This window comes from Limnothrix sp. FACHB-881, from assembly GCF_014698135.1.
In the GTDB taxonomy this organism is placed as follows: domain Bacteria; phylum Cyanobacteriota; class Cyanobacteriia; order CACIAM-69d; family CACIAM-69d; genus CACIAM-69d.
Genome location: NZ_JACJSN010000006.1, coordinates 173,014 through 230,684 on the forward strand (window position 1 = coordinate 173,014; position 57,671 = coordinate 230,684).

Annotated in this window: 53 protein-coding genes (2 of these 53 only partly in view); 26 read left to right on the forward strand and 27 right to left on the reverse strand. The window is 54.6% G+C overall.

The genetic code is table 11. The features are described 5' to 3' along the window. Positions 1–974, forward strand: the 3' portion of a protein-coding gene (locus tag H6G52_RS08060) for a ferrochelatase (protein ID WP_242026278.1). 292 nt of this gene lie to the left of the window's left edge; 974 of the gene's 1,266 nt are visible here — the last part of the coding sequence; its start codon lies beyond the left edge, outside the window; it ends in the stop codon at positions 972–974. Here the strand turns inward: H6G52_RS08060 and H6G52_RS08065 are convergent. Beyond that, positions 971–1,774 carry a PD-(D/E)XK nuclease family protein gene (locus H6G52_RS08065; protein WP_190355234.1) on the reverse strand — a complete coding sequence of 268 codons (804 nt, stop codon included), beginning with the start codon at positions 1,772–1,774 and terminating at the stop codon, positions 971–973. The genes H6G52_RS08060 and H6G52_RS08065 overlap by 4 nt on opposite strands. A 162-nt stretch (positions 1,775–1,936) precedes the next feature. Between H6G52_RS08065 and H6G52_RS08070 the strand changes: the two genes are divergently transcribed. From H6G52_RS08070 to H6G52_RS08090, 5 genes are all read left to right on the forward strand, one after another. Then, positions 1,937–3,127: an anhydro-N-acetylmuramic acid kinase gene (locus H6G52_RS08070; RefSeq protein ID WP_242026267.1), complete on the forward strand. Its 1,191-nt coding sequence runs from the start codon at positions 1,937–1,939 to the stop codon at positions 3,125–3,127. Positions 3,128–3,189: 62 nt separating this feature from the next. Continuing rightward, on the forward strand, positions 3,190–3,630 hold the full coding sequence (locus H6G52_RS08075; protein ID WP_099532538.1) for an HHL1-like protein: 441 nt from the start codon (positions 3,190–3,192) through the stop codon (positions 3,628–3,630). Positions 3,631–3,796: 166 nt separating this feature from the next. After that, a complete protein-coding gene (locus H6G52_RS08080) occupies positions 3,797–4,153 on the forward strand; it encodes a hypothetical protein (protein WP_099532537.1) in 357 nt (118 codons plus the stop codon). 140 nt (positions 4,154–4,293) lie between these two features. Continuing rightward, positions 4,294–4,857 (forward strand): peptide deformylase, encoded by a 564-nt coding sequence (gene def, locus H6G52_RS08085; protein ID WP_099532536.1) that lies wholly within the window; start codon positions 4,294–4,296, stop codon positions 4,855–4,857. Positions 4,858–5,106: 249 nt separating this feature from the next. Then, complete coding sequence (locus H6G52_RS08090) at positions 5,107–5,301, forward strand: hypothetical protein (RefSeq protein WP_099532535.1); 195 nt, start codon at positions 5,107–5,109, stop codon at positions 5,299–5,301. 34 nt (positions 5,302–5,335) lie between these two features. Here the strand turns inward: H6G52_RS08090 and H6G52_RS08095 are convergent, their stop codons facing one another. After that, a complete protein-coding gene (locus H6G52_RS08095) occupies positions 5,336–6,073 on the reverse strand; it encodes an HAD family hydrolase (protein WP_099532534.1) in 738 nt (245 codons plus the stop codon). Between the two features lie 1,187 nt (positions 6,074–7,260). On the opposite strand from H6G52_RS08095, the gene H6G52_RS08100 reads away from it, so the two are divergent. After that, positions 7,261–7,521, forward strand: coding sequence for a Mo-dependent nitrogenase C-terminal domain-containing protein (locus H6G52_RS08100; RefSeq protein ID WP_190527583.1), 261 nt, complete (start codon positions 7,261–7,263; stop codon positions 7,519–7,521). A 57-nt stretch (positions 7,522–7,578) separates the two neighbouring features. Here H6G52_RS08100 and H6G52_RS08105 read toward each other — a convergent pair whose 3' ends face one another. From H6G52_RS08105 to glgA, 4 genes are all read right to left on the reverse strand, one after another. Then, positions 7,579–8,280: a diacylglycerol/polyprenol kinase family protein gene (locus tag H6G52_RS08105; RefSeq protein ID WP_190527585.1), complete on the reverse strand. Its 702-nt coding sequence runs from the start codon at positions 8,278–8,280 to the stop codon at positions 7,579–7,581. A 112-nt stretch (positions 8,281–8,392) separates the two neighbouring features. Further along, positions 8,393–9,406 (reverse strand): hypothetical protein, encoded by a 1,014-nt coding sequence (locus H6G52_RS08110; protein ID WP_199312261.1) that lies wholly within the window; start codon positions 9,404–9,406, stop codon positions 8,393–8,395. 277 nt (positions 9,407–9,683) lie between these two features. Beyond that, on the reverse strand, positions 9,684–9,920 hold the full coding sequence (locus H6G52_RS08115; protein WP_099532531.1) for a photosystem II protein, Psb35-related: 237 nt from the start codon (positions 9,918–9,920) through the stop codon (positions 9,684–9,686). Between the two features lie 335 nt (positions 9,921–10,255). Next, positions 10,256–11,707, reverse strand: coding sequence for a glycogen synthase GlgA (gene glgA, locus H6G52_RS08120; protein ID WP_190527587.1), 1,452 nt, complete (start codon positions 11,705–11,707; stop codon positions 10,256–10,258). A 477-nt stretch (positions 11,708–12,184) separates the two neighbouring features. On the opposite strand from glgA, the gene H6G52_RS08125 reads away from it, so the two are divergent. The 7 genes from H6G52_RS08125 to H6G52_RS08155 all read left to right on the forward strand — a co-directional run bounded on the left by H6G52_RS08125 (position 12,185) and on the right by H6G52_RS08155 (position 20,674). Continuing rightward, the gene (locus tag H6G52_RS08125) at positions 12,185–13,141 is read left to right on the forward strand and encodes an RNA polymerase sigma factor, RpoD/SigA family (protein WP_099532528.1); all 957 of its coding nucleotides are present in this window, start codon (positions 12,185–12,187) and stop codon (positions 13,139–13,141) included. 328 nt (positions 13,142–13,469) lie between these two features. Continuing rightward, positions 13,470–14,432 carry a glycosyltransferase family A protein gene (locus H6G52_RS08130; protein WP_190527588.1) on the forward strand — a complete coding sequence of 321 codons (963 nt, stop codon included), beginning with the start codon at positions 13,470–13,472 and terminating at the stop codon, positions 14,430–14,432. A gap of 769 nt (positions 14,433–15,201) precedes the next feature. Next, positions 15,202–16,083: a CPBP family intramembrane glutamic endopeptidase gene (locus H6G52_RS08135; protein WP_190527590.1), complete on the forward strand. Its 882-nt coding sequence runs from the start codon at positions 15,202–15,204 to the stop codon at positions 16,081–16,083. 174 nt (positions 16,084–16,257) lie between these two features. Continuing rightward, the gene (gene mnmG, locus H6G52_RS08140) at positions 16,258–18,186 is read left to right on the forward strand and encodes a tRNA uridine-5-carboxymethylaminomethyl(34) synthesis enzyme MnmG (protein WP_190527592.1); all 1,929 of its coding nucleotides are present in this window, start codon (positions 16,258–16,260) and stop codon (positions 18,184–18,186) included. A gap of 84 nt (positions 18,187–18,270) precedes the next feature. Beyond that, complete coding sequence (locus H6G52_RS08145; protein WP_190527594.1) at positions 18,271–19,782, forward strand: hypothetical protein; 1,512 nt, start codon at positions 18,271–18,273, stop codon at positions 19,780–19,782. A 237-nt stretch (positions 19,783–20,019) separates the two neighbouring features. Further along, on the forward strand, positions 20,020–20,355 hold the full coding sequence (locus tag H6G52_RS08150; RefSeq protein ID WP_190527596.1) for a nucleotidyltransferase family protein: 336 nt from the start codon (positions 20,020–20,022) through the stop codon (positions 20,353–20,355). Positions 20,356–20,374: 19 nt separating this feature from the next. Further along, positions 20,375–20,674 (forward strand): DUF86 domain-containing protein, encoded by a 300-nt coding sequence (locus H6G52_RS08155; protein WP_242026268.1) that lies wholly within the window; start codon positions 20,375–20,377, stop codon positions 20,672–20,674. Between the two features lie 34 nt (positions 20,675–20,708). Here the strand turns inward: H6G52_RS08155 and H6G52_RS08160 are convergent, their stop codons facing one another. Then, entirely contained in the window at positions 20,709–20,966 is a 258-nt protein-coding gene (locus tag H6G52_RS08160; RefSeq protein ID WP_190527600.1) for a hypothetical protein, read from the reverse strand. Positions 20,967–21,080: 114 nt separating this feature from the next. On the opposite strand from H6G52_RS08160, the gene H6G52_RS08165 reads away from it, so the two are divergent. Continuing rightward, the gene (locus tag H6G52_RS08165) at positions 21,081–21,599 is read left to right on the forward strand and encodes a DUF2199 domain-containing protein (RefSeq protein ID WP_190527602.1); all 519 of its coding nucleotides are present in this window, start codon (positions 21,081–21,083) and stop codon (positions 21,597–21,599) included. A 24-nt stretch (positions 21,600–21,623) separates the two neighbouring features. Here H6G52_RS08165 and H6G52_RS08170 read toward each other — a convergent pair whose 3' ends face one another. The 7 genes from H6G52_RS08170 to psbM form a co-directional block, all read right to left on the reverse strand. Then, positions 21,624–22,301, reverse strand: a complete 678-nt coding sequence (locus H6G52_RS08170) for a Uma2 family endonuclease (protein ID WP_190527604.1) — start codon at positions 22,299–22,301, stop codon at positions 21,624–21,626. A 195-nt stretch (positions 22,302–22,496) separates the two neighbouring features. Beyond that, positions 22,497–22,952 (reverse strand): hypothetical protein, encoded by a 456-nt coding sequence (locus H6G52_RS08175; protein ID WP_190527607.1) that lies wholly within the window; start codon positions 22,950–22,952, stop codon positions 22,497–22,499. A gap of 157 nt (positions 22,953–23,109) precedes the next feature. Further along, positions 23,110–25,746: an alanine--tRNA ligase gene (gene alaS, locus H6G52_RS08180; RefSeq protein WP_190527609.1), complete on the reverse strand. Its 2,637-nt coding sequence runs from the start codon at positions 25,744–25,746 to the stop codon at positions 23,110–23,112. Positions 25,747–25,812: 66 nt separating this feature from the next. Next, entirely contained in the window at positions 25,813–26,766 is a 954-nt protein-coding gene (locus tag H6G52_RS08185) for a hypothetical protein (protein WP_190527610.1), read from the reverse strand. 64 nt (positions 26,767–26,830) lie between these two features. Then, the gene (locus tag H6G52_RS08190) at positions 26,831–28,954 is read right to left on the reverse strand and encodes an alpha/beta fold hydrolase (RefSeq protein ID WP_190527612.1); all 2,124 of its coding nucleotides are present in this window, start codon (positions 28,952–28,954) and stop codon (positions 26,831–26,833) included. Between the two features lie 156 nt (positions 28,955–29,110). Next, the gene (locus H6G52_RS08195) at positions 29,111–30,256 is read right to left on the reverse strand and encodes an alanine--glyoxylate aminotransferase family protein (RefSeq protein ID WP_099532512.1); all 1,146 of its coding nucleotides are present in this window, start codon (positions 30,254–30,256) and stop codon (positions 29,111–29,113) included. Positions 30,257–30,886: 630 nt separating this feature from the next. Then, positions 30,887–31,000 carry a photosystem II reaction center protein PsbM gene (gene psbM, locus H6G52_RS08200; protein WP_099532510.1) on the reverse strand — a complete coding sequence of 38 codons (114 nt, stop codon included), beginning with the start codon at positions 30,998–31,000 and terminating at the stop codon, positions 30,887–30,889. A 1,641-nt stretch (positions 31,001–32,641) separates the two neighbouring features. Here psbM and H6G52_RS08205 point away from each other — a divergent pair. The 4 genes from H6G52_RS08205 (at position 32,642) to H6G52_RS08220 (ending at position 35,298) form a co-directional block, all read left to right on the forward strand. After that, positions 32,642–33,055 carry a hypothetical protein gene (locus tag H6G52_RS08205; RefSeq protein ID WP_143472955.1) on the forward strand — a complete coding sequence of 138 codons (414 nt, stop codon included), beginning with the start codon at positions 32,642–32,644 and terminating at the stop codon, positions 33,053–33,055. Between the two features lie 118 nt (positions 33,056–33,173). After that, positions 33,174–33,629: a peroxiredoxin gene (locus H6G52_RS08210; RefSeq protein WP_099532508.1), complete on the forward strand. Its 456-nt coding sequence runs from the start codon at positions 33,174–33,176 to the stop codon at positions 33,627–33,629. An 88-nt stretch (positions 33,630–33,717) separates the two neighbouring features. Continuing rightward, positions 33,718–34,200: a glutathione peroxidase gene (locus tag H6G52_RS08215; RefSeq protein ID WP_190527614.1), complete on the forward strand. Its 483-nt coding sequence runs from the start codon at positions 33,718–33,720 to the stop codon at positions 34,198–34,200. A 522-nt stretch (positions 34,201–34,722) separates the two neighbouring features. After that, positions 34,723–35,298, forward strand: coding sequence for a DUF3747 domain-containing protein (locus H6G52_RS08220; protein ID WP_255508508.1), 576 nt, complete (start codon positions 34,723–34,725; stop codon positions 35,296–35,298). Between the two features lie 124 nt (positions 35,299–35,422). Here H6G52_RS08220 and H6G52_RS08225 read toward each other — a convergent pair whose 3' ends face one another. Both H6G52_RS08225 and H6G52_RS08230 read right to left on the reverse strand, forming a co-directional pair. Continuing rightward, entirely contained in the window at positions 35,423–35,803 is a 381-nt protein-coding gene (locus tag H6G52_RS08225; RefSeq protein ID WP_190527616.1) for a hypothetical protein, read from the reverse strand. Between the two features lie 42 nt (positions 35,804–35,845). Further along, complete coding sequence (locus H6G52_RS08230) at positions 35,846–37,423, reverse strand: photosystem II high light acclimation radical SAM protein (RefSeq protein WP_190527618.1); 1,578 nt, start codon at positions 37,421–37,423, stop codon at positions 35,846–35,848. A 681-nt stretch (positions 37,424–38,104) separates the two neighbouring features. Here H6G52_RS08230 and H6G52_RS08235 point away from each other — a divergent pair. Next, entirely contained in the window at positions 38,105–38,464 is a 360-nt protein-coding gene (locus H6G52_RS08235; RefSeq protein ID WP_099532504.1) for a DUF1830 domain-containing protein, read from the forward strand. A 298-nt stretch (positions 38,465–38,762) separates the two neighbouring features. Further along, the gene (locus H6G52_RS08240; RefSeq protein WP_190527619.1) at positions 38,763–39,236 is read left to right on the forward strand and encodes a DUF4079 domain-containing protein; all 474 of its coding nucleotides are present in this window, start codon (positions 38,763–38,765) and stop codon (positions 39,234–39,236) included. Positions 39,237–39,265: 29 nt separating this feature from the next. On the opposite strand, the gene argH is transcribed toward H6G52_RS08240, so the two are convergent. From argH to pgl, 8 genes are all read right to left on the reverse strand, one after another. Then, entirely contained in the window at positions 39,266–40,681 is a 1,416-nt protein-coding gene (gene argH / locus H6G52_RS08245) for an argininosuccinate lyase (protein WP_190527621.1), read from the reverse strand. A 145-nt stretch (positions 40,682–40,826) separates the two neighbouring features. Then, the gene (locus H6G52_RS19065) at positions 40,827–41,006 is read right to left on the reverse strand and encodes a hypothetical protein (protein ID WP_370567123.1); all 180 of its coding nucleotides are present in this window, start codon (positions 41,004–41,006) and stop codon (positions 40,827–40,829) included. A gap of 386 nt (positions 41,007–41,392) precedes the next feature. Then, the gene (locus tag H6G52_RS08255) at positions 41,393–42,901 is read right to left on the reverse strand and encodes a PP2C family protein-serine/threonine phosphatase (protein ID WP_190527623.1); all 1,509 of its coding nucleotides are present in this window, start codon (positions 42,899–42,901) and stop codon (positions 41,393–41,395) included. A gap of 195 nt (positions 42,902–43,096) precedes the next feature. Continuing rightward, positions 43,097–44,875 carry a signal recognition particle-docking protein FtsY gene (gene ftsY / locus H6G52_RS08260; RefSeq protein ID WP_190527624.1) on the reverse strand — a complete coding sequence of 593 codons (1,779 nt, stop codon included), beginning with the start codon at positions 44,873–44,875 and terminating at the stop codon, positions 43,097–43,099. Between the two features lie 75 nt (positions 44,876–44,950). Then, entirely contained in the window at positions 44,951–45,589 is a 639-nt protein-coding gene (gene nusB / locus H6G52_RS08265) for a transcription antitermination factor NusB (protein ID WP_190355305.1), read from the reverse strand. A gap of 603 nt (positions 45,590–46,192) precedes the next feature. Continuing rightward, positions 46,193–46,570: a single-stranded DNA-binding protein gene (locus tag H6G52_RS08270; RefSeq protein WP_099532498.1), complete on the reverse strand. Its 378-nt coding sequence runs from the start codon at positions 46,568–46,570 to the stop codon at positions 46,193–46,195. Between the two features lie 144 nt (positions 46,571–46,714). Continuing rightward, entirely contained in the window at positions 46,715–47,461 is a 747-nt protein-coding gene (locus tag H6G52_RS08275) for an FHA domain-containing protein (RefSeq protein ID WP_099532497.1), read from the reverse strand. A gap of 145 nt (positions 47,462–47,606) precedes the next feature. Further along, a complete protein-coding gene (pgl, locus tag H6G52_RS08280) occupies positions 47,607–48,488 on the reverse strand; it encodes a 6-phosphogluconolactonase (protein WP_190527626.1) in 882 nt (293 codons plus the stop codon). Between the two features lie 419 nt (positions 48,489–48,907). On the opposite strand from pgl, the gene H6G52_RS08285 reads away from it, so the two are divergent. The 3 genes from H6G52_RS08285 to H6G52_RS08295 all read left to right on the forward strand — a co-directional run bounded on the left by H6G52_RS08285 (position 48,908) and on the right by H6G52_RS08295 (position 51,883). Then, positions 48,908–49,720, forward strand: a complete 813-nt coding sequence (locus H6G52_RS08285) for an HpsJ family protein (RefSeq protein ID WP_143472951.1) — start codon at positions 48,908–48,910, stop codon at positions 49,718–49,720. A gap of 147 nt (positions 49,721–49,867) precedes the next feature. Beyond that, a complete protein-coding gene (locus H6G52_RS08290; protein WP_099532494.1) occupies positions 49,868–50,641 on the forward strand; it encodes an HpsJ family protein in 774 nt (257 codons plus the stop codon). Positions 50,642–51,007: 366 nt separating this feature from the next. Beyond that, positions 51,008–51,883: a glycosyltransferase family 2 protein gene (locus H6G52_RS08295; protein WP_099532574.1), complete on the forward strand. Its 876-nt coding sequence runs from the start codon at positions 51,008–51,010 to the stop codon at positions 51,881–51,883. A 115-nt stretch (positions 51,884–51,998) separates the two neighbouring features. Here H6G52_RS08295 and H6G52_RS18750 read toward each other — a convergent pair whose 3' ends face one another. Further along, positions 51,999–52,124: a hypothetical protein gene (locus H6G52_RS18750; RefSeq protein WP_255407529.1), complete on the reverse strand. Its 126-nt coding sequence runs from the start codon at positions 52,122–52,124 to the stop codon at positions 51,999–52,001. An 82-nt stretch (positions 52,125–52,206) separates the two neighbouring features. On the opposite strand from H6G52_RS18750, the gene H6G52_RS08300 reads away from it, so the two are divergent. Continuing rightward, a complete protein-coding gene (locus H6G52_RS08300) occupies positions 52,207–54,171 on the forward strand; it encodes a DICT sensory domain-containing protein (RefSeq protein WP_242027906.1) in 1,965 nt (654 codons plus the stop codon). A gap of 88 nt (positions 54,172–54,259) precedes the next feature. On the opposite strand, the gene H6G52_RS08305 is transcribed toward H6G52_RS08300, so the two are convergent. Together H6G52_RS08305 and H6G52_RS08310 are read right to left on the reverse strand one after the other, a co-directional pair. After that, positions 54,260–55,648 carry an LCP family protein gene (locus tag H6G52_RS08305; RefSeq protein WP_190527629.1) on the reverse strand — a complete coding sequence of 463 codons (1,389 nt, stop codon included), beginning with the start codon at positions 55,646–55,648 and terminating at the stop codon, positions 54,260–54,262. A gap of 148 nt (positions 55,649–55,796) precedes the next feature. After that, positions 55,797–56,837 carry a hypothetical protein gene (locus tag H6G52_RS08310; RefSeq protein ID WP_190527631.1) on the reverse strand — a complete coding sequence of 347 codons (1,041 nt, stop codon included), beginning with the start codon at positions 56,835–56,837 and terminating at the stop codon, positions 55,797–55,799. Positions 56,838–57,142: 305 nt separating this feature from the next. Between H6G52_RS08310 and H6G52_RS08315 the strand changes: the two genes are divergently transcribed. Continuing rightward, positions 57,143–57,671, forward strand: partial view of a phycobiliprotein lyase gene (locus H6G52_RS08315; protein ID WP_190527688.1) — the 5' portion only. The gene runs 89 nt beyond the window's last position; 529 of the gene's 618 nt are visible here — the first part of the coding sequence; its start codon is at positions 57,143–57,145; its stop codon lies beyond the right edge, outside the window.

Sequence of the window (57,671 nt, forward strand, 5' to 3'; positions counted from 1 at the left end):
TTGAGCAAGCACTCCAGCAACGTTGGGGCGATCGAGTCTCGGTGTTTAAGGCGTTTAACTTTTGTCGTCCCCATTTGCCCGAGCAAGTTTTGGCAGAAATTCGCGATCGGGGATTTAGCAAGTTACTGATTTATCCCTTGCTGGTAGTGGACTCTATTTTCACCAGTGGGATTGCCATTGAGCAGGTGAACCGGGCCTTGAGTCAGTTAACCGATGGCGACACCCATTGGGTGCGATCGATGCGCTATCTCCCGTCGTTTTATGACCAGGCTAGCTATATTCAACTGCTGGCAAAGTTGGTGAGCGAAAAAATTGATCGGGACTGGCGATCGCACTTTTTGCCATCGCAAATTGGGATTGTGCTGCTAAATCATGGTTGTCCCCATGAAGCCAAGGGATTTGTGTCAGGAATTTCCGAAAGCCAAGCCCTGTATGAATCGGTGCGTCGGGAGCTGATCACTCGCTATCCCCTGATTTCGATCGGCTGGCTCAATCACGATACGCCCATGATCGATTGGACACAGCCCAATGCTCAATTGGCTGCTCGCAATTTAATTGAACTGGGAGCCAAGGCAATTTTGATGGCCCCGATCGGGTTTGCTACCGAAAACCATGAAACATTGCTGGATGTGGACCATATTTTCCTAGCGCTCCAGCGTCAATATCCTGAGGTGATTTATCAACAATTACCCTGCGTGAATGATCACCCTGAGTTTTTGACCATGGCAGCGGATTGGGTCGATCCTCTAATTACGGATTTATTGGCAGAAACCAGCGCTGTGATTCATTTCGCCGGGTTCGATCGCTCCAGCCTCGATTCCGAGCATCATCACCACCAAAGCCATAGCCATGATCACGGTCATGATCACGGTCATGATTATGGGGACAATCACAGTCATGATCATGGTGGCAACCACAGCCATCATCATGGCCATTCCCATGATCACGCTCATCATCAACATTCCCGTCATTAAGGTTTCAAATTCAGCGACAGTTGCAGAATTGAAGCGGGATGATTTGGTGTTGGAATTGGCTCGGGGCTGGTGGTTTGGGCTGGGCAATATTGTTTGTAATGACACTGATCACAATGGGTTCCGGGATTGGGTTCCCAGGCACGATCGGTTCGTAATCGCTGGGCCAAGTCTGCAATCACCGCCTGGGCTGCGATTAGCCGTTCTTCGGTGACGGGAATTCGCACCGATTCTCCGGGCCGCAAAAAAATGAGGTTGATGTATTTCAACTCTCGTTCCCATTGTTGATTGATGGCGATCGCGTAGAGGCCCACTTGCATTGTGAGCTGATCGAAATCTGGCTCCACAAATTGCCGCGAGGTTTTGTACTCAATTAGCTCAAGGGAATCTAAATCAAACCAATCGAGGCGATCGAGCCGACCCGTGAGGGCAAATTCCAAATCATTGATTTGTAATCGACCTTGAATTTTTGCCTCCGTGGCCAGGGGTTTGAGGAAGCGATCGCTCGGTTCAATCCAGTGATGGAAATAGCGCACCAAAATATCGTAGCCCTCAGCAATTTGGCGCTCCGTGAGGCCAGCGGTTTCCTGAGTCCAGCAAGCATCAATCCAACTGAGTCCTGGTTTTTGAGGATAGCTATAGTCCCAATCGCGGTAAATTCGCGTGAGTGCTCCATGGAGCGATCGCCCCAGGGCCGCGCCTCCAAAACCCGCCGTCGGAATTTTATATTCATAGCGAAATTGATATCGAGCGGGACAGGTTTGGTAGGTGGTTAATTTGGCCGGTGAGAGTCGATAGGACATTTGGCTTCAGAGGGCTTCAGAAAAACCGGGAATTTTTGACCGCAGGATCTATCACAGGATCTACCGCAGAATCTATAGACTAAAAAGAATTGGGAGCCGATGCTTAATTTCGGTTAGATTTGCTTAGATTTAAGGCATAGCTTCAATTTTAAGACCTCCAAAATGGCCATGGGAATGCGAGCGATCGGGTTAATGAGCGGCACCTCCGTTGATGGAATCGATGCGGCATTGGTGGAACTGTCGGGGACGGAAACGGACTTGGAGGTGAAGTTGCTCCGTTCCGAAACCTTTGACTATCCAGCGGCCTTGCGATCACAAATTTTGGCGGTTTGTGCCGGTGAATCCCTGTCCATGGCGGCCATGGCTCAGTTGGACGACGCGATCGCCCGGGAATTTGCGGCGGCCGCCAAAACAATCCAAACGGCCCAACCGGACTCACAACCCATTCGCTTCATCGGTTCCCACGGACAAACGGTGTTCCATCGCCCACCCCAAACGGCCGACGAACAACCCTTGGGCTACAGCTTGCAGTTGGGTCGCGGCAGCGCGATCGCCCACTGGAGCGGCATCACCACCGTCAGCAACTTTCGGGTGGGCGACTTGGCCATGGGGGGCCAGGGTGCGCCGTTAGTGCCTCGGGTGGATGCTTACCTGTTGGGGGATGAGCAGGAATGTCGCTGTGTGCAAAATATTGGCGGCATTGGCAATGTGACCTATCTCCCGGCTCGGCGGGGGTTTGCCAATTTGACGGCGTGGGAGGGGGCCGTCTGGGGTTGGGACACGGGGCCGGGCAATGTGTTGGTAGATTTGGCGGTGCAACACCTGACGGACGGGGCCCAAACCTTCGATCGCGATGGAGCCTGGGCGGCCCAAGGGCAAATTTCAGATTCCCTGGTGGCCCAGTGGCTGGCGGATCCCTTCTTTAGTCAGGAGCCACCCAAGTCCACGGGACGCGAGCACTTTGGCCCGGACTGGTTGGCCCGCAGTCGCCAAGCGGCGATCGCCCTGGGTCTGTCCGATGCCGATTGGTTAGCCAGCCTCACGGAACTGACGGCCCGTTCCATTGCCGACAGTTACCGCAACCACTTGCCCCAACTGCCCGATCGGGTCTTGGTCTGTGGGGGCGGCAGCCGCAATCGCACCCTCTGGGCCCGTTTGCAACAGCATTTGGGATCAATCCCGCTGGAAACCACGGATCAATGGGGACTCTGTGCCAGCAGCAAGGAGGCGATCGCCTTTGCGGTTTTGGGCTACTGGCGACTGCTCGATCGCCCCGGCAACCTGCCCGCCGCCACGGGAGCACGGCAATCCGTACCCCTCGGCGAGGTGTGGCCCGCCCCCAGCGCAGGGTAAACTCGATGGCAGGTTCGTAACAAAACATTTCAAATCTGAGTTTTCCCCTGGAGGCCCCACCCTTGGCAACCCCCACCGGATTCGGCAAGCCCAAAGCCCAACCCAAAGCAAAATCGAACGATCGCCGCGCCGCCGCCGCCAGTCAGCTTGATGAGATGCGATCGAAGGGAATGCCGGAATTTGAAGTTTACGTGCGGGTCAAAGACCAGAAACCCTGGTACCCGGTTGGGGCCTTGGCGGTGAACCGCAGTAATCAAATTAACCAGGCCATCTTTGCCAATGAAAATGACCTGCGCCAAGGGGCGTTCCGTCTTTTTCCGCGTCTGAAAAAACAGCAGGGCAATTTGGAATATGGCTATCGGATTAAGGCCTACAAGGACGATCCGATTACCCTTGCGGTTCAACCCACATCGGTTTTGCCTGGGCCACTCCAAGGGGCGATCGACCAAGTGCGGGAAGGTCTGGGCAGTTTGGTCAGTCGGTTCACGGCCCGCCGCTCCTAGATCCTCATTTCCTAGCCTATGGCACAGGTTCAAACCGGCCTCACGACCTGGGGCGATCGGGCAGTGACCACCACTGGGATTGCCCCCAGGATCGACCATCAACGCAATTTGGCTAAGATGGTGGCCTACAGAAGCATTGGACTCTTTCACCAGGAGAGCGATCGGCATGGCCCAACCCGTTCCGCCCGTCATTTTGGCCCCCGTTGAAGATTTGGATCGCGAACGCCAATGGCTGGAGCAGTCCCTCGCAAACCTCCTCGACTCGGAATATATTCCCGAGGCCGTGAACAGCCAAATTGCCCGCGTAGCCGCCAATGCCTATATTCGTCAACGCATGGAAGGCGAGGATGATATTGATGGCATTGCGATCGCGATTTTGACGGAAATGCAGGGGTTTGACTTTTCCAAGAGCTTTTTCAGTGAATTTGCGATCGCCAATGCGGTGAGTGAGCTACTGCTCGATCGGATGGGCATTGAACCCTGTTGTGGTCGCGGCCGCTTTGATCCGCCGGCCGCTGCTTAGGTGGCTGCTTGGGTATAAATGGGTTGCGACTCGGGCGTTGCTGCCAGCCGGCCGCAACCCTGAGCACCAGTCCACGGAAAAAACCAATCTTTCGATAGGATGGGAAGGCAGAAAGGTAACCGCCAAAGACCGCCCCACCCATGACCGCGAAAGTATTGGTTGAGAAGAAAAAGCTAAAGAATCCGCCCCTTGAGATCCACACCCTGGGCGATCGGGTGCTGCGTCGTCCGGCCAAGCGCGTGGCCAAAGTGGATGCTGAAGTGCGCAAAATCGCTGAAGACATGCTGAAAACCATGTACAGCGCTGACGGCATTGGCCTTGCGGCTCCCCAAGTGGCGATCGACAAGCAAATTATTGTGATTGACATCGAGCCAGACAAGGCCGATGTGGAACCCCTAATTTTGATTAACCCCGTGGTGAAGTCCGCAGGCGGCCCCCTGGAATGCGACCAAGAAGGTTGCCTCAGCATCCCGGGAGTCTATTTGGATGTGGAGCGCCCCACCCAAATTGAAGTGGCCTACAAAGATGAAACGGGCCGCCCTCGCACCCTCAAGGCCGATGGGCTTCTGGCCCGCGCCATTCAGCACGAAATGGACCACCTGAATGGGGTGATGTTTGTCGATCGGGTCGAAAACGAGCTGGCCTTGACCACAGCCCTCAAGGAAAAAGGCTTTGTCTATGGCGATGTGCGTCCTGTGCGCTAATGCGGAGGAGCTGCGCCAACCGATTTCACACCGTGGCCTAGCCCAGCAACCGAAGTTGCTGGGTTAGGGCCGAAATCCCCAAACCTGCGGGATCGAGAGGATATCAGCCAGGCCATTTCAAGAAAGCAGTTTCAAGAAAGCCATTTCAAGAAAGCCATTTCAAGAAGGCGATCTCAAGCCAGTTCAGGCCAATGCCGGCCCAGATTTTTCAGCAAAAATTCAGCAAAAATTCGGAGCAAATCAAAACCCATGCTGACTCCTAAGAGTGGCTTATTTTTGGCGATCGCCTGCGTTGCCGCGATCGCAGCGGTGGGCTGTGTATTTGAACTCACGTCCGGCGAACCGGAGTTGGGAACCGTCACCACGGGAACCATTCTGGGCTTGAGTATCCCTGTCACGATCGCCAGTTTCTTTGGGGCCATCAAAAACGCCCAGCAGGATTAGGGCTAGCCTGTCCCATCGCCCGCAACCCTAGCCCCTAGGAGCCAGTTCTCGGCAGGCTACCTTCGCGCGGCAGCGTTGTTTTGGTGGCTCGGTTCGTTTTCGCAATCATGTAGTCGATCGCTCCGGCCAGATTCGGGGCGATCGCGTCGGGTTCATACCCTTCCAGGCGATCCCGATCGCGAATTCCGCTGAGCACACCCACGATCGGGATTTGAGCCGATCGAGCCGCTGCAATATCCGCCTCCGTATCTCCCACCATCCAGGTCAGGGCAGCGGGCGGCAACTCGCCCATGGCTTTGGCCATGAGTTTGGGCTTGTCTTCCACGTCGCGGGTTTTCACATAGTCATTCGGCAGGCAATAGCGGCGATCGGGTGTGAAGAACCGAGCCAATCCACACCGCTCCAGCGCTTCATCCAATTCCCGCACTCGGCGCATCGTCATTACCACCAGCTCCCAGCCCATGTCTTGGGCCCGCTCCAGTGCTTGGATTGCACCGGGAACCGGTTGATCCAGAGACATATATTCCATGCGGTGAACCGTGTCCCGCCGCAGTTGGGCAAATTGATCCGCTTGGGTTCCATCCAAACCCGATCGCACACCAATTTCAGCCTCTTTGACTTGGGCCCGTTTCAGGTTCCAAAATTCCCGCTTGGACAAACGGTGGATTTCCTGACCCGATCGAGCAATTTCCCGCAAACAGTATTGATAGACCTGGTAATACCGCTCTGAAACATCCGCGATCGGGCCGTCGAAATCCGTAATCAGTCTCATATGCCACTAGTGACCTGATGATGGGCAAGCGAATTTCGCAATCAATTTGCAAACTGATTGCCTTGGCTCGCTCTTAGGTTTGTTAAGAGTTGTAATGAAATCTATCTAATGACAATTCACCCCATTCGTCAATTGAAAGGGTCGTTATAATCACCGATCGTTCATCGAAATATTCAATGGCTTGATCCAAGATTGCTTATTTTCATTCTCAATAACCCTAATTTTTAAGCAGTTCCCGACAGCATTTCTGTGCCACAGACTGGCGTTGGTTCCCGATCATTACTGTCGATCGCCCTTGCCGATCGTCACTGCAATCACGCGCAGCCATTCCCCATTGACCTAACGCAGCGGCACGATTCACGGCGGTCACGGACGCTCAAAATTCACGATGACCATTCACCACTAAAATTCATATCGAGTTCGAGTTAGCAAAACCGGTTCAAAATTTGGCACAAATTCGCGCTCAATGAAGCGGCAATTTGGCAGTAACTCCCCCAGAGTCTGGCGCTGATTTGCCCAAATGTGCCTGCGGAGCCAGCCCTAAACGGTCAAATATTGCGCGTTTGGCCATGATCGATCGAGGGGATGCTCCTACGACGTGATCCCCTGAATTTGGGGCTCAGCCCCGATCAAGCGGCCGATGGTCATTTGAGCCACGATCGGGACTGTTACGAAACATTTCAGAAATAATGCTAATATGAAGTTGCCCTTAACAAGTTCCAGGGCAACCCCCCAAAAGTCACGCTTTTAGACCCCCACTTCACCAAGTCTTTACGCAAAAACGGCAAATTTTATACGTTTCTTTAACTGGGTCTGGCTTAGACTTTTTAAGCTGAAATCGAGGCAAGGGGAGTGTATCTTGCAATGAGCCTTGAAGTATGGCCTGCTCTCACGTCAAATCTCGATCGCACGAAGCGAAATTACCCCAAAGCTTCATCGGTTTTCGCAACAAATCGGTTGTTTTTGTGCCCAGCCAAACAGGATCTTGGTTTGCAGCTTGTCCGCTGTACCTGTTGAGACATCATCTGAGTCTCTGAAGCATTGCTCAACCTGACTTGAACGGTTTTTCCAAAACGGCTACCCCCATTCATCAATTTTGGTCGGTGGCTGCGGCATCCAAACTCGGTGTGCCCCCTCTGCAATCACGACGCTTCAGCGTCACTTGTTAGCTTTCTTCAACTTTCCAGATGTTCCAACTTCTCCAATTCCTTCGTGACAGCATCGATCGCATTGAAATCCGCGATCGGGAAATGGCCCTTTTGATCTATCGCCTCATCCCCAGCCAATGCCCCTTCGCTCGGGACGTGAAGTTGTTTGGGCGCTTGTTGTTTCGGATTCCGCCCCTGTGCAAGCTGAATCCGCTCTATGAACAGTTGATGGGGCTGCGATTCCGCGCCACTTGCTATTTGGTTGACCAATGCGGCATAGATCTGCTGGCTTTGGGTTAACCAACGCTGGGCTAATCAACGGTTCACCAACTAACCAGCGCACCAACTAGCCAACAATCAAAGCCATAGCCGATCGCCCAACAGGGCAATCACGCTGCTCGCAATGGGCACGGTGAGGTTGTCGATTCCCCACTTGGAGAAGGCTTCCAACCCCGTTGCCAACCCGGCAATTCCCAGGGCGATCGCCCCAGCCGGCCAACTGAACCCTTGGGTGCTAAACAAAATACTGGCGGCCACCAGAAAACTAACGATGGCCATGGTGGCACTGCCTTCCCAACTTTTGGTGATGCCGCCCAATTGATATGGATGGCGGCCAAACCGCTGCCCCACCAAGGCCGCCAACCCATCACCCCAGGCCATGACCAAAATGCCCAGCGCTGCATATTGGGGGCGATCGGCCGGCCAGCAAAGGGCAATGACAAGACCAATGCTGATGGCATAAAACAGCGTGCCCAAACTCCGGCGACCCACGCCGTTCACGCTGGGGAGCAGGGGCAGGTGATAGGACAGCCAGGCCCCCAAGGCGGCCAACAGAGAAGCCGTGATCCCCACCCAGGCCGGAATTTGCAACCACCAGGCCAAGAGCAACACATGGCCGGTGCTGATATGTACCACTTTGCGCCCCACTTCGGGCCCCGCAACCTGGCGGCGATAGAGCCATTCGGCGGTGAAGATGGTGACTCCCAACCAGGCGGCCACTAGGGCGATCGACCCCAGCAAAGAGGGTGTGAGGTTGAGGTGAGGATCAAGAAAAGACATGGGAGTTGCAACGCAGCCGAACCCGATCCACTCTAGCCTGGATTGCGGCGCTCCCGATTTCCCCGACTGGGAGCTGCGAATTAACGCCCGGTCAGCTTCGCTCTCAACTCAGCTAGCGGCGACGGCCGCTGCTGCCAAAACCACTGCGCCGACTGGAAGATCCCGAGCTACGCGATCGCTCCCGCGCGGAAGAACCGGACGATCGAAAGGTGCTGCTGCCAAAGCCGGCCCCGGTCGATCGGCTGCGATCGCGGCTTGGGGAACGGGTGGCGCTGGACGGCGTGGCGGTTGTGGTGGAGTCAGGGGTTGTGCTGGGCGTGGCGGCCGGAGATGAACCACTGGTGTTGGAACCAAAGCCACTCGATCGGGAAGTGGGGCTGGGGCTAGGGCTGCGGGTGGGGCTGTTTGCTGGCGAAGGTCGCAAATTTTGGGTGGTGCGGAAGTTGCGATTTTGCACGGGCGCTGGGGGAGCGTTGTAGCGCTGTTGGTATTGCCCGGCGGCCTGTTCATAGGTTCCGCCATAGCCGCCAAATCCCGTCAGCACCGATCCCGATCGATAGGGCGGCGGCACGTAGTAGTAGGGCTGATAAAAATCGAGGTCAATTTCCAACTCCCCACCGCGCTGCATCGGTTGCCAGTAGGTGGGTTGCAGTCCCGCCTGTTGCACTTGGGTCGGTTCACCGCTCAACATTTCAATTTTGAAAGTGGGCAGCAGATGCAACACCGGAGAACTCGTGGGGCTGCTGACGGCCAGATAGCTGGTTTTGCCCGCTTTGGCTTCAGCTTCCGGAATCTGAGCCATTTGCAAGTTGCTGATCCGGTAGGGACTCATCCCCGGCGGCGCATTCAGCAACATGAGGGTATATTCCCCGGTGCTGTTGTTGTAGCTGGCCTGTTGCACAGGATAGTTACCCGCCACCGCAGGCGCAGCGGCCCTTTGGTTGACGATGCCATTGTTCGTCGAGCTGTTGGCATTGTTGGCATTGTTGGCGGAACCACCGCAGGCCGCCAAACCACCCCCCAGGGCGATCGCCAAAGCCAGCACAGTGAAACGCCGGAGGGCCACCGATCGCGATTGAGACCAAACGGGAGCCAAAGAGTCTGCCAACAACCGATGAGAAACCATAGCAACCACATCAATCAACCATCATGACTCTACAAAACTTTCGGGATGGTCAGCAATGGCGGAAATTGGTGATGACCGATGGCCGGCTATTGCGGCCAGACGAGTCCTGATCGCCCCACCGCCCGATCGCTTCCCGATCGCCCAAGGATTAAAAACAGCAAAACAGCAAAACGACGGCTCAGCACAAAGACTGAAGCCGTCGAGAGAGGAGAAAAGAAATGAGACGATTAACGCGGCTGAAATTCAGCTAAAGGCTTTTGCAGTTCAAAACCTGCCCCTACTGCTGGGTCACCTGCTTGCTGGTATACGCATCCATGGCGTAGGCATAGGCGGGGCGGCGCTTGCCGTAATCGATCGAGGAACCCGTGATCGCTTGGGCCAGGGTTTCAAATTCTTGAGAATTCCAGTTGCGCGAGTGGATCGGTTTGGTCTGCTCGCCCAGGAAATAGGCTTGGGTTCCGAGGACGACGGCTGCGAGCCAGCCGATCGCGAACAGTGCGATGAGTAAAACCATGACAACCTCTCGGGGTGATCGCAACGCTTTGTTGCCTTATGTAAATAAATGTAACAACATGTTTACGATCTGTCAAGCAAATCCCTTGGGACGGTTTTCCTCGCGTTGCCTTACCATGCCCAAAGTCAGCTAATCCCGCCCGTTCAAGGGTTTCTGGTGACGCTAATGGCCGGGTTTGATCCCTCCAAAGTCCGGTTTTTTGCCCCGAGCCACCCAAGGCAGCCCATCAAAAAGCGATCGGCCATGGCCGATCGCTGAGGAACAAAAGCCCGGATTCTGAGAATCTGGCTCAAATTGTTAAAGAACATTGCAAGCTTGGGAAGCGGAATCAGCCCCTAGGACAAGGCCGCCTCCAGGCGATCGTGGGCGGCCGGTTCCGCCACGGGCGTTAGGATCCCCAGTTCCGATTCGGGGATTCCCAGCAGGTTGCCGTAAAGCTTCACATATTCGATCGCGGATTTTTCCCAACTGAAATCTTGGCCCATGGCCCGCTGCTGCAACTTGAGCCATTCCGCCTTGAACCGGAAGGCTTCCGAAGCCCGCACCATGCAGGTAAACAAATCCAGCGGTTCATAGCGATCGAAACAATAGCCCGTGCCCGCTTGGCCCACGGGATCGTTATGTTGCACCGTGTCCACCAGGCCGCCAGTCCGCCGCACGATCGGGATGCAACCATAGCGCATGGCCAGCATTTGACTGATTCCGCAAGGTTCAAACCGCGACGGCATCAGGAACGCATCGCACCCGGCATAAATCCGGCGGGAAAGGGCATCGTTGTATAGCAAAAAGACTGAAACGCGGCCAGGATGACGGGCCGCCAATTCCCACATCTGGGTTTCATAGTAGCGATCGCCCGTTCCCAGCAGCACAAACTGCGAATCGGTGTAGGCCAAGAAGCGATCGATCGTTTGCATGATCAGATCCACCCCTTTTTGTTCCACCAACCGCGACACCATCCCCACCAGGAACGTGTTGGCATTGATCTCTAAGCCCATCTCCTCTTGCAGGGCCACCTTGTTCAACCGGCGATTCTCGATCGTCTCGGCCGTGAACGGTTTGACCAAAGCACGATCGGTGGCTGGGTCGTAAACCTCCGTGTCAATCCCATTCACAATTCCCGACAGCTTGCCGCTAATCCAAGACATCAACCCCTCCAACTGCTCGCCATAGGTGGGGGTTTGGATTTGGTGGGCATAGGTGGGCGACACCGTGGTGACCCGATCGGCATATTGCACCGCCGCCGCCAAGGTGTTGTGGCCCTGCATATACCAAGGACACCAGGTCATTTGCTCCAATTTCCAGCGCCAAGGCCCTTGGTAAGCCAGGTTGTGAATCGTAAAGACCGTCGAGATGTCCGGCGATTGGTGCATCCAAACCGGAATCATGCCCGTGTGCCAATCGTGGCAGTGAATAATCTGAGGTTTCCAATAGTTCCAGGCGAATTCCGAGGCGGCATTGGCAAACAGGGTAAACCGCCAATCCTCGTCATCACCGGCATAAATGCGCCGCGGCCAAAATGCCGGATGCCCCATTAGGTATAGGGGAACATCGGTTCCCGGCAGGGTTGTTTCATAGACGGCAAACCGCTGAAACATGGCATCGCTCCACCAAATTGGCTCCTTGGGCGCGTCCACTAACTTGTCAGCGATGAAGCCATAGAACGGCATAAAGATCCGCACGTCGTGGCCCATGGCCCGCAACACCTTGGGCAACGCACCAACCACATCGCCCATGCCACCCACCTTGGCCAGGGGAGCTACTTCAGCGGAAACAAACAGGATTCTCATGGGGCGATCGCTTCTATATAGAGATCAGATGCTATGCAGGGCTGTAACTGTTTTACCAGCGGTTCGGTGTTTTGGGAGTGCTTATTGCTGCCGATCCCCACCGATCCCCTGAAGCCGATCGCCCCGTGGGGCCCCATCAGGCAGTCACGAATTTTGCAAACCGGGTTTTGTGCGCCCATCCATCTTGCTTATTGCGAAAATCAGCACATTTTTGCCCGATCTCAGCCGCTGGTTTCCCCGATCGCCCTGGTTTTTTCAAACCCTGGCCAGCCGCACAATGACGGGCAATTCAGGATTTTGTGATTCAAGATGCAGACCACCTCGCCAAAGGTGGGTATCCTAAAATTAGAGAACGCAATGATTTCGAGTTTTGATATTTCTTTACTAATTTGCCGTCAAAACTGCAAAACGACTTCAAAATTCGTTACTATAGAGTTTCCTCAGTTGCCCAGCGGTCGTTCGCGGAGCCGAACTGCCATGAAAAAAGACCCCACAGCTACGGATCTCGTTCGCGCCTACCTTCGTGAAATTGGTCGCGTTCCCCTGCTCACCCACGAGCAAGAAATCGTCTTGGGCAAGCAGGTACAACGCCTCAACGTTCTGCAAGAGGAAAAAGACAAGCTGACCCTGCGCCTGGGCTATGAACCCGGCTTGGCGGAATGGGCAGCGGCAATCGGCTTGAGCCTAGATGAGCTGAAAGCCGCCATTCGCGAGGGCGATCGCGCCAAACGCAAAATGGTGGAAGCAAACCTGCGCCTCGTGGTGTCCGTTGCCAAGAAATACATCAAGCGAAATGTGGACCTTCTGGATCTGATCCAAGAGGGCACGATCGGGATGCAGCGCGGCGTTGAGAAGTTTGACCCCACCAAGGGCTATCGGTTCAGTACCTATGCCTATTGGTGGATCCGTCAGGCCATCACTCGGGCGATCGCGGAAAAGGGGCGCACCATCCGCCTCCCGATCCACATCACCGAGAAACTGAACAAAATCAAAAAAGCCCAGCGCACCCTGTCGCAACAACTGGGCCGCAGCGCCACCATCGCCGAGTTGGGCGACGAAATTGGCCTCTCTCCCAAGCAAATCCGGGATTACCTGGAACGGGCCCGCCAGCCCCTATCGTTGGATTTGCGAGTGGGCGACAACCAAGACACGGAACTTGGTGAGCTGCTTGAAGACGAAGGGCCCTCCCCGGAGGAATTCGCCACCCAGTCTTCCCTGCGCGGCGACATTGAAACCATCATGGCCGACTTGACCCCCCAACAGCGGGAAGTGCTTTCTCTGCGCTTTGGGTTAAGTGACGGTCAGGCACTCACGTTGGCCAAAATTGGTGATCGCCTGCAAATTAGCCGCGAGCGCGTCCGCCAAATTGAACGCGAAGCTCTCACCAAGCTCCGCAAACACAAGGCAGACATCCGTGAATACCTAGCCAGTTAAGGATTTGGTTCTCATTTGTTGCTGAACTTCTGTTGCTGAACTTGAGTTCGTCTCTTAATCGACCATTTATATTACTATAGTACGCTGGGTCAAGTTGATCCGGCGTATTTTTTGGCTTTATAGGGAACGGGGCGATCGACGGCCTCGGGGGACTTGGCGTGGAGCGAAATCCGGAGAAAATATAAAATCTTCATGAGTTTTTCACAATCCAAATCGCCATTATGAAGTGTTGATGAAGAGACTAGGCGAAAAAGGTCTCAAAATCTATGATTGGGATCAAGCGGTACTTAACCAAATGTTCTTCTACGTCTTCATTTGGTGACTCTTCATGAAATTCTCAGTTGTTATCCCCTGCTATAACGCCGAACAATGGATCAATCAGGCTTTGCAAAGCATTGCCGAACAAACCATTCCAGCTAGCGAAGTCATTGTGGTTGATGATGGTTCTACCGATCGTTCGATCGAGTGCCTCCGTCGCAGCCCAGTGCCAACCAAAATTTTGCGCACACCCAATCTGGGCCCCGGAGGAGCCAGAAATGCAGGAATTGCCGCCGCCACTGGTGATTGGGTTTCTTTTTTAGATGCCGATGATTGGTGGAAGCCAAACCACTTAGAGCGCATTCAAGACTTAGTTGGCAACTCGGACGATGTGCTTTATTTGGCCGCCGCTGAACACTATTCCATCAGTGCCGATCGAGTGGTTTCCATGTCCGATACGGGCCCATTTTCAGAGCCAACGGGGCAACTAGATCACGCCACTTATTTCCAGCTTTATCGCAAGCATGGCATCTTGGAACTGTCGAGTTTGGCCGCCCGTCGATCGCACCTGCAAGCCGTTGGTGGGTTTGATGAAAAAGCATCCGGTGCAGAGGATTTAGAATTGGTTTTGCGGGTCATTCATGGCCAAACCTGGGCTTACGATCCCGTGCCTTCTAGCCTGTATCGATGCAGCAATCCTGCCAGCTACTCCCGCACTGCCCATGCCAACGAACAGCGCTTAACCGCTAAGTTTCGGGTCTTTTTGAAGCACCGCGATCACTATCAAATCAGCCAGTCAATCTTCATGGAGCTGGGCAAAACCATGATGAGCAAGGCAATTATGAGCGGTGATTGGCGAATGCAACAGCGGGTTAAAGAATTGGTTTATTACTACCTGTCAACTCCCCAAAAAGCTGTTTTCTCGATCGCTGGACAGTTACCCACCTTCTATAGCCTATTGAATCAACTGCGCAATCAACTGAAAGGAGAGCAGTACCGACCTCGCAAGGTGTTGAACCCGGTCAGTGCTTAATCTCTTCAACGTTGCTTCCTAGGCTTTCATACCATTGCATTGCTCTTGATTGGGGCCACTCCATTTCAGCCCCAATTTCAGAGCCTGCTAAAAGCGGTTCACAGCTAGCTGTCAATCGAGTTCTGTACTTTCATCTTTCATAGAACCGGAGCATTCAATTTGTTCTGGTTCTATTTTGTTTTTTCTTTCATTCTTCGATTTTTCCTATATCTCTGATTGATTTCTATCTTTTGAAGATGAATAGTAGCTCCGCTGAAGTTGACTTTCTGGCAATCCAGATGACCATGCCACAGATAGGCCACTTAAACATCGCCAGACTTCGTTTGATCAGTCTCGATCACAAAGAAACTGCCTAATTTTCCTGATTAGTGGCGTGAGAAATTGAGCAAATTGCCACATAATCGATACTCCGTCAAATCCGGTGAGGTCGTCTTGGCCTCGTCTTGGCTGGCAGGAGGTTTGAAAAACCAAAACTGCTACCCTGTGGATCGCCTCGATCGACGCAAATCGGGGGCTGAAGCTCCTTGAACCCGGGACTCCTGGCGCTTTGCCAGTCCTCCAAGTGACTTCTCAGGCATCTTCATTTAGGTCTAAATTGACCTGTTGATGAACCCTGAGTTGACCCTGATTTGGCTCTCAGTTAGTTCTGAGTTAGTTCTAAACTGACCCATTGGAACCGCAGCCCTCAGCTTCAGCCACCCACACCAGCCTGAGTGCGCCGTGCCGTTGACTGCGTTAGTCCTGCCACGACGGAGAAACTGTAGCGCTCATGTTCGATCGCCTCTTGGCCCAAGCTCCCAAGCTCGCGGCCTATCCCCTGCCCTTGCGGATTGCCAGCTTCATCGGTGTGTTGTTGGTGTTGTGGTTGCCGGTGGCGGCCCTCACCTGCTGGCCCCTGGTGCTGTCCCTGGGTTGGAGCCACAACCTCACCAACCTAATGGCGGTGTTGACCTTATATTTGGCCATTCTGACCACCCTGTGGCTGTGGGGGCGACGGGTGCGCGGTCAGCAACGGCCGCTCTCCGCCTATGGTTGGTCTTGGAACCGGGGCATGGTGCAGGATTTGGCGATGGGCGTGGCGATCGCGATCGCGAGTTTTGCCCTGCTCCATGGTCTCTATTACCTGTTGGGTTGGTTTTGGTGGGAAATGCCGCCTAATCAGTCCTGGTTAACCATTTGGCTGAATGGCATCCTCAACGGCGTGGGGATTGCGTTCCTCGAAGAGCTGTTTTTCCGAGGTTGGTTTTTGGCAGAATTTCGCCACTCCATGCCCCGGAAGCAAGCGGCCGTTTGGACGAGCGCGATTTTTGCGACCCTGCATTTTTTGAAGCCTTTGGATGCGGTTTTGGCCACTTGGCCCCAATGGCCGGGCCTGTGGCTGTTGGGAATGACCATGGTGCAGGCGCGGGCCTTGGGGCGGGCCCAACCGGGCAGTTTGGGTTGGTCGATCGGGATGCATGGCGGTTGGGTTTGCACCATTACTGTTCTGAGCCTCAGCGGCATGGGACACTACAGCCCGGCCGTGCCCGCTTGGCTCACAGGCATTGGTGGCAACCCATTGGCCAGTGTGTCGGGGTTGGCCTTCATGGCGATCGTGTTTGGGCTGTTGCGCTGGCGAGCGCACCGGCAATCCATGCCCCCCATCCACTAAAAATTGCTTGGAAAATCCGTCGAAAAGTGCCTGGGAATCTAATTGAGATCTCATCAAGATTTGATCACCATCTGATCACCTGAATGATCCTCTGATCAGCCCCATGGCGAATCCAAGACCTCAGCCAAATATGTCAAAATTCCTGTACGCCTTGATTTGCGCCCCAAATTTCCCATGACTGTCGCCGCTCTCGATCGCCCCGTTCAACCCGATTTCCAAGACGACTTTGATGTGATTGTCGTGGGAGCCGGCCATGCGGGCTGCGAGGCGGCCTTGGCGGCGGCCCGGCTCGGTTGCAAAACCCTGCTGATTACCCTGAATTTGGACAAAATTGCCTGGCAGCCTTGCAACCCAGCCGTGGGCGGCCCGGCCAAGTCGCAGCTTGTCCATGAAGCTGATGCATTGGGCGGTGAAATTGGCAAAATCGCCGATCGCACCTATCTGCAAAAGCGGGTGTTGAACGCCTCCCGCGGCCCGGCGGTTTGGGCGCTTCGGGCCCAAACGGACAAGCGCGAATACGCCGCCGAAATGAAACAGGTGGTGGAAAATCAGCCCAACTTGCTGATCCGGGAGGCGATGGTCACGGATCTGATTTTGGGAAACAACGACGAAATCATCGGCGTAGAAACCTATTTTGGCGTGGCGTTCCGCTGTCGATCGGTAGTGCTGACCACGGGCACGTTCCTGGGCGGGATCATCTGGGTCGGCAACAAGTCGATGCCCGCCGGTCGCGCCGGGGAATTCGCCGCCGTGGGGCTGACGGACACCCTGAAACGGCTGGGCTTTGAGACCGATCGCCTGAAAACCGGCACACCCGCCCGGGTCGATCGGCGATCGGTGGACTTCAGCAAGATGGAACCCCAACCGCCCGACCCCGATAACCGCTGGTTTAGCTTCGACCCAGCAGCTCACATCGAGCGGGATCAAATGAATTGCTATTTGACCCGCACCACCGCCGAAACCCATCGCCTAATCCAAGAAAACCTGCATTTGTCACCGGTCTATGGCGGCTGGGTCGATGCCAAGGGGCCGCGCTATTGCCCCAGCATTGAAGATAAAATCGTGCGCTTTGCCGACAAGGAATCGCACCAAATTTTTATTGAACCGGAAGGGCGAGAAATCCCGGAACTCTACATTCAAGGTTTTTCAACGGGCTTGCCGGAACGCTTGCAAATTACCATGTTGCGATCGCTGCCGGGACTGGAAAATTGCACGATGTTGCGCCCGGCCTACGCGGTGGAATATGACTATTTGCCCGCTACCCAGTGCTATCCAACGATGATGACCAAAACCGTGGAAGGCCTGTTTTGTGCGGGACAAATTAACGGCACGACGGGTTACGAAGAAGCGGCCGCCCAAGGGTTAGTGGCGGGCATCAACGCGGCTCGGTTGGCACAACAAAAACCGCCCGTGATTTTGCCACGTGAAAGCAGCTATATTGGCACACTGCTCGATGATTTGTGCACGAAAGAATTGCGCGAACCCTACCGAATGCTGACCTCGCGATCAGAATATCGGCTGTTGTTGCGATCGGACAATGCCGATCGCCGGTTAACGCCCTTGGGTCGCGAAATTGGCTTGATTGACGATCGCCGCTGGGATCTGTTCCAAACCAAACAGGCGAACATTGCCGCTGAACAGGAACGGCTGCAAACCTCGCGGGTCAAGGAAAACGACCCGTCAGCTCCGGCGATCGTGGCGGCAACGGGCGGCCCGATCAAAGGCTCCGTAACCCTGGCGGAGTTGCTGAAGCGGCCGGGCTTCCACTACGAACAATTGGCGGAGTTTGGGTTAGGCAATCCCGACCTCGATCGCGCGGAAACCGAAGGGGCAGAAATCGAAATCAAATATTCCGGTTACATCCAACGGCAACAACGACAAATCGAGGCGATCGCCCGCCAAGAAAATCGCCGCCTACCGGAGAATTTGGATTACCAGGCGATCGACACGCTCTCGAAGGAATCGCGCGAAAAACTAGCAAAGGTGCGTCCCCTTACGGTGGGTCAAGCATCGCGAATCGGTGGTGTAAACCCGGCGGATATCAACGCGCTGTTGATCTATTTGGAACTGCGCGATCGGCAGCCTACGGCTACCATCGGCTAGTAGCTTTTAGGGTTTTCAATACTACACTCGTGCTGCTCTGCTCTATACGATTGGATTTAGGCTCTTCAAATTGCTAATAAAGGCATGAATATTTTTTTGTTTTCGCTGGAAAAGACAGAAAGTAAATTTACTCATGCTTCTCTTAGAGAACACCTTTTGGAGAATGAGGATTTTAAAATAGCTGTCAGCCTTCCATCTATTGGCTGGGCGCAGTCTCCTGTGAGTATTGCTGATGACTATCTATTTGCTTTGTATTTTGGTGAATCCATTAGCCCTTTTTGTCAAGAAATATCTTGTACTATAGAACATAGTCGAGAGTGTCATCAAGTAATTTTCGATGTTCATCCAATCAAAGAAGAAGCTACTTTGAATAGTCTAGTATCTGAAATATTGCGCTTCTCTGATGTGGATGATGAAAAGGAATCAGGTATGAGATTCTGGGATACTCTTGAAGAGTTTAGAATAGATTTATCCCCAGACCAAATACTGACCTTTCCTGAATTAGCTGATGAATACATGATCAACTCAATAGCTGGCATCAATGACTGGGATTTTAGTCCAGATGAAGAACGAGAGCACTATGAAAGATATCCCGAAGAAGAGTTTGGTTTCTTTCATTCATATGTCAGCCCCCATATTGGCTATGCTGTTTATACCTCTACATGGGCTTGGATAGTTCCTTCTTATTCTGCTCATAGGGAGTTTATTCCTGATCTCGATCAATTACTGCTGCTATATGCAGGCTTTGGAAGTAAGTTACCCGTGATGCAAGAAGCTAATGTTTTTTCAATTGGAGTTTTACAGCCGGTGGTTTTGAATAAATTGGTAATGATGTTTTTTCCTAGAGAAAATTACGAAATTGCAAGAGAATGTACAGATGCTATTTTGAGAAAAATGATGACTTTTACCAAGAAAGAGTATTCACAAAAGTCCGTAGCAAGTCTCTTTCAAGCGCCAAGACCACTTCTTTCCTTCTCCGTAAAACTATCAGAGGATGGTCACCTAATGATTATCCGGGATGAGGTCGCACAGTATATTTTCTTTAGAAGCAGTCTTGCATCTCTCAGCAATTTACAAGAAGGGAGTTATGAATTTGCTCTTGAGCAATTATCAGAGAAGATTGGTGATCTAGCAGGACATAGTGTTGATATATCCTGTCCTTGGGAAAAAATAGATGATGATTTATTTGAACAACTTTGTTACGACTTGATTATACATTCTCCTGACTTTGACCCAGATACCAGGCAAAAAATGGGGAAGTCACGTTCCCGAGATGGTGGGCGCGATATTGAAATATACACTTACAGTCGGTTGAATCGACCAAGAAGAAAATGGATTATTCAATGCAAGTTATTAAAAAGAGGAGCAACTCTCGCAGGATCAAAAGTACAAGTTTCTGATGTCATCGATCAATATGGAGCTGGAGGTTTTTGCATAATGACTAATGGTGTTATTGATGCAACACTACATGACAAGCTAGATGGCATTTCCCGCAATAAAAAGATTGAAATAGAAAAGTGGGATTATCTTAAAATTGAACGCTTATTGGCAACTCCGAAATATCGCAACATTAAGAAGCGCTATTTCGGAATATAGAACCTTAATCTGCATTCGATATGAATCTGGAATACCTAGATTGCCTTCGTTTTCGAGATAAATTCAGAGGCAGCAGTAGGGTGGGCACTGCCCACCTCATAATCTATCGTTCAGCACATCCGATCACCTTTAGCAGAGGGTCATCATGGATTGGAAGATAGATAACACCTGGGCTAGAGGGTGGTGGGCACTGCCCACCCTACTAGCTTTTTGTCAGTGGTCAATGGAGATTTGCTCATGCAAAGTTTTCGAGTCATCGCCTCAAAAGTTGCGATCAATGAGAACCAAATCTCAGCCTTCTGCCAGCGCTGGAAAATCACGGAATTTTCATTGTTTGGGTCAGTCCTAAGAGACGATTTCCAACCCGAAAGTAGTGATATTGATGTGCTTATTTCGTTTTCCCCGGATGCGCATTGGACACTGTTTGACTGGGCAGATATGGAAGATGAAATTCAACAAATTTTCCAACGAAAAGTTGATCTAATCAGTCGCCGAGGACTAGAGCGCAGCCGCAATGAGCAACGCCGTCAAGCCATCCTAGATTCTGCCCAAGTGATTTATGCAGCCTCGTGAACCAAACTACCTACGAGATATGCTAAACGCTGCACAATTGGCGCAAAGCTTTGTACAGGGTATTGACTGGGAAGTATTTGAACAAGATTTAATGCGCCAAGCTGCGGTCATTCGTCAGTTTGAGATCATTGGTGAAGCCGCTCGTAGAATTTCTACTGAAACTCAAGCAGCTATTCCGAGCATTCCTTGGGCTAAAGTGATTGGGATGCGAAATCGCCTGATTCATGAATATGATGCGATCGATCTCGAAGTCATTTGGGACACTATTCATCTGGCATTGCCGGGGTTAATCACTGCCATAGAACAAGCCATTACCTGATTTCCAGGGGCTAACTCGATCGCGTTGGTTGTGCTCAACCGGGTAGCGAATCCAGCAAAGCAGTCAACATTCGGCCTGGATCGGCTTTCAGCTTCACCGCCACCAAACCCAACAAACCACTAGCCGCGAAACCCAAAAACCAACCGCCCACCGGCCAAGGCACATCTACCACGCCATAGCAGTAGAGCGCAGCGAAAGCCAGTCCCAAAAACCCCAGAACAGTGCCGCCCCAAAATCGCTGCCAAGTCGTCAGGTTCTGGTCTGGATTAAGATCATCAGGTTGCGTCTTCATCAATTCACCGGACAATAATAGGTGGACGATCGGGCGTTAAGTCCTGATCTGCTTCTCCAATGTAGCGAAACTCAGCTCAGGATTGTGTCCCCAAGTTCAAGATTTATAGATCAAATGGACTTTTCATTTCAATGTACCTACTGCCATGAAGTGCATGAAGGATCACCAAGCTTTGGGTTCACAGCGCCCGATCCCTACGTGGCACTTAGCGAGGAACAGAAACAGTCGATCGCTTCGCTGACCGATGATCTATGCGTGATTCGCTATGAAAATGGTACAGTCGATCGATTTGTCCGAGCAGTGCTGGAAGTCCCCATTCATGGCATTGATCGCCCCTTTCTCTGGGGAATTTGGGTCTCAGCAAGTGAGCAGAGCTTTGATCGCTATGTTGCCACGTTTAATGACCCGACTGAGGGCGATGGTTTCTTTGGATGGATCTCAAATCGCATTCCTGAATATCCCGTGGAGTCGATGCGATCGGGCGATGTTTACATTCAAATAGGTCAGCAGCGCCCCAAAGTCCTGCTTCATCAGCCTAAGCAAGGAATTGATCAACTATTCATCGATCAGCAGCAAGGAATTCCAGTCGATCGCGCCCAAGTTCTAACCGAAAAACTCTTACACGGACTCTAGGGTGTCACGAATAAACCTCAGGAATTATCCGGCTTGCTCTGCCTGAGTCCACCGTTGCATCAGCCATTGCATTGTTTCCCCTTGGCTCTCCTGTTGGCTTCGTTGCAAGGCTTCGGAAACTAGGGCGATCGACAAGTTGGGTAAGACTACGGACATTTCAATCATGCCGCTACGACCTTGATCAATCCCAAATGCCATCACTTGGGATTGCACCGAATCCACCACCCAATATTCCTGAATTCCTAACTGTTCATACAACAGTCGCTTAAATCCCAAGTCTGTATTGAGGGAACTGGCGGCAATTTCGATCACCAACGTGGGCGGCGCATACTGATTCAGATCGACGATCGCGTTATTGGCCGGTGGCAAGCGGCGATCGGCCCCCAAATAAAACGCAATGTCCGGCTGAGCTTCCCGTTCTCCTGGTTTTTGGAAGCTTGTGTTTGTGTAGCCATGAACTCGTATGCCTTGCTGCATGGCATACAACAAAATGATTGCACTCAGCAGTGTGTTATCTCGTCCGTGCAGTGGCCCAACTGGTGACATATCAATCAAAAACCAACCATCGTGATAAAAGCATCGAGCCGCTGCGAATTCAGGGCGATCGGCTTGCTGGCGAAAATCTGTCCAAGCGCCAGCCAGCCAGCCTTCGTCCAAGGAAGCAGCGATTGGGTTTGGTGCGATCGTTGCAAGATCGATCATGGATTGTTAGCCTCAGTGCGATCGCCTTATTTGATTATGACTCAAGACTTTAATGCATCTAGATTGGACTTCTTGACCAAGAACAAGGTTCTAAGCTGATAGCTGTGAATTGATAAGCTATTACTTTACAAAATTTATATTCTTCCTGCTGAAAAACCAACTCTAGAAAAAAGTTAGTCTCAACATAGACACTGATCATGCAACCAGAACCTCATGCTCAATTTTTCCTCCTTGAATAGCTGAATAAAGCCCCGATTCCAGAATCCAGCTTTGAGACTCATCCAAGTCACTCGGCTCTGGATTGGCATAGATTAGTGTAGCTAACCAAGTGGAAACAATTAAGACCAGGCTTTGCCCAGCGACTTGATCTTTAGAAATATTGGCACGATCAAAGTAGGGCTGAAGAATTGACTCTGCGTTGATGATGTAATCAGGTTCTCGGAGCGATGGGATAGGCTCTGCATCACACCAAAGATAAAAATGATCTAAGAATGCAAATAGGAAATAAGGCACGTTGGGCTGATCGCCATGGGCTAACAGATTCTGGCGAAACTGAGCAACCCAACTAGGCGATTTTTGGCGGTAGCGTTTGACTTCAACCATCAGCACCAAACGCCCATCTGCACCGCGCACAACTAAATCTGCTTGCATTTAAGGAGTTCCAGTTAATAGTCCAAGCACAATTCTGACCAGAAGTGCCTAGCTCCAGTATCACTGATCCCATTGAGTCAGTATAAAAGTACAGATGCCGACCTAGGAGCGATCGGCATCTGCTGGTTAACGAGTTTTTAGGCAAATTGCGATCGCGTTACCCGATCGCCCCTTTCAATTGGGTTTTCGCAGCGGCGATCGCCTCGTCCAGTTTGCTGGCATCGCGGCCGCCCGCTTGGGCCAGGTTGGGTTTGCCGCCACCGCCGCCGCCGCAAAGTTTGGCGATCGCCCCGATAAATTTGCCCGCTTGCAGGCCCTTGGCGATCGTCGCTTTGCCGAAGGCCGCCACCAGGCTCACTTTGCCGTCATCAGTGGCCGAAGCCAGCACCACCGCCGCGCCATCGCCCAGCTTTTGGGCCAGCCGATCGCTCGCCGTGGTCAGGGAAGCCGCATCGACCCCATCCAACCGCGCCACCAAAATTCGGAAGTCGCCGATCGCCTCGGCCTGGCTGGCCAAGCTGTCGGACTTGGCGATCGCCAGTTCCGCTTTCAGGGCATCCAGTTGCTTTTGGCTGGTTTTCAGCTCCTCTTGCAGGGTGCTGACCCGATCGAGCACTTCCTCGGGCTTCACCTTGAACCGATCGCTCAGGTCGCGCACCACCCGATCGCGCAGGTTCAAATAGTCCAAAATTGCCGGGCCCGACACCGCCTCAATCCGTCGGATGCCGGAAGCCACGCCCGCTTCGGAAATAATCTTGAATGCGCCGATTTCCGCCGTGTTGCTCACGTGGGTGCCGCCGCACAGCTCCATGGACACGCCGGGGAAGTCCACCACGCGCACCACGTCGCCGTATTTCTCGCCGAACATGGCCGTTGCACCCTTAGCCTTGGCATCGGCGATCGGCATTTCCGCCACCACCGCGCCGTGGGCTTCCGCAATCCAGGTGTTGACTTGGCTTTCCACCTGGGCCACCTCGTCGGCGGTTAGGGGGCGGGGGCAGTTGAAGTCAAACCGCAGCCGATCGAAGTCCACCAGCGAGCCGGCTTGGGAAATGCTGGGGTCAATCAGCGCCTTCAGGGCCGCTTGCAATAGATGGGTGGCGCTGTGGTTGGCTTGGGCCCGACGGCGACAGGCTTGGTTGATCGTTGCTGATACCGTTTGACCGGCTTTCAGGATGCCGCGTTCGACTCGCCCGAAATGCACAAAAAAGTCCGATTCTTTTTTAACATCGGTGATTCGCACCAGCAAATCATCGCCGCTGAAATAGCCGCGATCGCCAATTTGGCCGCCCGATTCCGCATAGAGGGGGGTGCGATCGAGCAGGATTTGCACCTCGTCTCCAGCGTTGGCGGTTTCTACTACTTTGCCCGCCACCAAGAGCGCTTCCACTTGGGCGGTGCTAGCGCTATTTTGGTAGCCCAAAAATTCGGTTTTTTGGACTTTCTCAGCCAGGGAATCGATCGAACCCTGAACGGTCAAATCGATCGTTTCGTGGGCGGCGCGGGCCCGTTCCCGCTGCTTTTCCATCTCCACTTCAAACCCATCGACATCTACCGAAATACCCTGCTCTTCGGCAATTTCCTGGGTCAATTCCAACGGGAAACCGAAGGTATCGTAAAGAACGAAAGCATCAGCTCCCGAAATTTGTTGGGGATTTTTCGCCAGAATTTCCGCCAGCAGTTTCTCACCCCGTTCCAGGGTTTTCAGGAATTGGGCTTCTTCCCGTTGCAATTCAGATTTGATGTAGTCGGCCCGATCGCGCACGTTCGGATAAATTGCTTCTGACAGGGCGATCGCCGTCTCGGCCACTTTTGTGGTGAATTCACCGGCAATCCCAATCAGGCGGCCGTGGCGCACCACCCGCCGAATCAACCGCCGCAAAATATAGCCCCGACCCAGGTTAGAAGCCGTCACCCCATCGGCGATCAAATGCACGACCGCGCGCACGTGGTCGCCAATAACTTTTAGGGAAACCTTGGTTTTTTCGTCGGCTTTAGTGTAGTCAACCTGGGCAATATCGGCAGCCGTTTTAATGATCGGAAAAATCAGATCCGTTTCATAGTTATTCGGCACTTTTTGCAGGATTTGGGCCATCCGTTCCAAGCCCATTCCGGTGTCGATATTTTGGTTTTGCAGGGGCGTGAGATTGCCATCGGCATCACGGTTATATTGCATGAACACCAAGTTATAAAACTCGATGAACCGCTCATCATCTTCTAGGTCAACTTCGCCTGCTTGGTCGGGAAAAAAGTCGTAATAGAGTTCTGAACAAGGGCCGCAAGGGCCAGTGGGGCCAGAGACCCAAAAGTTATCCGCCTCGCCCATCCGCTTAATCCGATGCTCGGGTACACCGACTTGATCGCGCCAAATGGCGAAGGCTTCGTCGTCGCTTTCAAACACACTAACGGCGATGTTTTTGGGGTCTAAGCCAAAGCCTACTTCGGGATCGGTGGAGAGTTTCCAAGCCCAGGCGATCGCTTCTTTTTTGAAATAGTCCCCGAAGCTAAAGTTGCCCAGCATTTCAAAGAAGGTGTGGTGGCGCTTGGTGCGGCCCACGTTTTCAATGTCGTTGGTGCGGATGCATTTTTGGGAAGTCGTCGCGCGGGGTGTGGCGGGCGCTTGCTGACCCAAAAAGATCGGTTTGAAAGGCAACATCCCGGCGATCGTCAGCAACACCGTCGGATCTTCCGGCACCAGGGAGGCGCTGGGCAGGCGTTTGTGGGCCTGGGCCTCGAAGAAAGCCAGGAATTTTTCGCGAATTTGGGAACCGCTGAGGGAGGCTGGCGACGGCATAGGGCGGGGGTAAGCAGGGCGATCGGGGACGGGAAATAGTTGCGAAAACCAGTCTATGAGTTTAACTCAAGTCGGGGCGGCGCTGGTTAACTCCAGGACTCGTTGATAAAACCAATGGTTACGATCGCGCGTTTCCTGCAAACTTTCGGGGTAGGTGCGGCATTGTTTTAAAAAGCGTTGCCAGCCGGTCACATCGCAGGTGAAGCGATCATACCGACGACGATCGATCCAGGTTTTTCCCAGTAATTTCAGTTGCCAACCGGCGGGCCGCCACCGCTCGATCGGGAAAATGCCCGGCTGATGTTTCAGGGTGTGAGTTTTGCTGGTGAACGGAAAGGCCAAAACCCTCCGCCCCAACAATGTTCCCCAATAGGCTCCATGGTAGGAACTGGTGAGAATGGTTTCGCCGGATCCGAGGAAATTGAGAACCGTTTCAAAATCCGTTTCCTCGTTGGTCATGCGGGGAAAATCGGGGAAATCAATCTGGAATTTTTTGTGGGAAAACACCACAAACTCATGGCGAATCAGCCTCGGTTGGTCAAAGGCGGGATGCAGGCAACTGGCACAGGGCAGCCAATGGTAACCCAAGCCCAAATTCTCCACATGGGCATCCCGCAACCCCACTAAATCAAATCCATCCAGATAGGTTCGATAGTCAAAATTTTGAATTTGTTGGGGTGTAAATTTGCCGTAAATCTGCTGACCGGGCCCCCAGGCAATTAGTTTGGTTCGATCGGGCGATTGTTGTCGTTGCTGAACCAGGGCTTGGATTGCCTTTTGAAAGCGATCGAACAATAGGCCACCCCCACCCACCACATGCACGATCGGGCGATCACCGAATAATAATTCCGCTTGGGTTTGGTCGCGGGTTTCTGGATCTAAGCGGCGCAGATCAATCGCTTGTTGATCGGCGGCCAATGTTAAATAACGACTCGGAGCCGCGAGCAAATCACCAATATTTTTGGGGTCAATGACATGCCAATTGAGTAACTGCCAAGCATCAGCAACAGGGGTATCCATAGGCTCCGGGCGGCTGTCGTAACTCCGTGAGGGGATCATTCCCATTTTCCAAAGCGGCCCCCACCTAGCGGGACTGAATTCGGAAATTACTGAGCACCCCTTCCAACACCGCATCCCGATGCCAAAGGGAATCGCTGTCGATCGCCACCACGTAGGTTTTGCCCTGGCGCGTGTACAGGGCAACGATCGAGGCCAGGGATGGGTTATCGATCGTATACAGTTGCCAGCGCCGGTTCCGATAGCGTCGTTCTCCGAGCGATCGGGTGGGGTAAGGGAGCGATCGCAACACTTCCGCCGTGGACTGTTGGGCCACCGACACCGCCAACACCCGCCCCGTCGCAAACCCGCTGCCATCCACCTCACTCCAAACCGGAGCCAGTCCTTGCATACTCAAGCGCCAACCCGCTGGAATTACCATACTGATCCCGAGATTGTTGGCCGTGGCCGGCGTGAACCGCAGGGCCTTGGGCACTTCAAATTGCGTCCGCATTTGCGACACACAGGCCGCATTGGGGGCGCGATCGGGCGCTTGCAAAAAGCCTCCCATAATTTGGCTCACGCAATCGGAACTCCCGAACACCGCGTGACTCAGGCCCGGCAGCACGTAGCGATAGTGGCGATCCAACCCCCGGGCCACCCGTTCCGCAAACTCCGGCGGCGTGACCTGATCCAACTCCCCAGACAACAGCAACGAGGGCACAGAGCTGCGCACCGGTTGATTCACCTTAGGAGCCAGGGCCGGCACTTGCCAGGTTTGACAGGTGCGCAACAGTTCCTCAGGCGCTTGGAGCAGGGCCGGGGCAATTTCCGGATATACACCGCTGGCATCCACTTCCGCCAAGGTAAATCCGCCATCTTCCGAACACATCACGGAGTTATAAACCCCATCGGCCTGACTTTTGCTAAACAGCAACAGCGGCAACACGCGCAGAATTCCCGCATAGCTGTTTTGGCGAGTTTCCCGTAGGGCTTGGGGCAACTTGGGAATGCTGGCGGAGGAATAAAACGCCGTGCTGACAGCAGAAATGAACCCATCCCCATCCAACAACACGGGAACCGCCAGCCGATTTGGATCCAAATTCTCGATCGAGAGCCGACCTTCCAACAAATCCTGAAGCTCCCCATAGTTGGGCAACTGAATCACCTGGGGGCGCGCCCGCAGCTTGGCCACGGCTCCCAAAAAGTCCTGTTCAAGGGTGGTGTAGGTGGAACCACAAAGGCGATCGCGCCGACAAGCTTCAAAAAACCGCCGCAGGGCCCGATCAGTATTGCGCGGTAAATGCACGATGAAGCTGGTATCCAGGGGCGCAACGGAATCCAAAATCACCGATCGCAGGCGATCGGGAAAATCGCGCATCAGGTGCTGGGCCAACATCGTCCCGTAGGACACCCCATAGAAATTGAACTGCCCCCCGTAGCCCGCCGCTTGCACCACCAAGGGCACATCCGCCGCACTTTCTAGGCTGTTGTAGGCTGCCAAATCCACGCCGGAATTTTTGAGCCGATCGCGACAGCCCGCCACGGCCGCCTGATAGCGATCGCGCAGGGCCGGCGAGTCGGGAAACCGCGCATTTTGCACCTTGAAATCATAGACTTCTTGGCAAAACAAAAAGGGTTCTGAATAGCGTGTGCCCCGTTGATCGAACAAAATAATGTCCCGATCGCGCATTCCCGCCAACGAGGGCAAAAAGGCCGGCAACAACTCCAACATTGATCCACCCGGCCCCCCTTGGGCCATTACCAGCGGATCCGGTTGCGGGTTGGCACTCTTGCTTTTTAAGATTGCCACCCCCAGACGAATGGTTTTTCCGGTGGGATTACTGTGCCGCTCGGGCACGGTCACCATGCCGCAGCGCACCGTTTCCCGGGCAAACTCCGGCGGTAGGGTAAAGGGGCAATTGTTCGGCTCGAAAGTGGGCGTGAAGTTGGAGTTAGCGCTGGAGTTGGGTGTGGAATTGGGGGCGGAATTTAGGTCAGGGCCGCTGGAATCTGGCGCGATCGGGGGTGCAGCCGGAGCATTGGGTTGCAGCAGCGGCTCGATCGCCTGAATCGTTTGACCCGTCTCTTGGGCCAACGATCGAGCAGCCATGGGCAACGTTGTGATCGTTGTGGCACAGGCGGCCAACAACATCCCCAACCGCCGATGCCAATTGCGCGATCGCCGCGTTCTCACCCCTGAAGTCGTCATGTTTTTGTATTGACTCCGCAACGTTGACCCCATGAGTTAAGGCAGCCGCGCTACTACTGTAGAAATTTGGTTTAGGAATTTTCTCGTTGGGGGCGCGAATCCTGTAGGGGTGTACGGCCGTACACCCCAATCCAGAATTGCACTAACCCGCTGGAATTAGCCGATCAGATGCTTGGCCGCTGCTGCCACCCCAGCGCCGGAGGTCACCTCAGCCCCCAACTCAATCAAAGTGGCTTCCAGAGCGGCGATCGCCGTCAGCACGTCCCGATCGCTCACAAAGCCCAAGTGACCAATGCGGAAGATCTTGCCCTTCAGCGCATCCTGACCACCGGCCAAGGCGATGTCGTACTTCTTGCGCATCACCGATCGCACCTGTTCCGCATCCACGGACTGGGGCATCACCGCCGTGATCGCCGGGCTGGCGCAATCATCGGGTGCATAGAGCGGCAAATTCAGGGCCGCCACGGCCGCCCGGGTCGCGGCCCGCAACCGAGCATGACGCGCAAAAATGTTGTCCAGCCCTTCTTTCTTCATCAACCGCAAGGCCTCTTGCAGCGCGTAGAACAGGTTTACGGGCGGCGTGAAGGGCGTGCTGTTTTTGGCGGCATCCTTGCGATATTTGCCCAAATCCAAGTAGTACTTGGGCAGGGTTGCGGTTTTGTAAGCTTCCCAAGCCTTGGGACTGACGGCCACAAAGCCCAAACCGGGCGGAATCATGTAGCCCTTTTGGGAGCCGGAAGCCACCACGTCCAGGCCCCACTCATCGATCGGGACGCTGGTTGCGCCCAAGCTGGTGACCGCATCCACCATCATCAGCGCACCATGAGCCTTCACATGGCCGTTGATCGCTTGCAGGTCGTTGATCACCCCCGTGGAGGTTTCGCTGTGGGTGACAATCACCGCCTTGATGCTCTTGTCGCTGTCGGCACTCAGGCGATCGGCAAAGGCTTGGGGATCCAAAGGTTTGCCCCAATCCGCCGTCAGGGTTTCCACCGTTAGCCCATAGGCCTCGGCCACCTCGGCCCAGCGTTCGCCAAACTTACCATTTGTGCCCACCAACACGCGATCGCCCGCGCTCAGGAAGTTGATGATGCCGGCTTCCATGGCCCCCGTGCCGCTCGAAGCCAAGATCAGCACATCATTTTGGGTTTGGTGCAGCCATTTCAGGTTTTCGGTCACTTCGGCCATAATCTTGCCAAAGTCGCCGCTCCGGTGACCGATCGGGTGTTTGGCCTGGGCCAGCAGCACGGGTTCCGGAACCGGGGTGGGCCCCGGAATCATCAGCATCAATTTGTTATCCATCAGCCGGATTGATTCGCTACAAAAAAGGGGTGGTTACTCAGTTGGCCGGGTTGCCGACCGGTCGCGGCTCATCAGTCACGGTTCATCGCCGGGCGATCGGCTGGGGGACGCGATCGCCCGGTTGCCATTGCCTTGTCGCCTGTGTCATCACTACGTCGTGAATAAGTTGGATCCACGCGAGAGACCATCCGAGAGACCATTAGTGTAGAGCCGGAGTGGGAACTTGCGATCGAACAGCGCCAATAAGTCAGCTTTTGCTTACGGATTTGCTTGATCAGATTTGCTCGATCGGATTTGCTCGATCGAGCATGGCATCATCCCATCCCCATCCCATCCTTCCCGCCCACCGATCGCGCACAAACCGCCATCGCCAACCACTCCGCAACCAGGCGATCGACCCTCAACCAGCAATCCCAGGCAATCCCGATCGCGCACAAACCGCCCCTCAACCAACCCAACAACCTCCATAAAGAAAGGGCCCGGCAGCGCCAGACCCTCTCCCAAACGGATTTTAAAAAACTTTCCTTGCTCACCGCCTCAGCGCCACCCCCGATCGCAACAGATCAGAACTGGCGAGTTGAAAACGATCACGACTCAACTGTTGATTAGCCCCAAGCGAGCTTTGGCCAATTAGCCCTTGCTGTTTTCGCGGCTGGCAGTTTGGATGTAAAGAATCAGCAAAAAGGCAGCAGGAATTGCCACAAACAGAATGCTGGCAATGAAGCCGAGATCATTAACTTGCATGGAATGATGCCTCTAGGTGTCTTTTGAAGTGTTGGTTGACCCCGCGCTAGGGCAGGGAGCTGAGACCCAAGCCGCCAAATTGATGGCTGGGGTTGATAGATGCTGTCCAGTCTACCAAAGGCTGCTCGCTCCATTGGCTGGAAGTCGGCCGGATTGGCCCAGGGCGATCGGGCAGCGGTTTCCCAGGCACATTCCTGCACGGTTTTGAGGATACACCGGGCTAATTTGCGGTGATTGATGGCGATTAATGGCGCTTGATGGTGATTGATGGCGCTTGACGGTGCTCAACCCGATCGCGGGATGATCACGAATCAGGGGCATTCCCGCAAGCACACGAAGCAAGTACTGATTGGGCGACTGCAAATTGGCGGTCAATCAACAAGAAATCGCCGATCAATCGACGGCTGCGCGAGTACCGAATAATACCCCACTAACCCCACCCAACACGGAACCACTCATTATTCAGCCCGATCGCCTTGCTTCAGGGGCGATCGCGTGCTAGGACTAGGCGGGGTGGTTGCGGACAATCCGCCATTAACCAAGACTTAACCCCTGCGGGTGCTCTCTTCATGCCGTGTTTGGGCATTTTAGCGGTAACATCCTGAAGGCTCTGACCCAAAGTCTCAACTCCCAGCCGATGGTTTTAAAGCTGTCAGCTTAGGGTTAGTTACTCCGTCAAAGTCTTTTGATTTCACAGCGTTTGTTCAAGAAGATCACCCACTTAAATTCGAGTGAAATTTTCTGAACTAACGCTGCTGTTGCTGCTGATCATGATTAACCATGCCCAAACTCAAGATCTGAATCCTCTGAATCATTCTTCAATTAGCCCCCAAAGAATTAGCCCCCAAAGCCTTTCTCAGAAATTCTCAAAAGATTTTCCCAGCACCAAACATCATCTTGATCAAGTCCTTCCGCAGGATTGACAACACCTCCAAAAGCTTAAGGATCATAGACTTTCGCTTGCTTTAATTGCGTTGCAATTGCATTGATGCCAAAGAGCCAGGAATCTCAACAGGATTCAACAGTCCTCTAGAGGCATTTAGAGACATTGATGCAAAAATGTTGCTGAAAATGTCGCGTTCAACCGATCAATTGCCTGTTACTCAGGATTTCAAGATAGGTTTGCATCGGCTTCAAAGTAGATTGGCTTGCGGTAGGCTGGCTTACTTCCAAGGCAAACCATGCACCATTCAAGGGTGATGCAATTCAAGGGCAATTAATGAATTGATTAATAGTTTGGCTAACGAGCTGGTCTAATTAGTCTGTTTGATTACTCAATTCATTGATTTATGAGTCGTTAGAAATTCATCCGGATCTCATACCCCATTCTGGATGAACTAACTATGGGCAGCCGCCAGACTCAACGATCGATTGTTGCTGATTTTCTCTGATTTTTAGGGTCACGAATTTCAGTTCTGCCATCGTTAAAAAAGTCACCCTCATTGCACCAGTTTTACGGAGAGGGGTAATCCTCCCTACTGCCCCTAGCACATTGCCGAATCACAAGCAAATTGCTAGAACCTTGGGGGATTTGGGTTTCCTGAAACCCAGACCATGCTGGGGGATCACATCGTGTATCAGGGTGCAGCCCACTAGCTCAACTATCCATTTCTGCTTAACTGCGCTCACTCACTGGTTTTGATGAACGCTTTCCAGCCCCAGCACCGTCCTGATCCACCGGTACAACGCCGACCCAGGTTGCGTCCCAAGCAACTGCCGAAGTCTGCGTCCTATCGGTCGATCGCCCTGGAAAGCCTGTTCAAGCTGTCCGTTAACAGCCTGTTGGCGCTCATTGCGATCGCGGCGCTGGTGCAGTGGATCCCGCTCTATGCCACCCGTCGGGCAGAATTACGGCAACTGCAAGCGGAAGTGCGCCTGGTGGAAACCCGAGTGCAAACCTTGCGATCGGAAATGACCCAAAACTTTGACCCCGCACGCAATCGAGCCACCGTTGAAGCGGAAACGGGCCGCGTGCCCCTCAATCAGCGGCCGGTGCGGTGGCAGCCCGATCGCCCCAGTCAGCCCGACTTTGAAGAAGGGGACGGCCTCCCTTAGGCAATCCTGAAAATTGCTCCGCCACCCGCTGCTTCCTTGGGCCGATTGGCCAGCCGCCATGGGCCCTGCGGTAGCATTAGCCATGGTTCACAAATCGCAATGCTTTCCTTAGGTTCCTATGGCTATTCAAGTGGGCGATCGCGCGCCGGATTTTTCCCTGCCAGCTCAAACGGGCGAAACCATTACCCTGAGTCAGTTTGCGGGTAAACAACCCGTCGTGCTCTACTTTTACCCCAAGGACGACACGCCCGGTTGCACGATCGAAGCCTGTGCTTTCCGCGATAGCTACGAAGCCTTTCAAGGGGCCGGCGCAGCAGTGATCGGCGTGAGCAGCGACTCCGTGGATTCCCACAAAACGTTCGCGGAAAAATATAGTCTGCCCTTCGCCCTCGTGAGCGATCGCGATGGGGCCCTGCGCAAGGCCTACGGTGTCCCAAACACGCTGTTTGTGGTTCCGGGCCGGGTTACCTACGTCATCGACAAAGCGGGCATCGTGCGCCACCAGTTCAACGATCTGTTGAATGCCAAGGGCCACGTGACCGAAGCGCTCAAAATTGTGCAAGGGTTGGGCTAGCCCCCCGAAGGGTCACCCCCGGGATCATTTCCATCCCAAACCGCTATCCTAGACAACCATCACCGGCGACACGACAAGCACACTCATCATGGCAACCATCACCGATCTCTCAGTCAAAACCATTGACGGCGAAGACCGTGCCCTCAGCAGCTATCAAGGGCAGGTGCTTTTGATTGTGAACGTGGCTTCCTATTGTGGCTACACGCCGCAATATCAAGGCCTTCAGGCCTTACATGAAAAATATAGTGCCCAAGGTCTGCGGATTTTGGCCTTTCCTTGCAACGATTTTGGTTCCCAAGAACCCGGAACCAACGACCAAATTAAGACCTTCTGCTCAACGCGCTATAGCGTGACTTTTGAGCTGTTTGACAAGGTACATGCCAAGGGAGCCGAGCAACACCCGCTCTATGCCCGCCTGACCTCGGAAGCCGAGCCGACTGGGGATGTGGCCTGGAACTTTGAAAAGTTTCTGATTGGTAAAAATGGCGAAATTCTGGGTCGTTTCCCCAGCCGCATCGCCCCGGATTCGGCTGAATTGATCGGCGCGATCGAGCAGGCCCTAGCTGCCTAAATCAGGTCTGAATTGAGTGCTTCATTCAAGCTTTGTGATTGCTTGATTCTTGATGCCTCATGCTTGATCTTGCTGCTTGATCTTGCTGCTTGATTGCTACGGTTTGATTTTTGATGGGCATTACTTTTTGATGGACATTACAGTGAGGATAGGAACTTTTTCAATAGTCCCTATCCTTCTCTGTAATCTCCTGATGTAATCTCTCGATCGCCCGTTGAGCTGCTCCTGATTTAGCCATTCTTGAGCCATTGATCGCCATCCCTCGGAACGAATCCAATCGCAACCAGCTTCTTCAGCATTCTCCAAGACCATCTCTAAGCGTTTGTTTGCACTTTTCCCGATCGCCCGCTGAGCATTCCGGCTAACCCTACTCTGCTTAATGACTGTTTGCACTGGTCGTTGATGATTGGTCAATCCAAGGACAATCCTATGGCTCCAAATTCTCGGAACTACTCCCTTAGCAACCCTGGGCTAGGGATCCTCTCACTGGCTTTGGGTCTTGGTTTGGGAACAATGGGAGCAATGGGATCATGGGCCGCAATACCCACCCCAGAAACGCCTAAATCCACTATGTTTGATCAACAGGAAGTTGATCAAACACGCTTCATTGCGATTGCACAGCCCCTCGGCACGGATTCTTTTAAGCTCTTGGTTTTGGAGCAAGTGTCTAATCAGCGGCTTTGCTGGGCCGAAAGTGGAAACTACCCCGTAGTGGTTGATCCGTTGCTGGTTAACTTCAATTTCACAGGCATTTGTGGACGCAGCATTGATAGCAATGGCTTCTCTGTGCGAGTAGCCAAACGTGATTTAGGGCTGCAATATTCCCTCCGTCTCAGCCGTCGATTTAATTCAGTGGTGTTGCAAGGAGTGCCCTTCGGTGCCAATGGTGGCCCGGTGATGGACATTGCCAGCACCCGAGGATTCACTTCTGGATTTTTGAAGCTGCAACTTTTTCCCGGATGGCGATTTACTAAACGCTCCTATCAAGGCCGCCCCTTGGGCCATGTTTACTTCACCAACGATTCTTTTGATTCGGCGGTGACCCCCAAGGAAAACCCGGAGCGATCGCCCGAGAAGCCTCAGCCTACGGTCAATTAAACCGAGGCAAGGCTCAATAAGGCTCAATTCTGTTCATGGGCGATCGCGGTCAATTTCGCCGTCAATTTCGATCGCCTTCTTGGCCGCCTCAATGGTGATCGCGATGGTGCAATTGATGGGGCAATTATGGTGCGGTCTCAGGTTCGATTCCCGATCGCCCGATTTCCGGTAACCCAATTTCCGATTCCAATTGGGTTGACAACTCAGGCTCAAAAACCTGAGAAATTTGAGACCCAGACCACTCCGCAATCAGGGATTCTGCCCGATCGGGATTGGTGTAAATCAGTTCCAGTAAGGCCCCAGGATCTTGACCGATCGCCCGGGCATAGAACCCCACTTCGGCCATAATTCGCCCTTCCGACTGTCGCAAATACATCGACAAGCAGTGATGAGCTTGATTGTTGCGGCTGCGTTGGGTTCGGAAAAAAGCCAACGCCGACAGCAACCGATCTTCATAGGGGGCCAAAGGACGCAGGGCGATCGGCTCGGGGGTTGAAGGCTCCATGGCTCGGGGGGGTGAAGTGGAAAAGCAACCGCTCAAACATCCCTAGGGCGTTTTGATCAGCTCGCGGCTCTGGGTTTTTGGGGCGATCGGGGCCGAAAGGGCCGCCTCCAAAGAGCTGCGGCCCAACCGACGCTCCAAAATTCGCATCACTTCCCGGCCGAAATCATTGCTGTTGCTGCGCCAAGCTTCCAGGCACACTTCCCCAAAAAACGACCCCAACGGTTCCGGATTCCAGAGCAGCTTCCGCGCCGTCCAAGGCATCAGGCTCATGGGGTCATAACCGGGTTTCAGAATTTCCTTCTTGAGGGCATATTCTTCCAGGTGAGTATGGGGTTGCAAACCAATGAAGAAAATTGCTGGCTCCACCTTGTCAGCCCCAAAAACTTCCTCCAGGGCCCGATGATAGGCGATGGTTTGGCGAATGGTTTCATAGGTTTCATCAATCACATTGAAGGAGTAATTAACCGAAACCACATCCTCAAAACCAGCCGCTTTTAGGTCACGACAATTTTGCAGAACCGTGCGCAAGTTATAGCCCATTCGCATTTTGCGCACCAGTTCTTGAGATCCACTAGTAATCCCAATTTCAAAATAGTTCATGCCCGTTTTCACCATCAGATCACAGAGTTCTGGATCGAGGTTGTCGGCGCGAATATAGGCAGCCCAATGAATATCCGTCATGCCAGCCGCCAGGACATTTCTGAGCAATTCCTTGGCATCTTCAATGAAGCGCCGAGCCGGGATAAATTGGGCATCGGTGAACCAAAAGTTGCGAACACCCAATTGATAAAGCTGCTGCATTTCTGCAACCACTTCAACGGCCGGATTAATCCGAACTTGCTTACCCTCAATGACGGTATAGACGCAATAGCAGCAGTTATGGGGGCAACCGCGCTTGGTTTGCACACCGATATAAAAGTCCCGATCGCGGAAATAGTAGCTAAAGGCAGGCCAGATTGTTTGAATGTAGGCGTAGTTACAGGCGGTTTTTTCCAAGGGCGCAGGTGGTTCATGCACCAGGCCCACACGGGGCTTCGTTTCCCCGGCAATGTAACAGCGTTCCTGGTCTAAGGACTCGCCTCGCAGCAGTTTTTCCAGCAGGGTTTCCCCTTCCCCAACGGAGACGATCGTGCCCTTGGGAAGCGACCGCTGCAACTGTTCATAAAACACACTGACGGCCCCGCCGCCCACCACTGCCCGGGCGCTGGAATTGTAGCGTCGGGCCCGGCGCAGTCCCCGCCGAATGAGGCCCTGATTGCGCCAAAGTTCCGCATAGTAGGCGCTGGTGACCCGCAAACCGCCCAAGGCTCCCCGAAGCTTGATTAAGGGGTTTTTGGCGTAATAAAACTCGAAGGCATTTTGCAGCGGATTGCCACCACGGCCGCCCACGGGTGCATAGATCTGAATGTCGCGCCAGGAAAAAACCAGCAGGGTGGGCCGGAAGGCATCGATTTCCGCATCAAGGGCCGCTTTGAAGTCCAAGGGCGGCACGGTTCCCAGGTCAAAGAGCCGCTGCTCGATCGCGGGAAACTGCTTGTGTACGTGGTCAGCGAGATAAACCACCCCGATCGGGAAGATGGGGTTACAGGGCAGTCGGACGTACAAAATGCGATCGGCCATCATCCACTTCCCTAACTGTCGCAACGGATCATTAAGGCTTGTTCATATAAGTTAACGATAGCATCAGACCTTGGCCGGATTTCACCCGAGCCACCATTTCAGGCTAATTTTCTTCAAAAATTGGGCCCGCAAGAGTCGTCCCTGGAGTCTCCAGATCGTAGCAGGTGGGTCTTGTCCGTTAGCAAATGGTGACGATTCCACACCTTGAATCGTCAAGCTCCCACGATTTCGGGAGCCTTGAGCTAGCATGAAAGAATAGATCAACTGGCAATTGAACCAATTGGTAAGAGTTGATCAAATTCATAGAATTTGCAGAGAACTTCACAAGAAATTCAAGGAAGTTTGAGGGAGATTTTATTTGAATTTTTCAGAAAAATTAGGTTCTTTTCAAGACCTGTACCCAATAGAGCTTGGGTTGTGGGAGATTGCTATTGAGCCGCCACTTTCAGCTCAATTGAGACCCGTTTTAGTTGAGATTTGGTTGATCCTTAATCGAGCCTTGGTCGAGTCTTGTCAGGATCTTGATTTGGAAAATTGATGTTCGTTAGATTTTCTTAAAGATTCGAAAATTGAAAAGCCGCTCGTTGGTAATCGGGTTTACAGCTTGTCGGCAAAGGGGGTGTTAGCGTAGCAAAATCGTTCTATTCCCTTGATCTACCCTTGGCTCCTATCCCTGCAACCATGGCACAAATTATCGATCCCATTCCCAATGACGATCGGCAAAAGCTCCTTTGCTGCTACGTCAATGCCACGAGCAAGATTCAAGTTGCTCGGATCACGAACATTGCGAATTGGTATTTTGAACGGGTGGTTTTTCCGGGACAACGCTTGGTTTTTGAAGCGCTGCCAGAAGCACAACTGGAAATTCACACGGGCATGATGGCTAGCTCAATTCTTTCTGATCGAATTCCCTGTTCGGAATTGTCTTTTGAGGAAGACATGGAGAGTCTAGTTGACTCGCCCGATCGTGCGAATGAAACCGTTAATCGGGAAACCGAAACCCGTTCAGATCCGGAACCGGCCGTTTCGGTTGGGGCCTAGTGACCCATTAGTTGCTGGTCCAAAGACCGCCCAGAGGAGTAATGAGGCGGTCAGGGGGGACAGCTCGGATTGGGCTGGGTGTGATGGATACGACGCTGAAGGTGGTGCTGAGTTCTGAGGCCATGGCACTAGATGAGCAGCGCGAGACAGGCAGCGTAGATGTTAGGCTCGATGGAAGCGCTGTTATGGATCTCCGATGGTTAAGAAATGCTGTGACATTTTGTTAACTGATTGTTAATTCATCGGGTGCTTCATCTCATCTTGTCACTTCAGTTTTGAGCAACTTGAGCGAATTGATTTGAACCTGCCGGATTTTTTGTGGCTGTGGCGAATTGCCGCATGGTCAATGGGCCTGACGCTGACGGCCTATAGTTTGCTGGGTGTGACGGGAGTGGTGTTGAGGCGCGATCGCTTAAGGTCTAGCGATCGCGCCTTAGCTATGGCAACGACTATGGCAACAACCCTTCCAAGCTGGCTGCGGCCGCTGCACATCACCCTGGGCATTGGGTTGGTGGCGTTGGTGTTGCTGTTGCTGGGGGTGGGAATTGTCGGCACGTTGGGGCATTTTGGCAGCTTGGGCCACTCGCCCCACCTGCTGGCGGGATTGACCGTGGTGGGGCTTGTCGGCTTGTCGGCTTGGAGCGCGAGTCGGATTGCGATCGAGCGCCCTTGGGCCCGATCGCTCCATTGGCGCACCAATTTAGTTTTGTGCTTGGCCCTGCTGTGGGTATTGGGAACCGGTTGGACTGTGGTGCAGAAATACCTGCCCTAGCCCTTGATTAACCCTTAATGAACCCTTGATTAACCCTGTGGAGCAGCGATCGCGGTCTGATGTCGATCGCGGGCGGCGGCCAAGGCCTCTCGCACCTGCGCAAACCCCGTTCCCCCAAAGCTATTGCGGGCGGCAATCACCTGCTGAGGCGCGATCGCCCCATAGATATCAGCCTCAAACGCCGGGTGCAGCGCCTGCCATTCTTCGAGGGTCAGATCCTTCAGCAGCTTGCCCGCCTCCAAACAGGTGCGCACCACCTTGCCCACCAGGTTGTAAGCTTCCCGGAAGGGTACGCCCTTGGCGGCCAAGTAATCAGCCACATCCGTCGCATTCGAGAAATCTTCGCTGACGGCCGCTTCCAACCGAGCCGTGCGGAAGCTCAATCCTTCGGAGAACAGAATGGTCATGGCTTCCAAGCAGCCTTGAACTGTCTTCACCGTGTCAAAGAGCGCTTCCTTATCCTCTTGCAGGTCTTTGTTGTAAGCCAGGGGCAAGCCCTTCATCAGCACCAACAGGGCTTGGAGATGGCCAAACACGCGCCCGGTTTTGCCGCGCACCAACTCCGGCACGTCAGGGTTTTTCTTTTGGGGCATGATGCTGGAACCGGTAGAGCAGGTGTCGCCCAGTTTCACAAACCCAAATTCTTCAGAACACCAGAGGATCACTTCCTCGGAGAGGCGTGACAGGTGAACCATGATCAGGCTGGCGGCGCAGAGGAACTCCACGGCAAAGTCCCGATCGCTCACCCCATCAAGGCTGTTGGCGTAGGGGCGATCGAACCCCAGCAGTTGGGCGGTGTAGTGGCGGTCGATCGGGAACGTTGTGCCTGCCAGGGCCCCGCTTCCCAGAGGACAAAGATTGGTGCGGCGGCGAATTTCGCCCAACCGTTCCCAGTCGCGAGCCGTCATTTCCACATAGGCCAGCAGGTGATGGGCGAGGCTCACCGGTTGGGCCCGTTGCAGATGGGTATAGCCCGGAATCGGCGTTTCCACATAGGTTTCCGCCAAAGTCAGCAGGGCCCCTTGGAAATCAAGCAATTGCTGGCGAATTTGGTCAATCTGGTTTCGCAAATACAGGCGCGTATCGGTTCCCACCTGATCATTGCGAGATCGAGCCGTGTGCAGCTTTTTGCCCGCATCGCCAATCAGTTCCGTGAGCCGTCGTTCCACCGCAAAGTGGACATCCTCCGCTTCCACACCCGGGTTGAACTGACCGGCGCGATATTCCTGGCGAATTTGCTCTAAACCCGCCACAATTTGCTCGGCTTCCTCGGGGGCAATAATCCCCTGGTGACCCAACATCCGGGCGTGGGCCTGGGAACCGGTCAAGTCATATTCAATTAGTTCAATATCAAACCCGATACTGGCATTAAAACGGGCGATCGCCGGATGCAACGCGCTTTCAAAACGTTGACTCCAGGTTTGGGTTTGGCTGGAATTGCTCATGGTGGGCAAAGGATCGACCGCCGCTCACGACAGTCAAAAGTGGCAATCAGGAACGGCAATCAGTATCCCATGCCAACGTTAAGGAAATGTGCTTATTGCGACGACAATCCAAAGCTTGCTGCCCGCCATCGAAGCGCCATCTTCCTTAGCCGTAGGTGGTGGCTTGGCGAATGATGTATCCCAACACGAGACCGATCAACAGGGCCCAAATTTGCCCCGTTTGCACAAAATGAGACCAAAATCGCTGGATTTGCCCCATGAAATCGGGAGTTTCAAACTGAGCCGCAAAAAGGGTGGGATGGGCCAGGCTGGGGCCGCCGGCCATCGCCCCTTGGGCCAAGCTGCCCAACAGGAACACCACTAAGCAGCCAATCACAGCCCAAAGCAAGGTGCTGACCCAGCTCGATCGTCGATCGAACCGCAGCCAGCGCCGTCGCCCAGTGGAATTAACGGGCGGTTGGGAAGACGTTTCATAATCCATGGGATGACGCATAATCACTACCTCTGCGACAACGATCCTTCAGGGCACCCCCCTCGGGTTGAGTGATTCCACAGTAACCAGTTTGCGAGAAAATTCAACCGATTTGGTCAATCGTCAGGAGTTCTGGCTGGGGAGCCTGACCTGCAAACCCAGTGGGCAATCTGCCTGGGAAATACTCGCTGATCTTCAGCAAAGTTGATTAATTCTCCAAAATACTCCTGAATCTTGCCTCAGGCTAACTGCATGGCGGTCGATCGCGGTAAATCTGGTAGTTGCGGCTCCTGGGTAATGCGCAGAACAATGCCGGTCATGTCATCGGAATTACGATTTTCGGAACCGATGAACTCCTGCACCCGATCAAACAAGTGATTCAGAATTCCTTGGGCGTTGTCGTAGTTGTGGCAAGCCCAATAAAACCCATCCCGCAGGCGATCTTCCTCAAACCGTTGGCCACGGGGATCAGCCGCATCGGTGAAGCCATCGGTGAAAAACATGATCGTGTCGCCCGGATAAAGCTGAATTTGGGCATCGTTGAATTCACTGTTGGCATCTAGACCAATCAACATGCCTTCCGTGTCCAGAGCCACGATTTGATCCGATCGCGATTGCCAAAGCAGCGGTGGGTTATGGGCCGCGTTGCTGTAGGACAGGATGCGCGTTTTCGGGTCATATTCCGAATAAAACAGGGTGACGAACCGGTGGGAATTTTCCAAGTCCGCATACATCACCCGATTCAGATGGTGCAAAATTCGTGCGGGGGAATGGCCGTTCAGCACCTCAGCCCGCAACATACCCCGGGTCATGGTCATGATCAGGCCAGCAGGCACACCTTTACCCATCACATCCCCGATCGCGATGCTCCAGGGGGTGGTTTCCGTGCCGCCGAGTTTTGTTTGGGCGTTGCGGCTCAGGCTGGGGGAGCCATTGCGACAAACGGGGATGAAGTCGTAATAATCGCCACCCACCCGATCGGCCGTTTCGCAACGGGCCGCCAGATCAACACCTTGGATTTTGGGATATTGGCGCGGCAGCAACCGCAGTTGAATTTCGGCCCCAATTTCCAATTCCCGATCGAGCCGTTCCTTTTTCCGCAGCTCAACGGTTAAGTCGGCATTGTCGATCGCCACGGCCGTTTGATCCGCCACCAATCGCACCAGTTTTTGGCGCTTGGAAGTCCAGGCAAAATCCGGCGCACAACAGAAGGCATAGAGCCGGCCCCGCTCCACCTCGTTCACCAAAATGGATGCCCCAAAAACCCGCACACCGGCTCCCAAGGAATCGGCCACGGTTTGATCTAACAGGGCGATCGCGCCGGGATCAAATTCCACCTTGTGATCCTTGGTGGCATTGGCCGTCAGCACCCCTGTCACCTTGCGTGTGGCCAACTCCAGGGCCCGCCGGATGGGCCGCACCTGACATCGGTGATCCCCTAACTCCTGACAGTGCAACTGTTCTAGGCGCACTTGCCCATTGGGCCGAAACAGCACCAAAGCCCCGCCGTCCGCATCGGCAACTCGGGTGGCAATCAAGGGAATCAGTTCCAGAAACTGATTCAGATTTTTGAAGCTCCGGAGGGCAAACCCCAGGGAGCTGAGCAGGTCTTGGACTTTGTATTGTTCGCGGTTGAGGCGGGCAACCAGTTCCTTTAGGGCAAAGACAGGGGTATTGTCGCCCGCCGCTAACAGATCAGCCGGGTCAGGAGGTTGCGATGAGGTGTGAGGGGCAGGGGCAGCGGACATTTCAAGGATCGATGAGCGATCGTGCCAGAGCGCCCAGTTTTGAGTTAGCTATGGTAGCGCCAAATCACTGGACTGCCAACAAAACAACAGAATTCAGAGAGGGCTTGTCAGTAGGACTGTTCGATCGGGTGTTGGGTTTTGTTGGTCAATCCCACCCCCCCAATTGCCACGAACTACCCGTTGACTAACCATCGCCTAACCGTTGAGCAGCGCCTCCACAAATTCGTAGCTAGAGAAGGGGCGCAGCGCTTCAATGCTTTCCCCCGCACCAATGAACCGGATGGGGAGATTGAGCTGCTGGGCGATCGCCAGGGCAATCCCCCCCTTAGCGGTGCTGTCGAGTTTAGTGAGGACTACGCCGCTCAGTTTAGCGGCTTCTGCAAAGACCTTAGCTTGCTGAAGGCCGTTTTGTCCTTGGGTGGCATCCAAAACCAACAGCGACTCCACGATCGCGCCGGGGGCCTGCTTGTCGATGATCCGGCGAATTTTAGCCAGCTCATCCATCAAATTCTTTTTGTTTTGCAGACGGCCAGCGGTGTCCACCAACAGCAATTCCGTTTCGCGGGCAGTGGCGGCGGTAATTGCATCGAAAACCACGGCGGCAGGGTCGGTATTTTTGCCGGGGTTAGCGATCGTTTCCACACCGGCTCGATCGCCCCAAACTTTCACCTGCTCCACGGCGGCGGCCCGGAAGGTGTCCCCCGCCGCAATCAGACAGCGGTAACCGGACTTGCTGCCCAGGCGGGCCAACTTCCCGATCGTGGTGGTTTTGCCTGCCCCATTCACACCCACGATCAGCCAAATATTCAGCTTGCCTTTTTCGGGAGCCAATAGGGGCAAGGTATCTGCGCCCGCCTCGCGGATGGGGCGATCGAGCAAATCCCGCAAAATCTGTTTCAAATAGGCGATCGCCGCTTCGGGGGGCAGGGCTTCTTCGCGCACCTTGTCTTGCAAAGCGCCAATGATCGCATCCGTCGCTTCCACGCCCGCATCGGCCTGGAGCAGCAGGGCTTCGATTTCTTCAACCGCATCCGCATTCAGCGGCCCCTGACCAACCAAGGACTTAAGCTGATTCACCAGGCCGCGGCGGGTTTTGTCTAGCCCTTGGCGCAAACGAGTGAGCCACTCAATTTCCTCAGCGGAAATATCTTCCGGGCGACGACCCTGGGCCGCCAAAATTTCCGCCGACCACAGGAAGTTTTCATCAAAAACGATCGCCCCCGGTGGCAGGGTTGCCGGTTCCGCTTCGGCCACGGGTTCCGGCTCCGGTTCCGGTTCCACAATCGCCTCGGCCTTGACCCGTTCCAGCCGTTCCGCGCGATCGGCCTCGGCCCGCTCCAGCAAGGAAGCCGACTCCGGAAGGGTGGGGCTAGCTGCCGCGATCGGCTCCGTTGGCTCAACGGGTTCCGGTTCCGGCTCTGGGGTAACTGGCGGTTGCTGAAGGTTTTGGTAAGCCGCTTTGGCCCACTGCAACAACTCATCCGCGTTGGAAGGAGCCGTTATCACTGGTTCCGGCTCTGGGGCGGGTTCCGGCGCTTCAGCCACCAACGGGGGAGCGGCCACGGGCGCAACCGGTGCGGCGATCGGTTCCGGCTCCGGTGTTGATTCTGGCTCGGTTGGTTCTGGTAATTCTGGTTCGGTTACTTCTGGCTCTGGGGCGATCAACTCTGGGGCGATCAACTCCGGCTCCGGTTCTGGCTCCGGTTCCGGCTCCGGTTCTGGCTCCGATTCCAAAGCAGCGATCGGTTCCAGTTCCGGCTCCGGGGTCAACTCCACCGTCAGCGCCTCAACCGCGACCGGCTCCGGTTCTGGCTCGGACTGAGGCTCAGGGTCGGGTTCCGCTTCCCCTTCTGGAGCCGTGGGGGTCGTTTCCGGGGCTGTTTCCGTGGGCTGGGCATCCGTGGGCTTGTCGGAGTCAAACTCAACGTAAAACTTCTCTTGGGAAAACTGACGTTGGAACCAGTTAAAAACCATCGATCGCGACCTTAGCAGTGACAGGAAGGCAAAGGAGCCAGGAAACAAAAAGTTAAAGACAGAGTAGCGCGGCCCCTAGGCACGGGTGGCCTTCATTTGGTCGATCGCCCGGCGCAACACACCGTTAATGAATCGGTAGCTGTCGGCCTCACTGTAGCGCTTGGCCAGCTCCACTGCTTCGTTAACCGCCACTTGCGGTGGCGTTTTCAGATAACAAATTTCCGCGATCGCCATGCGCAAAATATCCCGATCGATCCGTGCCAATCGGCTTAATTGCCAATCCACCATGCTGTCCGTCAAGGTTTGGTCAATCTCCGCCTGGTAGCGAGCCACCTTTGTCACCAAATCCAGAGCGTAATCTTGCACGTTCAGTTGTCCCGCCGCTTGCAGCATCTCTGGCAGTTCAACAGCCATGCCCAAGCGATTGATTGCTGACTGAGTAAACTCGATCGCCTCCTTCACCATGGCCACCGATCGCTGAGCATCGCTGGCCCGAATTTCCTCCCGCAACAGTTCCGTTTTGAGCAAACGCTCATTGCCCCGTTGCAATTCTGCGCTGGCCATCTCCAGGGTTTCCCGCACCTCAGCCATCAGGGTACGCACGGCCGCTTGCAACAGATCTTTTAGATCACGGTCTTGGAGTTTTTCAGGTTTATTGGGGAGCTGGCTAATGCTGAGGAGAGCCAGTTCACGGGCAATTCGGCGAGCTTGCATGGGGTTGAAGGGAAAATGCAGGGTGAAAGAAGCGCGATCGCCCAGGATAGCGCTCTTTGCCGCACAGCGATCCGTCACGCGACCAGCACCATCAAGGGCGGCTAATTGCTCTCAAGTGTTGCATCGGTCGGAACCGCCGACAAGGTACGGAATTCACCCACCAAGCCATCACGCGCCCTAACGGGTTTTAGCGTTGTTCAGATTACTGGTTTCGAGCGCTGGTTTCGAGCGCCTGTTCAGGGGCCGCTGGCAAGGTCTTTTGCGATGTCAAATTTTGCGATGTCAAACCCAAGGCCAGCAACCCTCAGGAAAGGGAGCCGAAGCCACATCATCAAATTGCCTTAAATTACCTTCAATCTTGATGTTCTGATTGGGCGATCGTGAGGGGCAAGGGGCTTAAGCCCCTTGTCTTTTTTGACTGTTGGAGTTAGTAAAGGATCGATTTTGGATAGTCAGATTTGAAGTTTCAAACAGCCTTCTTAATCAGCAGTCGCAGCGCCGAATTGCATGTTAGTCAATCGCTGCTTATGGCTAATGCTTCAGATCCATCCCAGACCAATTTCAGGTCAATTCCCCATTAATTTGCAAAAACTAATTTGCAGATCAAAATTCGTCGTAGTCGCTATAGCCGCCACCATTGCCGCCCCCTTCACTGGCATCCCGCTTGGAACCCAAAAGCTGCAAATCTCGCACCACCACCACGGGACTAGTCCGCTGGGCCCCAGACTGGCGATCGGTCCAGGTATCAATTTTGAGGCTGCCTTGCACTGCAATTTCCTTGCCCTTGCGCACATAGTTGGCGGCCACCTCAGCGGTTTTGCCCCAAATTTCCAAATTGAACCAATCGGGCCCATCATCGCGATTGCGTGAAGGGCGGTTCACCGCCAGGGTCAAGCGACATTTCACCGATCCAGACTCGAAATAGCGCACATCGGGATCACTGCCAGCGCGGCCCACCAGATTGACAACATTGATGCTCATGGTAACTACCGATTACAGCCATTTCATTCAAGCAACTTGCGACAGCCAATTCAACTGAATACTGATGAATACTCAGCAAATGCTAGGCAAATCCTAGGCAATTTGTAGGGCCAACCGAGAAAGATTAAAAGATTAATCGCAGGCTTAACTGCCCAGTTGGAACCAAAACGACACCAGATCATGCTTGCCTAAGGCAATGCGATCACCCGGCCGCAGCCGATGCCGATTGCCCGGAGCCAAAAACAACCCGTTGACATAGGTTCCATTAGCGCTGCCCGTATCCTCCAAATAATGGGCATCGCCCTCCACTCGAATGTCCGCATGGATCCGAGACACCACTTCCGCGTGGGGAAATCCTGAAACATCAATGTCCGGCGGTACGCGATCGTTGGGTTTGCCCAAATGGATGAGACTGATCTGCTCCGGTAACATCACAACCGCGCCGCTATGAACATGCACCAATCGGGCGATCGTCCGCTGCAATTGCGTCACGGCTCCCGGAATGGGCGCTGCTTCTGGGGTGGCTCCCATCAAGGCCGTGGGCGGCTCGGCGGGATCGCCCAAAGACCCGATCGGCTCGATTTCGGGACTGACTGGAAACAGCGATGCCCCGATCGGCTGTGTGAGATCGGTGATCTCTTCGTCACTGTCGGGGTGCGCAGGCGGCGCTGGCAAGGGAGGCGGAGCCGCCACGGGGCTGGGGGCCGGCAAGGGCGCGATCGAGGGAGCCGCCTGAAGATTGTGACCACATTGCCCACAGAAGTTGGCATCACTCAGAACCGGCGCACCGCAACGGGGACAGCTTTGCAGGGTGGGAAGGGCCGTGAAGCAGGCTTCACAAGTTACTGCATCGTCTGGGTTTGCGTGATTGCAATTAGGACAATTAACCATGGAGCCGATCGCGCCTGGGCGCTTGCAAAGGAGCAGAGGAACCAAAATTCAGTCGTTCAGTCGTTCAGTCAATTTCGGACAAGTTCGGATAATTTCGGACTCCAGGCCGCCGGGCTTGACCGCTGATTAACCGATCAGCCAGCGCCTAGAACTCCAGTCGCTCTCCAGCCGATTGATCAAACAGCCACCACAGTTCCCCCGACACCGGGCGCACCAATCGAGCTGGATAGGTTTGGTCTAGCAAAGCCGCCAAGGTGGGATCGTCACAAGGTGCAAACACCTGGGCGATCGCGGGTTGCTTGCTTTCCCCCGAGACCAAGAAAATCGTACAGCTTGCCTGGTTCAACACCGGCACAGTCAGGGTAATGCGGGGATCGTCACCCCGATTGCCTACCGTCACCCACCGATCGCGCACGGCCAAGGCAGCGGTGTTGGGAAACAAGGAAGCCGTATGTCCATCATCTCCCAAACCCAGCAACACCAGATCCAGGCTGGGAAAGTCTTCCGCTAGCCCCCACTGGTCGCAAAACAGGGCCCGCAATTGAGCCTCATACCGCGCCGCATCCTCCGCTGGGCTGGCTCCGTCGGTGGGCATGGGCCAACAGTTGGCGGCGGGAATGGGCACCCGATCGAGCCAAGCCTCCCGGGCCATTCGCTGGTTACTGTCTGGGCTGGTGGGCGGCACATAGCGCTCATCTCCCCAAAAGATAAAGAGCTTTGACCAATCCAAATCCGCTTGAGCCAACTGCTCATAAAGTGGCTTAGGGGTGCTGCCGCCGGCCAGAGCCATGGTGCAACGGCCCGATCGCTTCAAGGCATGGTCAATTTGACTCAAAACCACTTCCACCGCTCGCTCAATTAGCTCAGGGCGATCGGGCCAAATTTCCACCGTTGGCAGTTGGGCCGGAAGCGATTCAGCAGGAAATGGGAATGATGGACTAGACGAATTCGCCGACTCCGATCGGGCATCGGCTCCGGAAGCCGCATCCGTTGCCCCACTGGCAGGATCTGGGAACGCTGAGGTCATGATCGAAAAATGCTAAAGACCCGGGCCGCCACCCGGCCCGGTCAACTCCCCTAGCCTAACCGATTGATCGGAAATTCAATAACAGCTAATCGAAAGACACGCCCAAGATCTACCAAAATTAAGATCCATCAAAGTTCGAAGCCAAAATTGGGAGCCAAAATTGGAAGTGTAAAATTTCATCGAAATCAGCGGGCGATTATCCTAAGTTGCTGAAACAATAGGGCACGGGAAAAGCCATGAAACGCTGACTTCAAATTTTGACCACAAACATTGGCTGCAATTTTTGATCTCAATCGTGGCTCGCAACCCATTGCGATCGCCCGTTGGCCTGGCGCAATGGTAGCCGGTTCGATCGCCTCCTGATTTGGCTGCCGGCTCTTGTAATCCCCTTCTGTAACAGCGCTTCCTAAGGACGCTCCATGACGACTAGTACACATTCCTCCCAGACTTCCGCCCCCATAGCGGCCGTTGTGCTGCAAATCGGGGGCGCAGTGGCGATCGCCCTTGGATTAATTGATTTCCTTTCCGTTGCCGTTCCATTCGATTTTGCCAACCGAGGCTGGGTGATTGACACCACCCGCCAATTGATCGATCGGGGCATCGTGCCAGCCATGGGTGTCAGCCTCCTGTTTTGGGGCTTCTGGATTGAAATCAAATCCGGTGTCAGCCGGTCTTGGCGTAGGGGTGTGGGTGTTGCGACCCTGGCATTTTCGGCGCTGATGGGACTGTTGTTTTTGGTGATGGCCCCCACGCACCTGCTGTCTGTGCGGGCCGAAGCCCAATCCACCCTCGCCGCCATTACCCGCCAATCGCGGGAAGCCGAAAAACAAATTGATACACCCGAATTTAAAAACAGTTTGCAGCGCCAGCAACAGGTTTTTCGGGAGCAGATGCAGTTTTTGCTGCAAGACGATGCTCGGTTTAATGAATTTATTAACAGCCCGCAGTTTGATGAACGCCAGAAGGAGTTCATGCGGCGGCTGAAGGCAAATCCGGCTGACTTGGAAACGGTGATTCGCCAGCGGGTGAATGATTTTCCCCTGCAATTGCTGGCCCGCATTCGATCGCGGCGGCAGGAGCTAGAAACCCGCGCCAGAACCACAGCCCTGCGGTTGGGCGTGCAAACAGGAACCAGCGGCATTGCCCTATCGGTGGCCTACCTGGCGATCGCCTGGTTAGGGCTGGGGGGATCGGGTGGTCGTCCTGCCCCGCGCCGCCGTCGATCGGCTTAAGTTCGCCTTCGGTTCGACCCAATATTTCGACTCAACATTTCGATGCGAACCTCAATCTTTTGACCCTTGTTTTAGCCCTTTTTGGCCCTTCTTGACCATTCCGATCCAGACGTTCTGCGCAACCCGAGAGTTTGAGAGTTTAAGACTATGACGAAAGCTGGTAAACGCCCCTCGCCCCCCTTGGCCGCCCTGATTGCCATTGTGGTTGGAACCGTGTTGGTCATTTCCTCGCTGCTGGACTATTTAATTCTGATCTTCCCGCCGGATTTGCAAAATCCTCAATGGTTGCTCAACACCATTTCTGAAATTGTGGGCCGTGGCATTGTGCCCATGGTTGGAATTTGCTTCCTGTTTGCGGGGCTGTGGATGAATTCCCGATCGGGCTTGCCCTCCGCCAAGAAAACATCGCTGATGAATCCTCGGCTTTGGGTTTTGATTTTGTCGAGCGCCTTGGGTGTGTTGTTCCTGGTGCTATCACCGATTTACATCAACGGCGTGAACAAGGCCAGCGCCAAGGAAGTGGAAAACATCGAAGCTCAAGCCAAGGCCGCCCTGGATCAGCTAGGAGAACCGGCGGAGCAATTTCGCGATCGGCTGAAAACCCTGCTGAAAAATCCCCAAGAACTCGATCGGTTGATCAAGAGCGGTCAAGTGCCGCCGCAAGTGGTGCAGCAACTGGAACAGGCGCGATCGAACCCGGCCGTTTTGGATTCTCAATTCAACCAATTCAAGCAAGAACGGCAACAGGAGATTGACAAGCGGAAGACCGAGCTTGTGCAGCGCACCAAAACCGGCTCCATGAAAACCACCCTCCGCACAGGTCTCAGCAGCCTGGTTTTGGGTGTCGGTTATTTGTTCATGAGCTGGATGGGCTACACGAAACGCGGCTCCCGCGCACGTCCGGCCAGCCGAGCCAGCTAGGGCAATCTTTTGACTGGCTTAACTGACCGGCTTAACTGACCAGCTCAACCAACTGACTCGCCTCGCTCATTGGATTCAGTTTGAATTCAGTTCAGGTTGATTTTGAATTGGAGAGAGTGGATTGGAGATTGATCGCGGTGTTCAAGTCGCGATCAATCTTCCAAAAGCGGCCAGCCTGATCATGGTCTACCCCACTTACAGACCAACTTACAGACAAAGCCGACTTCGCCACGCCATAACAGGAAGCATCCTGATTGCAGTACTCATTAGCGAATTACAGCAATTGTTGGGAAAGTCATAACGGAATTAACGGTGCATCGACTCGATCGGCCGTCACCGCTCGATCGCCCACCGATTCAAATCACCATGTTTTCGATCTATATCCTCACTCACAACGAAGAAATCGATATTGCAGATTGCATCGAGTCTGCATTGCTGTCCGACGACATCATTGTCGTTGACTCCCTCAGCACCGATCGCACCGTGGAAATCGTGCAAGACTACGCCCAGCGATCGCCCGTGCGGTTGGTGCAACATGCCTTTGAAAGCCACGGCAAACAGCGCACCTGGATGCTCGATCACATTCCCACGCGCCATGACTGGGTTTACATCCTGGAAGCCGACGAACGGATGACCCCTGAACTCTTTCAGGAATGTTGCCAAACCATCCAACGGGCCCACCATGAGGCCTACTACGTGGCCGAACGGGTGATGTTCATGGGGCAATGGATTCGCCGCAGCACCCAATATCCCCGCTACCAACTGCGACTTTTTCGGAAAGATGCCGTCCGGTTTGATGACTACGGCCACACGGAGCGGGAGGTGGTGCAAGGAACCACGGGTTTTTTAGAAGAAACCTATCCCCACTTCACTTGCAGCAAGGGCCTGAGCCGCTGGCTGGATAAGCACAACCGCTACTCCACCGATGAGGCCCAGGAAACCTTGGCCCAACTGACGCGGGGCAACGTGTCTTGGCGCGACTTATTTTTCGGTAAAACGGAGGTGGCAAGGCGGCGGGCTCTCAAGAATTTGTCCCTGCGGTTGCCCTGTCGCCCCCTGGTGCGATTTGTGTATATGTATTTCGTGCTGGGGGGCTGTTTGGATGGACGCGGGGGATTTGCCTGGTGTGTGCTCCAGAGCTTTTACGAGTACCTGATTGTGCTGAAGGCTTGGGAGATGCGCTATGGCACAACCACATCCCGATCGACCCCGCGCCTAGGCAAGAAATTACGCAAAAAATAGGGTTAGTCAACGGCTCTCAGCGGCCAGCCTGTGAGCAGCCGGCCTGTCAGCAGCCGATCGCCCAGTAGCAGACTCAGGGTCGATCGCCTGGATCAGCACCAAACTGATGCCGGATTCAATTCCCGGCAAATTCCCAAAAATCACGAATCCGGCGCTCGGGCAATGGCAGAATGGTGAAACGGCGGTTGCGGCCCCCTTGCCCCTGCCCAAGTCCTAAAGCAATGTCTGAAACGGATCGCATGGAAGGCGCTCCTCCTGTGGGTTCTTCAATCAATCGTGCCCGCCGTTCCAGATCCTCGAAGCGGGCGAGTGGGCCTCAGCGGTTGGCTGGGGTCAAAACCGCGTCAATTCTGGATCTGCTGTTGGGCCAATTGCCGCAACTGCGCACCCAAAGCTATTTCAAAGCATCCCTGACGGCCCTTTCCCACGCGATCGAGGATTTGGTGTTGGCGGGGCCGGGCGATCGCCCCTTAGTGATTGCCAGCTTTCAGCGAGAACGGTTCTATCGTCAGGAAGCCCGCCGCTACCATCGGATTGCGCACCAGAGCGATCGGGTCTATGTGCTCTCAGCTCCGGAGGCGGAGTTTCGCAGTGCTTCGGGGGAATACGAAACGGTGGCCTTTGAACCCACCGATGCGTTGGCCAACGAGTGGCACTTGGTGGTGTTGGGCGATCGGTACGCGGCTTGTTTGATCTGTGCGGAGCGCCAGGGCGGTGAGTCCCAGGCCGATCGAGCCGGCAGCTTTGGCGCAGATGATCGGGTGCGGCGGTTTGAGGGGGTCTGGACGTTCGATCGACAGGCCACCCAGGTGGCCGCCAGCCTCTTGTTGGAGCGAATTCGCACCTACCGCCCCGAGTTGGGTGACAAGATCGATCGCACCCTGGCCGAGTTTTCCGAAGGTGGCGGCCCCACCCTGCCCGAAATTGACCCGGAACCCTTTGCCCACCGGCTCGTTACCTATCTGCAAGCGGGGCAATACAAGCTTCTGAAAGCCTATCGCTCCATTTCCACCCAAGAGCGCAAGGAGCGGTTGATTAACCTGATCACCTCAGCCATCCGCCAATCTTTGGATCCTTCAGAGGTGATGGGGGTGGCCGTGCGCCAGTTGGGCCAAGCTCTCCGCTCCTGTCGCTGCATTGCTTACCGCTGCAAGGACGGAGATGCTACGGCCACGGTGCAGTATGAAATGTTGGGAGCCACTGTGCCCTCCCTGTTGGGACAATCCTGGCCGCTGATCAGTCAGGACTGTTTTCAATCGGCCCTTCAGAACCATGGCGGAGTTTGCGTTCTGGATCTGAATGAGGAGCCCCAACCGGGCTTGGTGCAGGCGATCGCGGAACAGTATGCGATCGCCTCCTGGTCGATCGTGCCCGTGTGCTATCGGGACAAACTGTTGGGGGCGATCGAACTGCATCACTGCGGGAGTTTGCCGCGCCTTTGGTCTGCCGATGAAACGGGGTTGATGGATGCGGTTGCCACTCAGTTGGGTGCGGCCCTGATGCAGGCCCAAACCTACGCCGATCTTGAAGATCTCAATCAGCAATTGGAAGCGCTCGATCGCACCCGTAGCAACCTGATTGCGATCACCGGCCACGAACTGCGCACGCCCCTTTCCACAATCCAGGTTTGCCTTGAAAGCTTGGCCTCGGAACCGGATATGCCCCTGGAATTGCGCCAAGTGATGTTGGATACGGCCTTGGGCGATGCGGAGCGAATGCGCGTGCTGGTGCAGGATTTTCTCACCTTGTCTCACCTGGAAAGCGGGCGCGTTAATTGGAACCTGGAAGCCTTGCCGCTCACGGAATGTGTGGAACTGGCCCTCAGCAGTGTTCGGGCCCGCGTGCCCCGCGATCGACTGCCCCGCATTGCCTCGCAAGTGTCTGAAGCGTTGCCCCCCGTGCGGGCCGATGGGGAATGGTTGGTGGAAGTGCTGTCCAAGCTGCTGGACAATGCCTGTAAGTTCACCCAGCCCGAAGGAGCCGTGACCATTGAAGCGGGCCCCACCCTGGACGGGGCGATCGAGGTGGTGATCACGGACACGGGGCGCGGCATTGAACCGAACCGCCTGGAAACCGTGTTCGATCGGTTCTATCAAGAGGAAGGTTCCCTCCGGCGCACCGTGGGCGGAACTGGCTTGGGTCTGGCGATCTGTCGGCAAATTATCCTCGGTCTGGGCGGGCAAATTTGGGCCGAGTCAGACGGCAAAGATCGCGGCAGCCAATTCCACTTCACAATCCCAGTTTTTGAGGGCGATCGACCCAGTTCTCTCAGCGACTTGATCGGTTAAACCTTCGGACTCTTAAATTCTTATAAAAATCTAGAACTTAAGCAATATCACTTTAGACGCTCAAGATTTTGAGCCATCTCATCCAACCTTAGGGCGCGGCATCACTGCCCAGGCGCACCGTAATATCGGAACCTAAATCGCCCGTCGCCGATCGATCCAAGGAACCGTAGCCTAGCCGCCGTTGCACCAACTCAGCCAGATCCAGATCGCCGCCCTGGACAATGATTTGGGTGTCCCGTTGCACTTGGGGCCAAGCATCGCTCGCTCGCACTTGCTGGAACCCCGCCCGCCGCAATTGGGCGATCGCGGCCGCCGATCGGGCCGGATCGCCGCTGGCATTTTGCACGGAAATGCGGCTGAAGGTTTGACCATATTGATCGCGGGCGCTGGCGCTGAGGAGTTTGGTGCGCCGACCAACGCCGGGTCGATCGGGCGGAAAGTAGCTTTCCAACAGGCGGGCAACGGCCTTGGGATCGGGGTTCCAAAAGTTGCTGGCATCCATCTGACCCGGCAACAGCAACAGACGCACCTGCTCCGGCTCCTGCTGAATCAACAGGTGAACGAGGGCCAGCACCTCCGGGCGAGCCAGATCCGTGCGCAGGTATTTGTGAACCCGTTGGGCAATTTGGGGCAATTGGGGCAACACACTGGGGCTGAGGGCCCGATCGCGCAGGGCCCGTAACAGCAATTGCAACCGCTGCACCCGATCGAGTTCGCCCCAAGCACTATCCACTCGGTAGCGGGCGAATTGTTCCGCAGCACTGCCATCCAAGCTTTGCCAACCGCTATCCAGTTGAATTTTGAGCTGTCCCGCCCGATCGCGGTAGCGCATCGCCTGGGGCACAGACAGTTCCACCCCACCCAGCAGATCGACCAATTCTCGCAAGCCTTCGGGGTTCAACCGCACGGTGCGATCGATCCGCAACCCGCCCAGGGTGTTGCTCACGGACTGCTGCACCAGGGCCGTACCGCCGATGCTGTCCGCTTCGTGCAATGCGCCCACGGATCCGCTGGGAAACACCACCCGCGTATCCCGAGGCAACGACATCACCGTCACAGTGTCATCGGTGGGATCAAATCGGGCCAGCCAAATGGCATCCGCATGACCATTCAAGGCTTCCGGCGCACCCAGAGGAATTCCGGGCGAAGGCTCCACCCCCAAAACCAAAATGGTGAGCGGTTGCAGGAGGCGATATTGCAACCCGCTGCGCCACAGGTGCTCTAGGGTTTCGTGGCGCATGAGGGGCATCACGGCCGGATCCAGGGGCATGAACAGGGCGGCGGCGGCTCCCAAGGTGGCTGAAATCGTGCCGATCGCCACGCCGGCCATGCCCCAAAACAGCAAGCGGGCCAACCAGCCCGATCGCGGTTGTTGCCAATCGGCAGCCATCCACCGCCCCAACCGATCGGGATAGGGAGTGGCGGGCGGCTGAACCGGTTGATCCGTGGGGGAGGAAAAGGGAGAAAACTGACTCAACGCTGACCTTGGATCCTAATTACGAATTGAAATTTACGAAATGGAATTTGAGATTTGAGATTTAGGATTTGGAATTTGGGACTGATAAGAAAATGTGATTTCTGGTTCTTTTTCCTGCTCTTTGGATGAGTTTTCTAGCCGATCGCGCTCACGTCTTGGGCGACAAGCGCATTGTAAGCCGTAAATAGATGGCGATCGGCTGACCTGTGGCAGTGAGGGCCGGCAAAAATCGCAGTTGGGCAGCGCGGGCTTCGAGGGCCTGTTGGGTTGTCGCACTTAAACCCGGGGTCAGCAATCCCGCAAAGCCAACGGAGCCATCGGCCATCACGGCTAACCGTAAATCCACTGCTCGATCGGCCCAATTGGCTAACTCTGGATAGTCTCGCAAGTTCAAACTCGGCGGCGCGGATTGCAACTGGGGCAGGCGACTCAGGTCGGCCGCCTGGACGATCGGGCTGCCATCTCCCGGTGTGGTTAGTTCTAACCCAACAATCGCCAGGCCGAATGCTTGGTTTCCCCCCTGGCCTGGGTTGGGGTTGGTGCTTGGGCCGCCAGAATTCCCGGCATTGGGAGCAGGCGGGCTATTCGAACTTGACCCCGTGCCATTGGGAGCAGGATTCGGGGCGATCGGGCGATTTGGGGGCGCATTTTGCCAACCGGGAGCGGCATAGTCCGGGGGCATGTTCGGATCGATCGGGTCGGGGTTGAAGGGCCGATCGGGAATCGGGGCCCCACCAGTCGGCTCGCCGGGCCAGCGGGGTTGGCTGGCGGCCCCCGAGCCTTGCAGTTGACCCGGATCCACTTGCCGCAAGGGAGCCAGCGGCCGCAACGGTTGCCCCGCAGTGGGATTTACTGGAGGAGCACCGGAAGCAGCCGGATTAGCCGCCACAGCACTCGCGGGATTAGCTGGAACGGGGTTGGCGGGATTGTTGGGAGCGATCGGCCCCGTTGAAGTTGCTGAGCCACCGGCCGCTGGCAAGGTCACCCGCACCACCGGCAAGGGCCCCGCCGTCGGCCCCGCTTGGGCCCCCGATCGCCCCACACTCCAGAGGGCTAACCCGTGAAGGGCGATCGCCCCCAAGGCCGCTCCCCACCAAAACCGGCGCGATCGGGTTGCCGGTTGGTAGTGAATGGGCAAGCCTTCCGGAGCAACAACATGGGTCGATCGAGCAACGGGGCGATCGGGCATGGTCTTTCACCAACTGTCCAACTTGATTCCAAATTCGTCCGTTGATTCAGAAAACCATTCGGACAATCATCCCGAGATTCAGCCCAAGATTTCCGGCAAAATCCAAAGTGGGGTTTCCTGCTGGTCGCCACCTGTTTCAAAATTAACGATTAATCAAACCATTCATCAGCCCATTCGCTAGCCGATTCATTCACCCGCAATTCTGCCACCGCGCTTTCGCGTCTTCAAGAATCCCACTTTGGCCCGCTGCCCAAGCGACTTCAAACCGGTCTCAACCTGTTAATTAACCTTTGCAAACCAATCCTATGACCGCCACCAGCACCGCACCTCAGCTCACCAGCGCCCTCGACTATTTCCGCCAAAGCGCCGGCCAATGGCAATCCCAGCGGGTCACCCACCACCTGGCCTTTCGGCGGGCCGAAGTGGGCGAATCGGAAATTCAGGTGGAAATGCTAGAGGTCACCGATCCGCGTTTGGCCGAAATTTGCCAGATGTATGACATTGACCCTGCCGCCGCGGCCGGTGGGGCCCTGGTGACCTGGAAAAGCTTGATGGCCTGGGATGCTTCCGAAGAAGACAACCACGAGGGACAAACGGTGATGGTGATTGTGCCAGATGCCACGAACGATCGCCGGGGCAAGCTACTGCGGGAACGGGGCTATGCGGAAACGGCTCCCGTGGCCGGTGAATATCACCTGGACGAGGAAGGGGGCATGGTTTTAACCACGGAATACGAAACCATGAGTTCCGTGGAGCGTTTTTGGTTTCCCAATCCGGATTTACGGATGCGCACCAGTGTGCTGAAGCGGTTTGGCGGCTTCAATACGGCCACGT

Coding starts and splice junctions, on each gene's coding strand:
- H6G52_RS08230 (WP_190527618.1), bottom strand. CDS start 37,423: ATGGCCGATCGCATTTTGTACGTCCGACTGCCCTGTAACCCCATCTTC.
- H6G52_RS08080 (WP_099532537.1), top strand. CDS start 3,797: ATGGCCCAACCCGTTCCGCCCGTCATTTTGGCCCCCGTTGAAGATTTG.
- H6G52_RS08165 (WP_190527602.1), top strand. CDS start 21,081: ATGGACTTTTCATTTCAATGTACCTACTGCCATGAAGTGCATGAAGGA.
- H6G52_RS08215 (WP_190527614.1), top strand. CDS start 33,718: ATGGCAACCATCACCGATCTCTCAGTCAAAACCATTGACGGCGAAGAC.
- H6G52_RS08065 (WP_190355234.1), bottom strand. CDS start 1,774: ATGTCCTATCGACTCTCACCGGCCAAATTAACCACCTACCAAACCTGT.
- glgA (WP_190527587.1), bottom strand. CDS start 11,707: ATGAGAATCCTGTTTGTTTCCGCTGAAGTAGCTCCCCTGGCCAAGGTG.
- H6G52_RS08295 (WP_099532574.1), top strand. CDS start 51,008: ATGTTTTCGATCTATATCCTCACTCACAACGAAGAAATCGATATTGCA.
- H6G52_RS08235 (WP_099532504.1), top strand. CDS start 38,105: ATGGCACAAATTATCGATCCCATTCCCAATGACGATCGGCAAAAGCTC.
- alaS (WP_190527609.1), bottom strand. CDS start 25,746: ATGCCGTCGCCAGCCTCCCTCAGCGGTTCCCAAATTCGCGAAAAATTC.
- H6G52_RS08110 (WP_199312261.1), bottom strand. CDS start 9,406: ATGGTTTCTCATCGGTTGTTGGCAGACTCTTTGGCTCCCGTTTGGTCT.
- H6G52_RS08155 (WP_242026268.1), top strand. CDS start 20,375: ATGCTAAACGCTGCACAATTGGCGCAAAGCTTTGTACAGGGTATTGAC.
- H6G52_RS08310 (WP_190527631.1), bottom strand. CDS start 56,837: ATGCCCGATCGCCCCGTTGCTCGATCGACCCATGTTGTTGCTCCGGAA.
- H6G52_RS08125 (WP_099532528.1), top strand. CDS start 12,185: ATGAAAAAAGACCCCACAGCTACGGATCTCGTTCGCGCCTACCTTCGT.
- H6G52_RS08175 (WP_190527607.1), bottom strand. CDS start 22,952: ATGCAAGCAGATTTAGTTGTGCGCGGTGCAGATGGGCGTTTGGTGCTG.
- H6G52_RS08275 (WP_099532497.1), bottom strand. CDS start 47,461: ATGGTTAATTGTCCTAATTGCAATCACGCAAACCCAGACGATGCAGTA.
- H6G52_RS08160 (WP_190527600.1), bottom strand. CDS start 20,966: ATGAAGACGCAACCTGATGATCTTAATCCAGACCAGAACCTGACGACT.
- H6G52_RS08185 (WP_190527610.1), bottom strand. CDS start 26,766: ATGGATACCCCTGTTGCTGATGCTTGGCAGTTACTCAATTGGCATGTC.
- psbM (WP_099532510.1), bottom strand. CDS start 31,000: ATGCAAGTTAATGATCTCGGCTTCATTGCCAGCATTCTGTTTGTGGCA.
- H6G52_RS08095 (WP_099532534.1), bottom strand. CDS start 6,073: ATGAGACTGATTACGGATTTCGACGGCCCGATCGCGGATGTTTCAGAG.
- H6G52_RS08205 (WP_143472955.1), top strand. CDS start 32,642: ATGAACGCTTTCCAGCCCCAGCACCGTCCTGATCCACCGGTACAACGC.
- H6G52_RS18750 (WP_255407529.1), bottom strand. CDS start 52,124: ATGCGATCCGTTTCAGACATTGCTTTAGGACTTGGGCAGGGGCAAGGG.
- H6G52_RS08170 (WP_190527604.1), bottom strand. CDS start 22,301: ATGATCGATCTTGCAACGATCGCACCAAACCCAATCGCTGCTTCCTTG.
- H6G52_RS08100 (WP_190527583.1), top strand. CDS start 7,261: ATGTTCCAACTTCTCCAATTCCTTCGTGACAGCATCGATCGCATTGAA.
- ftsY (WP_190527624.1), bottom strand. CDS start 44,875: ATGGTTTTTAACTGGTTCCAACGTCAGTTTTCCCAAGAGAAGTTTTAC.
- H6G52_RS08130 (WP_190527588.1), top strand. CDS start 13,470: ATGAAATTCTCAGTTGTTATCCCCTGCTATAACGCCGAACAATGGATC.
- H6G52_RS08285 (WP_143472951.1), top strand. CDS start 48,908: ATGACGACTAGTACACATTCCTCCCAGACTTCCGCCCCCATAGCGGCC.
- def (WP_099532536.1), top strand. CDS start 4,294: ATGACCGCGAAAGTATTGGTTGAGAAGAAAAAGCTAAAGAATCCGCCC.
- H6G52_RS08270 (WP_099532498.1), bottom strand. CDS start 46,570: ATGAGCATCAATGTTGTCAATCTGGTGGGCCGCGCTGGCAGTGATCCC.
- H6G52_RS08195 (WP_099532512.1), bottom strand. CDS start 30,256: ATGGATAACAAATTGATGCTGATGATTCCGGGGCCCACCCCGGTTCCG.
- H6G52_RS08190 (WP_190527612.1), bottom strand. CDS start 28,954: ATGACGACTTCAGGGGTGAGAACGCGGCGATCGCGCAATTGGCATCGG.
- H6G52_RS08220 (WP_255508508.1), top strand. CDS start 34,723: ATGGGATCATGGGCCGCAATACCCACCCCAGAAACGCCTAAATCCACT.
- H6G52_RS08070 (WP_242026267.1), top strand. CDS start 1,937: ATGGCCATGGGAATGCGAGCGATCGGGTTAATGAGCGGCACCTCCGTT.
- mnmG (WP_190527592.1), top strand. CDS start 16,258: ATGACTGTCGCCGCTCTCGATCGCCCCGTTCAACCCGATTTCCAAGAC.
- H6G52_RS08090 (WP_099532535.1), top strand. CDS start 5,107: ATGCTGACTCCTAAGAGTGGCTTATTTTTGGCGATCGCCTGCGTTGCC.
- H6G52_RS19065 (WP_370567123.1), bottom strand. CDS start 41,006: ATGGCCGGCGGCCCCAGCCTGGCCCATCCCACCCTTTTTGCGGCTCAG.
- H6G52_RS08255 (WP_190527623.1), bottom strand. CDS start 42,901: ATGTCCGCTGCCCCTGCCCCTCACACCTCATCGCAACCTCCTGACCCG.
- H6G52_RS08105 (WP_190527585.1), bottom strand. CDS start 8,280: ATGTCTTTTCTTGATCCTCACCTCAACCTCACACCCTCTTTGCTGGGG.
- H6G52_RS08210 (WP_099532508.1), top strand. CDS start 33,174: ATGGCTATTCAAGTGGGCGATCGCGCGCCGGATTTTTCCCTGCCAGCT.
- pgl (WP_190527626.1), bottom strand. CDS start 48,488: ATGACCTCAGCGTTCCCAGATCCTGCCAGTGGGGCAACGGATGCGGCT.
- H6G52_RS08225 (WP_190527616.1), bottom strand. CDS start 35,803: ATGGAGCCTTCAACCCCCGAGCCGATCGCCCTGCGTCCTTTGGCCCCC.
- H6G52_RS08150 (WP_190527596.1), top strand. CDS start 20,020: ATGCAAAGTTTTCGAGTCATCGCCTCAAAAGTTGCGATCAATGAGAAC.
- H6G52_RS08135 (WP_190527590.1), top strand. CDS start 15,202: ATGTTCGATCGCCTCTTGGCCCAAGCTCCCAAGCTCGCGGCCTATCCC.
- H6G52_RS08290 (WP_099532494.1), top strand. CDS start 49,868: ATGACGAAAGCTGGTAAACGCCCCTCGCCCCCCTTGGCCGCCCTGATT.
- argH (WP_190527621.1), bottom strand. CDS start 40,681: ATGAGCAATTCCAGCCAAACCCAAACCTGGAGTCAACGTTTTGAAAGC.
- H6G52_RS08145 (WP_190527594.1), top strand. CDS start 18,271: ATGAATATTTTTTTGTTTTCGCTGGAAAAGACAGAAAGTAAATTTACT.
- nusB (WP_190355305.1), bottom strand. CDS start 45,589: ATGCAAGCTCGCCGAATTGCCCGTGAACTGGCTCTCCTCAGCATTAGC.
- H6G52_RS08115 (WP_099532531.1), bottom strand. CDS start 9,920: ATGGTTTTACTCATCGCACTGTTCGCGATCGGCTGGCTCGCAGCCGTC.